Source organism: Amycolatopsis sp. NPDC114484 (assembly GCF_055633755.1).
In genome coordinates this window covers 55,521-111,991 of record NZ_JBVKDQ010000018.1, presented here as the reverse complement: position 1 = coordinate 111,991, position 56,471 = coordinate 55,521, and the positions used below count along the sequence as shown (strand labels likewise).

The 56,471-nt window shown below is 70.4% G+C and carries 51 protein-coding genes and 1 riboswitch; of the genes, 17 read left to right on the top strand and 34 right to left on the bottom strand.

The features are described 5' to 3' along the window. The first annotated feature begins 21 nt into the window (after positions 1–21). Positions 22–795, top strand: coding sequence for an enoyl-CoA hydratase-related protein (locus tag ACZ7SW_RS34515; RefSeq protein ID WP_470234556.1), 774 nt, complete (start codon positions 22–24; stop codon positions 793–795). A 59-nt stretch (positions 796–854) separates the two neighbouring features. Here the strand turns inward: ACZ7SW_RS34515 and ACZ7SW_RS34510 are convergent, their stop codons facing one another. From ACZ7SW_RS34510 to ACZ7SW_RS34500, 3 genes are read right to left on the bottom strand one after another with little or no spacing between them, the layout of a single operon-like run. Then, entirely contained in the window at positions 855–1,208 is a 354-nt protein-coding gene (locus tag ACZ7SW_RS34510) for a barstar family protein (RefSeq protein ID WP_470234555.1), read from the bottom strand. After that, positions 1,205–1,657, bottom strand: coding sequence for a guanyl-specific ribonuclease (locus tag ACZ7SW_RS34505; RefSeq protein WP_470234554.1), 453 nt, complete (start codon positions 1,655–1,657; stop codon positions 1,205–1,207). The genes ACZ7SW_RS34510 and ACZ7SW_RS34505 overlap by 4 nt, the downstream gene beginning before the upstream one ends. A gap of 11 nt (positions 1,658–1,668) precedes the next feature. Continuing rightward, positions 1,669–1,869, bottom strand: a complete 201-nt coding sequence (locus ACZ7SW_RS34500; RefSeq protein WP_452079103.1) for a hypothetical protein — start codon at positions 1,867–1,869, stop codon at positions 1,669–1,671. 60 nt (positions 1,870–1,929) lie between these two features. On the opposite strand from ACZ7SW_RS34500, the gene ACZ7SW_RS34495 reads away from it, so the two are divergent. The 3 genes from ACZ7SW_RS34495 to ACZ7SW_RS34485 all read left to right on the top strand — a co-directional run bounded on the left by ACZ7SW_RS34495 (position 1,930) and on the right by ACZ7SW_RS34485 (position 5,692). Then, entirely contained in the window at positions 1,930–2,895 is a 966-nt protein-coding gene (locus tag ACZ7SW_RS34495; RefSeq protein WP_470234553.1) for a zinc-binding dehydrogenase, read from the top strand. Positions 2,896–3,057: 162 nt separating this feature from the next. After that, positions 3,058–4,080: an alpha/beta fold hydrolase gene (locus ACZ7SW_RS34490; RefSeq protein WP_470234552.1), complete on the top strand. Its 1,023-nt coding sequence runs from the start codon at positions 3,058–3,060 to the stop codon at positions 4,078–4,080. A 121-nt stretch (positions 4,081–4,201) separates the two neighbouring features. Further along, the gene (locus ACZ7SW_RS34485) at positions 4,202–5,692 is read left to right on the top strand and encodes an amino acid permease (protein ID WP_470234551.1); all 1,491 of its coding nucleotides are present in this window, start codon (positions 4,202–4,204) and stop codon (positions 5,690–5,692) included. A 459-nt stretch (positions 5,693–6,151) separates the two neighbouring features. Here the strand turns inward: ACZ7SW_RS34485 and ACZ7SW_RS34480 are convergent, their stop codons facing one another. Beyond that, positions 6,152–7,201, bottom strand: a complete 1,050-nt coding sequence (locus tag ACZ7SW_RS34480; RefSeq protein WP_470234550.1) for an NAD(P)H-dependent flavin oxidoreductase — start codon at positions 7,199–7,201, stop codon at positions 6,152–6,154. Between the two features lie 60 nt (positions 7,202–7,261). Here ACZ7SW_RS34480 and ACZ7SW_RS34475 point away from each other — a divergent pair, with 60 nt between their 5' ends. Beyond that, the gene (locus ACZ7SW_RS34475) at positions 7,262–7,708 is read left to right on the top strand and encodes a pyridoxamine 5'-phosphate oxidase family protein (RefSeq protein ID WP_470234549.1); all 447 of its coding nucleotides are present in this window, start codon (positions 7,262–7,264) and stop codon (positions 7,706–7,708) included. 40 nt (positions 7,709–7,748) lie between these two features. Here the strand turns inward: ACZ7SW_RS34475 and ACZ7SW_RS34470 are convergent, their stop codons facing one another. Both ACZ7SW_RS34470 and lepA read right to left on the bottom strand, forming a co-directional pair. After that, positions 7,749–8,315 (bottom strand): Uma2 family endonuclease, encoded by a 567-nt coding sequence (locus tag ACZ7SW_RS34470; RefSeq protein ID WP_470234548.1) that lies wholly within the window; start codon positions 8,313–8,315, stop codon positions 7,749–7,751. Positions 8,316–8,436: 121 nt separating this feature from the next. Continuing rightward, entirely contained in the window at positions 8,437–10,287 is a 1,851-nt protein-coding gene (gene lepA, locus ACZ7SW_RS34465) for a translation elongation factor 4 (protein WP_470234547.1), read from the bottom strand. A 116-nt stretch (positions 10,288–10,403) separates the two neighbouring features. Between lepA and ACZ7SW_RS34460 the strand changes: the two genes are divergently transcribed. Beyond that, complete coding sequence (locus ACZ7SW_RS34460) at positions 10,404–11,015, top strand: class I SAM-dependent methyltransferase (protein ID WP_470234546.1); 612 nt, start codon at positions 10,404–10,406, stop codon at positions 11,013–11,015. On the opposite strand, the gene ACZ7SW_RS34455 is transcribed toward ACZ7SW_RS34460, so the two are convergent. Beyond that, entirely contained in the window at positions 11,012–11,386 is a 375-nt protein-coding gene (locus ACZ7SW_RS34455) for a VOC family protein (protein ID WP_470234545.1), read from the bottom strand. The two genes, ACZ7SW_RS34460 and ACZ7SW_RS34455, sit on opposite strands and share 4 nt — an antisense overlap. 22 nt (positions 11,387–11,408) lie before the next feature. Then, positions 11,409–12,272: a DMT family transporter gene (locus ACZ7SW_RS34450; RefSeq protein ID WP_470234544.1), complete on the bottom strand. Its 864-nt coding sequence runs from the start codon at positions 12,270–12,272 to the stop codon at positions 11,409–11,411. 393 nt (positions 12,273–12,665) lie between these two features. On the opposite strand from ACZ7SW_RS34450, the gene rpsT reads away from it, so the two are divergent. Then, positions 12,666–12,926, top strand: coding sequence for a 30S ribosomal protein S20 (gene rpsT / locus ACZ7SW_RS34445; protein ID WP_116200451.1), 261 nt, complete (start codon positions 12,666–12,668; stop codon positions 12,924–12,926). 198 nt (positions 12,927–13,124) lie between these two features. On the opposite strand, the gene holA is transcribed toward rpsT, so the two are convergent. After that, positions 13,125–14,096: a DNA polymerase III subunit delta gene (gene holA, locus ACZ7SW_RS34440; RefSeq protein WP_470234543.1), complete on the bottom strand. Its 972-nt coding sequence runs from the start codon at positions 14,094–14,096 to the stop codon at positions 13,125–13,127. A gap of 131 nt (positions 14,097–14,227) precedes the next feature. Beyond that, a riboswitch (SAM riboswitch) is annotated at positions 14,228–14,361 on the top strand. 12 nt (positions 14,362–14,373) lie between these two features. On the opposite strand from holA, the gene thrC reads away from it, so the two are divergent. Next, on the top strand, positions 14,374–15,639 hold the full coding sequence (thrC, locus tag ACZ7SW_RS34435) for a threonine synthase (protein ID WP_470234542.1): 1,266 nt from the start codon (positions 14,374–14,376) through the stop codon (positions 15,637–15,639). 24 nt (positions 15,640–15,663) lie between these two features. Here the strand turns inward: thrC and ACZ7SW_RS34430 are convergent, their stop codons facing one another. Then, the gene (locus ACZ7SW_RS34430; protein WP_470234541.1) at positions 15,664–18,045 is read right to left on the bottom strand and encodes a ComEC/Rec2 family competence protein; all 2,382 of its coding nucleotides are present in this window, start codon (positions 18,043–18,045) and stop codon (positions 15,664–15,666) included. Continuing rightward, positions 18,042–18,599, bottom strand: coding sequence for a ComEA family DNA-binding protein (locus ACZ7SW_RS34425; protein ID WP_470234540.1), 558 nt, complete (start codon positions 18,597–18,599; stop codon positions 18,042–18,044). The genes ACZ7SW_RS34430 and ACZ7SW_RS34425 overlap by 4 nt, the downstream gene beginning before the upstream one ends. Positions 18,600–19,334: 735 nt before the next feature. Between ACZ7SW_RS34425 and ACZ7SW_RS34420 the strand changes: the two genes are divergently transcribed. Continuing rightward, complete coding sequence (locus ACZ7SW_RS34420; RefSeq protein WP_470234539.1) at positions 19,335–20,258, top strand: GNAT family N-acetyltransferase; 924 nt, start codon at positions 19,335–19,337, stop codon at positions 20,256–20,258. Next, positions 20,255–21,082: a DUF3626 domain-containing protein gene (locus tag ACZ7SW_RS34415; protein WP_470234538.1), complete on the top strand. Its 828-nt coding sequence runs from the start codon at positions 20,255–20,257 to the stop codon at positions 21,080–21,082. The genes ACZ7SW_RS34420 and ACZ7SW_RS34415 overlap by 4 nt, the downstream gene beginning before the upstream one ends. On the opposite strand, the gene ACZ7SW_RS34410 is transcribed toward ACZ7SW_RS34415, so the two are convergent. Genes ACZ7SW_RS34410 through nadD form a run of 5 tightly spaced genes read right to left on the bottom strand, consistent with a single transcriptional unit; the run spans position 21,079 to position 24,333 of the window. Further along, the gene (locus ACZ7SW_RS34410) at positions 21,079–21,924 is read right to left on the bottom strand and encodes a DegV family protein (RefSeq protein WP_470234537.1); all 846 of its coding nucleotides are present in this window, start codon (positions 21,922–21,924) and stop codon (positions 21,079–21,081) included. The genes ACZ7SW_RS34415 and ACZ7SW_RS34410 overlap by 4 nt on opposite strands. Positions 21,925–21,928: 4 nt before the next feature. Next, entirely contained in the window at positions 21,929–22,657 is a 729-nt protein-coding gene (gene octT, locus ACZ7SW_RS34405) for a diglucosylglycerate octanoyltransferase (protein ID WP_116200457.1), read from the bottom strand. A 4-nt stretch (positions 22,658–22,661) separates the two neighbouring features. Beyond that, the gene (locus tag ACZ7SW_RS34400) at positions 22,662–23,276 is read right to left on the bottom strand and encodes a histidine phosphatase family protein (RefSeq protein WP_470234536.1); all 615 of its coding nucleotides are present in this window, start codon (positions 23,274–23,276) and stop codon (positions 22,662–22,664) included. Next, positions 23,273–23,689: a ribosome silencing factor gene (gene rsfS / locus ACZ7SW_RS34395; RefSeq protein WP_470234535.1), complete on the bottom strand. Its 417-nt coding sequence runs from the start codon at positions 23,687–23,689 to the stop codon at positions 23,273–23,275. The genes ACZ7SW_RS34400 and rsfS overlap by 4 nt, the downstream gene beginning before the upstream one ends. 44 nt (positions 23,690–23,733) lie before the next feature. Next, complete coding sequence (nadD, locus tag ACZ7SW_RS34390) at positions 23,734–24,333, bottom strand: nicotinate-nucleotide adenylyltransferase (protein ID WP_344283797.1); 600 nt, start codon at positions 24,331–24,333, stop codon at positions 23,734–23,736. Positions 24,334–24,498: 165 nt separating this feature from the next. On the opposite strand from nadD, the gene ACZ7SW_RS34385 reads away from it, so the two are divergent. The 3 genes from ACZ7SW_RS34385 (at position 24,499) to argS (ending at position 30,217) form a co-directional block, all read left to right on the top strand. Then, positions 24,499–26,616, top strand: coding sequence for a RecQ family ATP-dependent DNA helicase (locus ACZ7SW_RS34385; protein ID WP_470234534.1), 2,118 nt, complete (start codon positions 24,499–24,501; stop codon positions 26,614–26,616). A gap of 535 nt (positions 26,617–27,151) precedes the next feature. Beyond that, complete coding sequence (locus ACZ7SW_RS34380; protein ID WP_470234533.1) at positions 27,152–28,441, top strand: MFS transporter; 1,290 nt, start codon at positions 27,152–27,154, stop codon at positions 28,439–28,441. A 57-nt stretch (positions 28,442–28,498) separates the two neighbouring features. Then, the gene (gene argS, locus ACZ7SW_RS34375) at positions 28,499–30,217 is read left to right on the top strand and encodes an arginine--tRNA ligase (RefSeq protein WP_470234532.1); all 1,719 of its coding nucleotides are present in this window, start codon (positions 28,499–28,501) and stop codon (positions 30,215–30,217) included. Between the two features lie 424 nt (positions 30,218–30,641). Here the strand turns inward: argS and ACZ7SW_RS34370 are convergent, their stop codons facing one another. Further along, positions 30,642–31,913: an FAD-dependent oxidoreductase gene (locus ACZ7SW_RS34370; protein WP_470234531.1), complete on the bottom strand. Its 1,272-nt coding sequence runs from the start codon at positions 31,911–31,913 to the stop codon at positions 30,642–30,644. 64 nt (positions 31,914–31,977) lie between these two features. Between ACZ7SW_RS34370 and ACZ7SW_RS34365 the strand changes: the two genes are divergently transcribed. Further along, the gene (locus tag ACZ7SW_RS34365; RefSeq protein WP_470234530.1) at positions 31,978–32,601 is read left to right on the top strand and encodes a TetR/AcrR family transcriptional regulator; all 624 of its coding nucleotides are present in this window, start codon (positions 31,978–31,980) and stop codon (positions 32,599–32,601) included. Here ACZ7SW_RS34365 and proB read toward each other — a convergent pair. The 5 genes from proB to ACZ7SW_RS34340 all read right to left on the bottom strand — a co-directional run bounded on the left by proB (position 32,598) and on the right by ACZ7SW_RS34340 (position 39,503). Beyond that, complete coding sequence (gene proB, locus ACZ7SW_RS34360) at positions 32,598–33,704, bottom strand: glutamate 5-kinase (RefSeq protein WP_470234529.1); 1,107 nt, start codon at positions 33,702–33,704, stop codon at positions 32,598–32,600. The genes ACZ7SW_RS34365 and proB overlap by 4 nt on opposite strands. Beyond that, on the bottom strand, positions 33,701–35,224 hold the full coding sequence (obgE, locus tag ACZ7SW_RS34355) for a GTPase ObgE (RefSeq protein ID WP_470234528.1): 1,524 nt from the start codon (positions 35,222–35,224) through the stop codon (positions 33,701–33,703). Before obgE ends, proB begins: the two co-directional genes overlap by 4 nt. A gap of 174 nt (positions 35,225–35,398) precedes the next feature. Next, complete coding sequence (gene rpmA, locus ACZ7SW_RS34350) at positions 35,399–35,656, bottom strand: 50S ribosomal protein L27 (protein WP_116200471.1); 258 nt, start codon at positions 35,654–35,656, stop codon at positions 35,399–35,401. 47 nt (positions 35,657–35,703) lie between these two features. Then, positions 35,704–36,018, bottom strand: a complete 315-nt coding sequence (rplU, locus tag ACZ7SW_RS34345; RefSeq protein ID WP_037813760.1) for a 50S ribosomal protein L21 — start codon at positions 36,016–36,018, stop codon at positions 35,704–35,706. A gap of 161 nt (positions 36,019–36,179) precedes the next feature. Beyond that, positions 36,180–39,503 carry a translation initiation factor IF-2 N-terminal domain-containing protein gene (locus ACZ7SW_RS34340; protein ID WP_470234527.1) on the bottom strand — a complete coding sequence of 1,108 codons (3,324 nt, stop codon included), beginning with the start codon at positions 39,501–39,503 and terminating at the stop codon, positions 36,180–36,182. A gap of 511 nt (positions 39,504–40,014) precedes the next feature. Here ACZ7SW_RS34340 and ACZ7SW_RS34335 point away from each other — a divergent pair. Further along, positions 40,015–41,445 carry a S8 family peptidase gene (locus tag ACZ7SW_RS34335; protein WP_470234526.1) on the top strand — a complete coding sequence of 477 codons (1,431 nt, stop codon included), beginning with the start codon at positions 40,015–40,017 and terminating at the stop codon, positions 41,443–41,445. A 20-nt stretch (positions 41,446–41,465) separates the two neighbouring features. Here ACZ7SW_RS34335 and ACZ7SW_RS34330 read toward each other — a convergent pair whose 3' ends face one another. From ACZ7SW_RS34330 to ACZ7SW_RS34305, 6 genes are all read right to left on the bottom strand, one after another. Next, positions 41,466–42,305, bottom strand: a complete 840-nt coding sequence (locus ACZ7SW_RS34330) for an ABC transporter permease (RefSeq protein ID WP_470234525.1) — start codon at positions 42,303–42,305, stop codon at positions 41,466–41,468. Further along, complete coding sequence (locus ACZ7SW_RS34325; RefSeq protein ID WP_470234524.1) at positions 42,305–43,108, bottom strand: ABC transporter permease; 804 nt, start codon at positions 43,106–43,108, stop codon at positions 42,305–42,307. Before ACZ7SW_RS34325 ends, ACZ7SW_RS34330 begins: the two co-directional genes overlap by 1 nt. Then, the gene (locus tag ACZ7SW_RS34320; RefSeq protein WP_470234523.1) at positions 43,108–44,049 is read right to left on the bottom strand and encodes an ABC transporter ATP-binding protein; all 942 of its coding nucleotides are present in this window, start codon (positions 44,047–44,049) and stop codon (positions 43,108–43,110) included. The genes ACZ7SW_RS34325 and ACZ7SW_RS34320 overlap by 1 nt, the downstream gene beginning before the upstream one ends. 180 nt (positions 44,050–44,229) lie before the next feature. After that, positions 44,230–47,565: a phosphodiester glycosidase family protein gene (locus tag ACZ7SW_RS34315; protein ID WP_470234522.1), complete on the bottom strand. Its 3,336-nt coding sequence runs from the start codon at positions 47,563–47,565 to the stop codon at positions 44,230–44,232. Positions 47,566–47,689: 124 nt separating this feature from the next. Continuing rightward, positions 47,690–48,415: a maleylpyruvate isomerase family mycothiol-dependent enzyme gene (locus ACZ7SW_RS34310; RefSeq protein WP_470234521.1), complete on the bottom strand. Its 726-nt coding sequence runs from the start codon at positions 48,413–48,415 to the stop codon at positions 47,690–47,692. Positions 48,416–48,424: 9 nt separating this feature from the next. Then, the gene (locus ACZ7SW_RS34305; RefSeq protein WP_470234520.1) at positions 48,425–49,258 is read right to left on the bottom strand and encodes a helix-turn-helix transcriptional regulator; all 834 of its coding nucleotides are present in this window, start codon (positions 49,256–49,258) and stop codon (positions 48,425–48,427) included. 86 nt (positions 49,259–49,344) lie between these two features. Between ACZ7SW_RS34305 and ACZ7SW_RS34300 the strand changes: the two genes are divergently transcribed. Continuing rightward, complete coding sequence (locus ACZ7SW_RS34300) at positions 49,345–50,112, top strand: SDR family NAD(P)-dependent oxidoreductase (protein ID WP_470234519.1); 768 nt, start codon at positions 49,345–49,347, stop codon at positions 50,110–50,112. Positions 50,113–50,174: 62 nt separating this feature from the next. Here ACZ7SW_RS34300 and ndk read toward each other — a convergent pair whose 3' ends face one another. From ndk to ACZ7SW_RS34285, 3 genes are all read right to left on the bottom strand, one after another. Further along, entirely contained in the window at positions 50,175–50,585 is a 411-nt protein-coding gene (gene ndk, locus ACZ7SW_RS34295) for a nucleoside-diphosphate kinase (RefSeq protein ID WP_020660996.1), read from the bottom strand. Between the two features lie 71 nt (positions 50,586–50,656). After that, positions 50,657–52,216: an alkaline phosphatase D family protein gene (locus tag ACZ7SW_RS34290; protein ID WP_470234518.1), complete on the bottom strand. Its 1,560-nt coding sequence runs from the start codon at positions 52,214–52,216 to the stop codon at positions 50,657–50,659. A 97-nt stretch (positions 52,217–52,313) separates the two neighbouring features. Continuing rightward, the gene (locus ACZ7SW_RS34285) at positions 52,314–52,790 is read right to left on the bottom strand and encodes a GNAT family N-acetyltransferase (protein ID WP_470234517.1); all 477 of its coding nucleotides are present in this window, start codon (positions 52,788–52,790) and stop codon (positions 52,314–52,316) included. A 53-nt stretch (positions 52,791–52,843) separates the two neighbouring features. Here ACZ7SW_RS34285 and ACZ7SW_RS34280 point away from each other — a divergent pair, with 53 nt between their 5' ends. Next, positions 52,844–53,224 (top strand): VOC family protein, encoded by a 381-nt coding sequence (locus ACZ7SW_RS34280; protein ID WP_470234516.1) that lies wholly within the window; start codon positions 52,844–52,846, stop codon positions 53,222–53,224. 5 nt (positions 53,225–53,229) lie between these two features. Here ACZ7SW_RS34280 and ACZ7SW_RS34275 read toward each other — a convergent pair whose 3' ends face one another. From ACZ7SW_RS34275 to folC, 3 genes are all read right to left on the bottom strand, one after another. Continuing rightward, positions 53,230–53,703: a hypothetical protein gene (locus ACZ7SW_RS34275; RefSeq protein WP_470234515.1), complete on the bottom strand. Its 474-nt coding sequence runs from the start codon at positions 53,701–53,703 to the stop codon at positions 53,230–53,232. 582 nt (positions 53,704–54,285) lie between these two features. Next, positions 54,286–54,696 carry a DUF4233 domain-containing protein gene (locus ACZ7SW_RS34270; protein WP_470234514.1) on the bottom strand — a complete coding sequence of 137 codons (411 nt, stop codon included), beginning with the start codon at positions 54,694–54,696 and terminating at the stop codon, positions 54,286–54,288. Further along, positions 54,693–56,381, bottom strand: a complete 1,689-nt coding sequence (folC, locus tag ACZ7SW_RS34265; RefSeq protein WP_470234513.1) for a bifunctional tetrahydrofolate synthase/dihydrofolate synthase — start codon at positions 56,379–56,381, stop codon at positions 54,693–54,695. Before folC ends, ACZ7SW_RS34270 begins: the two co-directional genes overlap by 4 nt. Between the last annotated feature and the right edge of the window lie 90 nt (positions 56,382–56,471).

Below are 56,471 nucleotides of genomic sequence, written 5' to 3'. Positions count from 1 at the left end.
CGGTGTGCGAAAGTGTCAGGCATGGCTGACGAACTGGTGCACTACGAGGTGGCGGCCGGCATCGCCACGATCACCCTGGACTCCCCGCACAACCGCAACGCGCTGTCGGCGCAGCTGCGGCGGGAACTGAGCGAGTCGCTGACCAAGGCTCGCGAGGACGACGCGGTGCGCGTGGTGCAGCTGACCCACACCGGCCCGGTCTTCTGCGCGGGCATGGACTTGAAGGAAGCCCGCGGCGCCGGCTCGTCCGACCAGGGCGTGAACGAGTTCCCGCGGATCCTGGACCAGCTGTGGACGAGCCCGAAGCCGGTCGTCGCCCGGCTGGCCGGGCCCGCTCGCGCGGGCGGCATCGGCATGGTCGCCGCGTGCGACATCGCGGTCGCGGTCCCGGAAGCGACCTTCGCCTTCTCGGAAGTCCGCATCGGCGTCGTCCCGGCGGTCATCAGCCTGACGGTGCTCCCGCGGCTGAACGCCCGGGCCGCCCACGAACTGTTCCTGACCGGCGACGTCTTCGACGCGAAGCGCGCGGTGGAGATCGGTCTCCTGAACGCCTGCGTGCCGGCCGAGGACCTGGACAAGACGGTCGAGGGCTACCTCAAGTCGCTGACCCTGGGCGGCCCGAAAGCCTTGGCCGCCACCAAGGAACTGCTGGCCCGCCCGCGCCCGGCCACTCCGGCCGAAGGCTTCGCGGACATGAACGCCCTCTCCGCGGGCTTCTTCGCCAGCGAAGAGGGCCAGGAAGGCATCCAGGCCTTCGCCCAGAAGCGCAAGCCGAACTGGGTCCCGCAGGACTGACGCCGTCCGTGAGGGGAACCCGGACGGACTCTGATTCCCTCCGGGTTCCCCTCACAGCTTCAGGAATCCACCAGCACCAAGGTCAGCCGCCGCGCTCCGGAGCCCATCGCCCGCTGCGCGTCCGACAGCACGCTTCGCACCGCCAAATAAGCCTTGGGCTCGGCCGCTTTCAATCCGTCCGACCCGGTCCAGATCAGCACGTGCTCGCCGGTCGGCAGCCACGACAAATCCGTGAGCATGTCGTACAACGCGTCCAGATTCCGCCCGAAATAAGACGGAAAAGACAGCGCCTCGCCGATCGCGTCCAAAGTGGACAGCTTGTCCAGCGTCCGCGCCCCGTCGACCTGATGCGGATAAGCCCCGCGCGCGAAGGCCGCGTCCGCCGCGGCCCGCGCCGTCTCGCCGCCGCTCACCGCGCGGGATCCACAACGACGAACGACGCGTAATGATCGGCTGTGTAATACAACTCTTTCCCCGCCCCTGTGATCAACCGGCGGGCCCCTCGGTCCGGGCTCCCCGGCGTCTTCACGGTGTATTCGTGGTAATAGCCGTTCTTCTCCGCGGGCAGCACTTTCTCCCGGTTCTGGAAGACGACGTCGTCGTTGCGCGGATACGGATAGGGCCCGCCCTTCTGGATCAGGCCCCAGGTGTCCTTCGCCTGCGAAGGCAGCGACGACAACGGCTTGACCGGCAGCTTGGAATCGGCTCCCGGCACCTTCCCGGAAGCGGCGGCGGGAGCGCCCGACGAGGACGAGGGCGCCGGCGAATCCGAGGAGCCGGCGGTTTCCTTGACGAGCCACCCGCCGAGCACCAGCACGAGGAGACCGACGAGCGCGGCGGTGATCCGCCTACGGTTGACCATGGTGTGCCAGCTTAGGAGCGGCCGGGACCGTCGTCGTCACGGGCCGTGCCGAACCGGCGGCCGAAGCGTTCGACCAGCTTGTCGATGGCCCACGCGGCGAGCAGGCACAGCGGCACGAGCACCGCCATCACCAGCACGAACTGCACGGGGAACCAGGCCTGGGCAAGCCACAGCTCGACCCCGTCCCACCAGTTGGCCAGCCCGTCGAACACGAGTGTGAGCCTACGCGCGCTCGCCTGCGCCGGGTCGCGCAGGGGAGGTAGGTTGCTGCCATGTTCGCCGTATACGCGCAGGAACCCAACGCCGAGTCCCCGCTCGATTCGCTGGTCGTCGGCGAGCGGCCGGAACCCGAAGTGCCCGAAGGCTGGGTCCGGGTGCACGTCGAAGCCGCCAGCCTGAACATGCACGACCTGTGGACCTTGCGCGGCGTCGGCATCAAGGCCGACCAGTTCCCGATGATCCTCGGCTGCGACGGAGCGGGCACGCTCGACGACGGCACCGAGGTCGTGCTGCATTCGGTGATCAACGCGCCGGGCTGGCAGGGCGACGACACGCTCGACCCGAAGCGCACCCTGCTCACCGAGAAGCACCAGGGCACGTTCGCGGCCCAGGTCGTGGTCCCGGCCCGCAACGCGGTGCCGAAACCGGCGGGCCTGAGCTTCGCCGAGGGCGCGACGATGGGCACCGCGTGGCTCACCGCGTACCGGATGCTGTTCGTGAAGTCGGATCTGCGGCCGGGTCAGACAATGCTGGTGCAGGGCGCCTCCGGCGGGGTGTCGACCGCGCTGATCGCGCTCGGCCGCGCGGCCGGGTTCCGCGTGTGGGTCACCGGGCGCACCGAGGAGAAGCGCGCGCTGGCCGAGAGCGTCGGCGCGCACCAGACGTTCGAGTCCGGCGCGCGGCTGCCCGAGCGGGTGGACGCGGTGTTCGAGACCGTCGGCAAGGCCACCTGGGGGCACACGCTCAAATCGCTGAAGCCGGGCGGCGTGGTCGTGGTGTCCGGTTCGACCAGCGGCCCCGACCCGTCGGCCGACCTGCAGCGGGTTTTCTTCCTGCAGCTGCGGGTCCTCGGCTCGACCATGGGCACCCGCGACGAGCTCGCCGACCTGCTCGCCTACCTCGATCTGAAGGGCATCAAGCCGCAGATCGGCACGGAGCTCCCCCTTACGGAGGCCCCCGCGGGATTCGCCGCGATGGCCGCCGGGGAGACCGCGGGCAAGATCGTCTTCACCCGCTGAACGTGACCCTACGGCGCTGACCTGGGCTTTTCCTATCCGGAAGAGTCCAGGTCAGCGCTTTTACCTGCTCTCCGGTGAATCGTCAACACCCCAGCTTCGCAATCAGATAGTGACCCCCAAAATTCGACCAGAACTCGACCTTGGGCGGTTAACCTGGAGAACATGACCGCGACGCAGCGGCCAGTCCCCGCCGGCCGGGGCGGCCGGAATCCCAGCGAACCGGAGCCGATCCGGGAGTCCTTCCGACGGTTCGCCGGCATGCGCACGCGCGTGCTGGAGGTCGGGCCGCCCGTCGCCGAGGCGCCCGCACCCAAGCGCACGCGCCGCAAGGGCGAGGGGAAACCCCGCGCGCCTCGGCTCGTGTTGCTCCACGGGTATTGCGACAGTGCCGACACGTGGCGTCCAGTACTCGGAGAACTAGCCGCGGCGGGCATCGCCGCGATCGCTGTCGATCTTCCCGGCTTCGGGGACGCGCAGCCGCTGCGCCCCGGTCCGATGCTGCCGCAACTCGACGCGTTCACCGCCGCGGTGGTGCGCGAGCAGGCCGTGCTCGGCCCGGTGGTGCTCGCGGGCAACTCGCTCGGCGGCACGATGAGCCTGCGCGCGGCGCAGAACCACCGGCTGCCGACCGCGGGCGCGGTGTCGATCGCCGCACCCGGTTTCGTCGATTCGTGGCTGGTGCGCACAGTCGGGCGCAACCCGCTGCCGCTGCGGCTGTACTCCTCGCTTCCGTTGCCGGTGCCGGGTTTCCTGGTCCGCGCGGTCGCCGAACAGCTCGTGCCGCGGATCCTCTACGCCGACTCGCGCCACGCCGACGCGGGCCAGGTCCGGCGGTTCACCACGCTCTTTCCCGACTACCGGGCCACCACGTCCCGGCTCGAAGAGGCCCGGCAGCTCGTCGCGGAGCTGGCCGACGCCTACCGGCTCGACCAGATCAAGATCCCGCTGCTCGCGGTCGCGTGCGGCAAGGACAAACTGGTGACGGCCGCGTCCGGGCGGAAGCTGCACACTCTGGTGCCGCACAGCAGGCTCGTCGTCCGCGAGGACTGGGGCCACTGCCCGCAGCTGGACGACCCGGCCGAGGTCGCGGAACTGCTCACCTTCTTCGCCGCGGGCGCGGTCCGCTCGACCGCGCGCCTGGCGCCCACGGTCAACGACGTCGAGGACGACTCCGCGACCGGGTGACTCGGACTGGCGAGATCGTCACACTGCGGCGTCGGTGACAGGCGGGGCGCCGCCAGGTACGGTGCCCTGCCAGGACCCGGAACCCTGGTCCTGGCAGAACCACCAGTCTGAGGAGACATCGATGTCAGCTCCGCGCGGCCCTAACCTGGGCTCCGGGTCCGGGATCTTCCGGCGGAAGCCGATCGAAACCATCGAGCAGGCCGGCGAAAGCGGCCTGCAGCGCACGCTCGGCCTGCGGCAGCTGACCGCGATCGGCGTCGGCGGCATCATCGGCGCCGGCATCTTCTCGCTCGCCGGGGCGGTCGCGAACAAGACCGCGGGCCCGGCCGTGCTGATCTCGTTCCTGATCGCGGGCATCGCGAGCGCCGCGGCGGCGTTCTCCTACGCCGAGTTCGCCGGGCTCATCCCGCGCGCGGGCTCCGCCTACACCTACGGGTACGCGGTGCTCGGCGAGATCGTCGGCTGGTTCATCGGCTGGGACCTGCTGCTGGAGTACACCGCGATCGTGTCCGTGGTGGCGATCGGGATCTCGGGCTATTTCAACGACCTGCTGGGTTTCCTGCACGTGTCGCTGCCGCACTGGATGTCCGGCGCGCCGGGGACGGAACCGGCGGGCGTCGAACCAGGGTCGTACAAGATCAACCTGTTCGCGGTGCTGTTGTGCCTGCTGATCGCCTTCATCCTCAACCAGGGCATGAAGAACGCGGCGCGCTTCGAAACGCTGCTGGTGTATCTGAAGGTCGGCTTGGTGCTGCTGGTGATCGTGGTCGGCGCCTTCCACATCCAGAGCGGCAACTACAGCAACTTCTTCCCGTTCGGCCTCAGCGGCGCGTTCACCGGCGCGGCGACAGTGTTCTTCGCGGTCTTCGGCTACGACGCCATGTCGACCGCGGCCGAGGAGTCGCAGGACTCGCAGAAGCACATGCCGAAGGCGATCATCTACTCGCTCGCGATCTCGATGGTGCTGTACGTGCTGGCCTGTCTGGTGCTGACCGGCATGGTGAAGTACACCGACATCAACCCGGAAGCGGCGTTCTCGAGCGCGTTCGCGAAGGTCGGCCTCGGCTGGCTGGGCGCGATCATCGCGGTAGGCGCGATCATCGGCATCCTGACTGTGCTGTTCACCTTCCTGATGGGCGCGACGCGCGTGGGCTACTCGATGAGCCGCGACGGCCTGCTGCCGAAGTGGTTCGCGAAGACCCACCCGGTGCGCAAGGTCCCGTCGCGCATCACGTGGATCCTGGGCGCCGCCTCCGCGTTGATCGCGGGCGTGCTGCCGATCGGCGAGGCCGCGGAACTGACGAACATCGGCATCCTGCTGGCGTTCGTGGTCGTGTGCATCGCGGTGATCGTGCTGCGCTACAAGCGTCCCGAGCTGCCGCGCACGTTCAAGACGCCGGGCATGCCGGTGGTGCCGATCATCGGGGTGGTCTTCTCGATCTGGCTGATCACGTTCCTGAAGCCGGAAACGTGGCTGCGCTTCGCGATCTGGTTCGCGATCGGGATGGTGATCTACTTCTCCTACAGCAAACGGCATTCGGCGATGGAACGCGGCGAGTCCGCTGGTTCCGGCGACGGAGAGCCTGACGGGCTGAAGTCCACTTCGGACTGATGCGACGCTTTGACGCGGGGGACGCTTTGCTGGCGTCCCCCGCGTTTTTTGTGCGCTGTCGCCGGTTCGCTGGCGTGCACCCGGCTGGGGCGACGCCGCGGCCGCTCCGCCGAAGTTTTCCTGCATAATCGGGCATCATCCCGGGACGCTCGCGCACATCGCGCTCGCCGAAAACCTCGTCGTGACAGCTCTCTTCGATACCGCGCGCAATCACCTCGCCACGGCTGTTCGAGCCGCGCCACCTATGAGCACATCTCGGCCCGGCGGAACCTCAGCACGGCGGGTCAAGCTGTTCCGGTGCCGCGGCTTCGGCGAGAAGCCCTCGCTGGCCGCAGTCAGAGCACCGCGACCGTCAAGCCATTGCACCGCCGGGGGTTCGGCAGGAATCTCCCGGCCCCCCGTGATCCGATCTCCGCGACCGGTTAAGCCGTCATGATCCAGGCTCTCGCTCCGGAAGTCTCAGCGCAACCGGTCGAGCCGGTCCGCCGCGGCCTTCGCCTCCGTACGCAGCCGGGCCACGATCGAGGCCGCTGAACCGTCACCGACGAGCGGGTACGTCTGCCCGGCCCACAGTGACATCGCCTCCGGGTCACCAGCTTTGGCGGCTGCCCCGCGGACCGGTTTGCTGAGGTGGTGCAACTGCGGATACGCGGCGGGCGCGTCCGCGGAGAGGTCGCTCAGGACGCGGTTCACCATGCCCCGCGCCGGGCGTCCGCTGAACGCGCGGGTGAACGCTGTCGCCCGCCCAGCCTCGGCGAGCGCCCGCCGCTGGGTGTCGCCGGTGCCGGCTTCCGTCGCGAGCAAGAAGGCCGTGCCCAGCTGCGCCGCCGACGCACCGGCCGCCAGCACTGCCGCGACGTCGGCTCCGTTGACCAGTCCCCCGGCCGCGATCAACGGCAGGCTCGTCCGCGCGCCGAGCAAACGCAGCAGCGCGAGCAGGCCGTACTCCTCGCCGCCAGCCGGGTTGCCCGGATCGTCAGTGAACAGACCACGGTGCCCGCCGGCCTCGAAGCCCTGCACGACCAGCGCGTCGGCCCCGCGCGCGGCAGCGAGGTCGGCTTCCTCCGGATTCGTGACGGTGACCGCGACTTTGCCGCCGGCCTCATGGATTCGCTGCACCTCGGCGGACGTCGGCGCGCCGAACGTGAACGACACCACCGGAACCCGGTGCCGCACGACGAGGTCGAGCTTCGCCGGGTACTCGTCGTCGTCCCAGACCGGGTCGCCGAGTTCGACGCCGTAGCGCACGGCTTCGGCGAGCAGCCGTTCGCGGTGCGCGGCGAGGTCGGCCACCGACCGGCCGCCGGGAACGAACAGGTTGACGCCGAACCGGCCGCCGGTGAGGTCGGCGGTGTGCGCGATCCGGGCGTCCAGCGTCTCCGGGCCGAGGTAGCCGGCGGCGAGGAAACCGAACCCGCCCGCGTTCGTGACGGCGCCGACCAGCTGCGGAGTCGTCGGACCGCCCGCCATCGGCGCCACGATCACCGGGAACTCGAGATCATCGAACATGTCCCCGAGCCTAGTGCCGGACCGGAAATGCGCCGGGCCGCCGCCGCGTTGCAGAAGAGCATGACGGCAACCCTGGAACAGCTCCGCGCGCTGTCGGCGGAGGAGAACGGCCTCGCGACCGTGGCCACGACCCGCACCGACGGCACCGTGCACGCGTCCGTGGTGAACGCGGGCATCCTGGACGACCCGGTGACCGGCAAGCCGAGCGTGGGCTTCGTCGCCGTCGGCGGTGCGCACAAGCTCGCGCTGCTGCGCCGCAACGGCCACGCGACCGTGACGTTCCGCCGCGGCTGGCGCTGGCTCTCGGTGACCGGCCCGGTCCGCCTGATCGGACCGGACGACCCCGACCCGTCCTTCCCGGCCGACGGCCTCCCGCCCCTGCTGCGCGAGGTGTTCCGCGCCGCCACCGGAACCCACGACGACTGGGCGGAGTACGACCGGGTGATGGCCGCCGAACGCCGCGCCGCGGTGTTCGTGGAGGTGGGCAGGATCATCGGGAACGGCTGATGAACCGCGTGCGCGGGGCGCGCGGAGTTCGACCGGCCCCTCAGCCCCTCCCTACGAGCATCTCGGGCACCACCCGGACCGGGAACGGCCGCCGCGCTTCGAAGACCTCGGCTCCCGCGGCCTTGGCGACCTGCTGGTAAAAGCCGTCCTCGTCCAGTTCGAACACAGTCAGTTCGGGGGCGGCCGGATCGATCACCCAGTAACTCAGCACCCGAAGCCGTTCATAGACCGCTTTCTTGGTGTTCAGGTCGTGGATCGACGTGCTCGGCGACAGAACCTCGACGGCGAGCACGGGGGGCACGGGCAGGTCCTTGGCGGTGAAGTCTTCGCTGCGGCCGACCAGAACATCAGGTCGCAGCTCCATCCGGTCGCCGACGTGCACGGCGAACGGTGCGCCGAGGACGTCGAACTGCGGCGGGCAAGCCGCCTCCAGCACGTGGTAGAGCCGGTATCCGATCTTCTGGTGGCGGTATCCGGGAGCCGGAGTCACGAGCAGCGCTCCGTCGATGAGTTCGTAACGGCGGCCATCATCCGGCATCCCCTCGAGGTCCCGCACCGTCAGGGGACCGGACCCGGATGGATTCTGGATTTCCGCCATGACCGTCATGGTGCTCTCCTTTCCCTGTTCGCGCCAGAGAGTCCCCGTCCGCAGTCGATAACACCAGCCCCCACCGACAAAAAACGGCGGCTCCGGGAAACCCGGAGCCGCCGTTCACCCGAAGGCGGACCTACTTCTTGTTCTTCCCGTTGTCCTCAGTGGACAGTGCCGCGACGAACGCTTCCTGCGGCACCTCCACCCGGCCGACGGTCTTCATCCGCTTCTTGCCTTCCTTCTGCTTCTCCAGCAGTTTCCGCTTTCGCGAGATGTCGCCGCCGTAGCATTTGGCCAGCACGTCCTTGCGGATGGCGCGGATCGTTTCCCGCGCGATGATCCGGGAACCGATCGCCGCCTGGATCGGCACCTCGAACTGCTGCCGCGGAATCAGTTCGCGCAACCGCGTCGCCATGCGGTTTCCATAGGTGTAGGCAGCGTCCTTGTGCACGATCGCGGAGAACGCGTCCACCGTCTCGCCCTGCAGCAGGATGTCGACCTTCACCAGGTCGGCCACCTGCTCGCCGGACTCCTCGTAGTCGAGCGAGGCGTATCCGCGCGTGCGCGACTTCAGCGTGTCGAAGAAGTCGAAGATGATCTCCGCCAGCGGGATCGTGTAGCGCAGTTCGACGCGGTCCTCGGAGAGGTAGTCCATGCCCAGCAGGACGCCGCGTTTCGCCTGGCACAGCTCCATGATCGTGCCCACGAACTCCGACGGCGCCAGGATGCTGACCTTCGACACCGGCTCGTGCACCTCGGAGATCTTGAGCCCGCCCGGCCAGTCCGAGGGGTTCGTGACGATCACCTCGCTGCGGTCCTCCAGCACCACGCGGTACACCACGTTCGGCGCGGTCGAGATCAGGTCCAGCCCGAATTCGCGCTCCAGCCGGTCCCGGGTGATCTCCAGGTGCAGCAGGCCGAGGAACCCGCAGCGGAAGCCGAAGCCCAGCGCCACCGACGTCTCCGGCTCATACGTCAGCGCGGCGTCGTTGAGCTGCAGCTTCTCCAGCGCCTCGCGCAGTTCCGGGTAGTCCGAGCCGTCCACCGGGTACAGCCCGGAGAACACCATCGGCTTCGGTTCGCGGTAGCCGGCCAGCGGTTCCGTCGCGCCGCGGCGCTCGGAGGTCACGGTGTCGCCGACCTTCGACTGCCGCACGTCCTTCACGCCGGTGATCAGGTAGCCGACCTCGCCGACGCCGAGTCCCTTGCTGGCCTTCGGCTCCGGCGAGATGATCCCGACCTCGAGCAGTTCGTGCGTCGCGCCGGTCGACATCATCTTGATCTTCTCGCGCGGCGTGATCTTGCCGTCCACCACGCGGATGTAGGTGACGACGCCGCGATAGGTGTCGTAGACCGAGTCGAAGATCATCGCGCGGGCGGGCGCGTCCGCGTCGCCGACCGGCGGCGGGACCTGGCGCACGCACTCGTCCAGCAGCTCGGTCACGCCCATGCCGGTCTTCGCCGACACGCGCAGCACGTCCGAGGGCTCGCAGCCGATGATGTGCGCGATCTCCGCCGCGTACTTGTCCGGGTCCGCCGAGGGCAGGTCGATCTTGTTCAGCACCGGGATGATGTGCAGGTCTTTCTCGAGCGCGAGATACAGGTTCGCGAGCGTCTGCGCCTCGATCCCCTGCGCGGCGTCGACCAGCAGGATCGCTCCCTCGCACGCCTCCAGCGCCCGCGAGACCTCGTAGGTGAAGTCGACGTGGCCGGGCGTGTCGATCAGGTGCAGGACGTGGTCCTGGCCGTCGACCTGCCACGGCAGCCGGACGTTCTGGGCCTTGATCGTGATGCCGCGTTCCCGCTCGATGTCCATGCGGTCGAGGTACTGCGCGCGCATGGCCCGCTCCTCGACGACGCCGGTGAGCTGCAGCATCCGGTCCGCCAGCGTCGACTTGCCGTGGTCGATGTGGGCGATGATGCAGAAGTTGCGGATCAACTCCGGCGGCGTGAAGGTGGTGTCGGCGAACGTCTTGGGCGCTGTCACTCGGGCTGTCCTCGGGATGGTGGGGGATGTCCGTACCCCATCGTCCCATGGACCTCCGGGTGCGGGTGGGGGTCATCCCCGATGCGGGCCCGCGCGTCTCGTGATGACCTCGAAGCATGACCACTTCACCCTCCCCCTCGCCGCCCGGCCCCGGCGTCCTCGACGCCGCGCTCGACCGGGCCTTCGGCCACCCCAGCGGGCTGCTGGGCAAGCTCGGCGGCAAGCTGATGGCGGTCAGCAACGCCGCGACGGAGCACCGCGTCGTCGACCTCGCCCGCCTCGAACCCGACGAGACCGTTCTCGTCATCGGCCCTGGTCCGGGCATCGGGCTCGACGCGGCGAGCAAGCTCGCCGGCGAGGTGATCGGCGTCGAACCCTCCCCCGAGATGCGCGACCTCTGCACGGACCGCTGCGGCGACCGCGCCGAGGTGCGCGCGGGCAGCGCGGCCCGCACCGGCTGCGCGGACGAAACCGCGGACGTCGTGCTGACCGTGAACAACGTCCAGCTCTGGGACGACCGCGCGGCGGGCTTCGCCGAGTTGTTCCGGGTGCTGCGGCCAGGCGGGCGGCTGCTGCTCTCGGCGCACGAGAAGTGGCTTCCGGTGACCCGGCACGAACTCGCCGGCGAAGCCGCCGCCGCGGGATTCACCGACCTGCAGACCTGGACCTGGGACCCGCCCGGGTTCGCCGCCCTCGCCGCCCAGCTCCGGGCTGTGAAACCGAGCTAGCGCTTGTCCCGGCGCAACGGGTGGTCCTCCGGGACCTCGACGAGAACGATCCGCAGCCCGTCCGGGTCGGCGATCCACGCCTCGTCGGTGCCCCACGGTTCGCGGCGAGCCTCGCGCACCGGTTCGACCCCGCGTCCGGCCAGTTCGGCCAGCGTCGCCGGAAGATCGCGGACCTGCAGGAACAGATTGACGTCCGGACCCGGCCCGTCCTCGCCGGCGCCGACCACCTCGATCGACCCGCCGCCGGCGAAAAACCGCGTGCCGCCAGGGAACTCGCGCTCGATCGCGAGGCCGAGGGCGTCGCGGTAGAACGCGGTCGACACCTCGTGGTCGCGGGGGTGGATCAGCACCCGGCTGCTCAGTACGTCCATGGTTCCTGCCTACCTGAGCCGCTCAGGCGACCGCAATCGCGGCGATCCCCGCCAGCACCACCAGCGATCCGGCGAGCCGCCGCACCGCGTTGCGCTCGCGGAGCACGAGCCAGGCGGCGACCCCGCCGAAGACGATCGACAGTTCGCGCGCCGGAGCGACGAGGCTGACCGGCGCGATCCGCAAGGCGTACAGGACCAGCAGGTAGCTGGCGGGCGAGGCCAGCCCGACGATCAGCACCTCGCGCCGATGATCGCGCCACAGCCGCTTGATCTCGGAGCGGCCGCGGGCGGCGGCCGGCGCGAGCAGGACGCTCTGGCCGATCGCCCCACCGCCGAAGTAGACGAGCGGGGGCACGCCGAGCGACGTGACCGAATGCGCGTCCCAAATCGTGTAAGCCGCGATGACCGTTCCGGTGGCGACGCCGTAGAACACCCCGGCGCGACGAGCCTTCGCGTCGCCGGCGCTGCCGCCGAGACTGATCACCAGGACGCCCGCGACGACGAGGAAGGCACCGACCAGCCCGAGCACGCCCGGCCGTTCCCCCAGGACCGTGACGGCCACGAGCACCGACACCAGCGGCCCGGTGCCGCGGGCCAGCGGGTAGACGACCGACAGGTCGCCGACCTCGTAGCCGCGCTGCAGCACGATCCCGTACACCACGTGCAGGACCGCGGTGACCAGCGCCGCGAGCAGCCAAGTCCATTGTGGACGTTCCGGTTCGACGGCGAGCGCGACCGCGATCACCGGGAGCATCGCCACCGCGGAAACCGTGTAGTACAGCCAGACGAACCGCGGACCGCCGCCGGAAACCCGTTTGGCGGCGAGGTTCCACACGGCGTGCACGACCGCGGCGACGAGGACCATGGCGAGGGCAGTGGTGTTCATCCGGGACCCTTTCAGGTTTTCAGCGCACGCTGAAGACCGGGTCCTCCAGGCTTTTGTCCCGTCAGATGAACGGCAGGGCTCGGTGTCCCGCCGAAGGTGCCGCTCGGACCAGGCCCGCCCGCCCTCGTTGTCTTCGCGACCCGCTTTGCGGGACCACGGGCAGGCGACGGAACCCTAGGCACTACCGAATCCCACCGTAACCGAGCCGCCGCCGCGATGCCGAGCGGTTCGCGGCTCCGGGGCCCGCGCCGGGGCCGGGAGCAGGGCTGTTAAGATTTTCGACTGTTGCCGTGCGGCATTCCGTCAGGGAGGAAACCCGGCCGCCCCTCGGGGCAGGCCTGGAGCCACACAGACGCGGCAGCGACCTTCACCGAGTGAAAGAGGAACGCCTCCATGGCCAACATCAAGTCGCAGGTCAAGCGCATCGACACGAACGAGAAGGCGCGGCAGCGCAACCTGGCGATCCGGTCCTCGGTGAAGACCGCGATCCGCAAGTTCCGCGAGGCCGCCGAAGCCGGTGACAAGGACAAGGCCCTCGAACTGCAGCGCGACGCCGCTCGCAAGCTCGACAAGGCCGTCACCAAGGGCGTCATCCACGCCAACCAGGCCGCGAACAAGAAGTCGGCTCTCGCGAAGCGCGCGAACCAGCTCTGAGCGCAGTCTTTCCGGAAGGCCCGGCGGCTTCGGCCGCCGGGCCTTTTCCGTGTCCTGGGGCCGGGCTCATGGCAACGGCCGCACTCGGCGATCGTCATCGCGTCCAGCGAAACGCCCCAGGCTTCCCCGCCGCGATCGCGTCCAGCGAAACGCCCCAGGCTTCCCCGTCGCGACGACGCAGCAGATCCCGCCTCGGCGTCAGCGGTCTCCCTTGGCCGCGACCACCTCGAGGACCGCGCGCTGCAGGGCGTAGTTCGAATCGGCCGCCGCGCCCTTGACCTCGGCGTTCAGCCGCGCCACGACGCGCATCGCGGTCGCCAGGCCGTCCTGGCCCCAGCCGCGGGACTGGCCCTGCGCCTTGCGGATCTTCCACGGCGGCATGCCCAGTTCGCCCGCCATCTGGTTCGGATTGCCGCGCCCGGCGGCGGACACGCGGGCGATCGTGCGGACCGCGTCGGCCAGCGCGTCAGCCACCAGGACGTGCGGAACGCCCAGCTGCATCGCCCACTGCAGCGACTCCATCGCGGCCGCCCGGTCGCCCGCGACAGCCTTCTCCGCGACCGCGAAGCCGGTCACGTCGGCACGTCCGGTGTGATAGCGGCGGACTGCCTGCTCGTCGATGACTCCCCCGGTGTCGGCGACCAGCTGGGTCGCCGCCGAGGACAGCTCGCGCAGGTCCGAGCCGACCGAGTCGAGCAGCGCCAGCAAGCCCGCGCCGTCGATCTTGCCGCCCGCGCGGCGCACCTCGTTGCGGACGAACGCCTCGCGCTCGGCCGGCTTGGTGAGCTTCGGGCATTCGGTGATCTCCGCGCCCGCTTTTTTCAACGCGCCGGGCAGCGCCTTCGCGGCCTTGCTCCGCCCGCCGCCGCTGTGCACGACCACGAGGACGATGCCGTCGGCCGGGGCCTTCACGTACGCCAGGACCGCGTCGGACAGCTCCTGCGAGATGTCCTGCGCCGACTCCAGCACGATCACGCGCCCCTCGGCGAACAATGAGGGGCTGACCAGCTCAGCCAGCACGGGCGGTGTGAGATCGGACACCCGCGTCCGCGTGAGGTCCGCCGTCGGGTCCGCGGCCCTGGCCGCGTCGAGGGAGGCTCGCACAGCCCGTTCGATGAGCAGTTCTTCCTCGCCCGTGACGAGGTGCAGCGGCGCGGGTGCGGTGGTCACCCCGCCATCTTCTCACCCGGCCGCCGGGCCGTCCGCTCCGGTGATGTGGGCCGCCTCCGTGGCACGAGCTGATCGGGATGTCGTACGGTGTAGCCGAGGACGCGCCCACCGGCGCTCCGACAATCGAATACCGCTCATCCAGAGGGGCAGAGGGAACGGCCCGACGAAGCCCCGGCAACCGGCGTACAGCCTGTCATCCCGCGATCGCGGGATAGCTGACGACCACGGTGCCAATTCCGGCCCGCTTCGGCGGGGCAGATGAGGAAGGAACCTCGCGATGACTGCAGCCCTCAGCGCCACCTCCGCCAACAAGACGATCGACCTCGGTCCGGCCGTCGAACTGGTGTCGAAGGAAGAGGGGCACCGGCAGCCGCTCGCTCCGGAATTCGTCTCCGCGGAAGACTTCTCGCCGCTCGAGGTCGCCTACGACTTCGGCCGCGTCCGCCGCGAGGACATCGAGGCGGGCCCGCGCAACATCTGGCGTTACAAGAAACTCCTTCCCGTCCCCTCGACCGTCGAGGAGACCCCGAACACCGAACCCGGCTGCACCCGGCTCGTGCGCGCCGACCGGCTCGCGAAGGAGCTCGGCCTCAAGAGCCTGTGGGTCAAGGACGACACCGGCAACCCGACGCACTCGTTCAAGGACCGCGTGGTCGCCGTCGCGCTCGCCGCGGCCCGCGAGTTCGGCTTCGAGGTCCTCGCGTGTCCCTCGACCGGCAACCTGGCCAACGCGACCGCCGCCGCGGCGGCCCGCGCCGGCTGGCGGTCGGTCGTGCTGATCCCGAAGAACCTCGAACGCGCGAAGATCCTCACCACCGCGGTCTACGACGGCGACCTGATCGCCGTCGACGGCAACTACGACGACGTGAACCGGCTCGCCACCGAACTGGCCGGCGAGCACCCGAAGTGGGCGTTCGTGAACGTCAACGTCCGCCCGTACTACTCCGAGGGCTCGAAGACGCTCGCCTACGAGGTCGCCGAGCAGCTCGGCTGGCGCCTCCCCGAGCAGATCGTCGTGCCGATCGCCTCCGGTTCCCAGCTCACCAAGGTGGACAAGGGTTTCCGCGAGCTGGGCCAGCTCGGCCTCGTGGACGCCAGCCCGTACAAGGTGTTCGGCGCGCAGGCCACCGGCTGCTCGCCGGTCTCCGCCGCGTACCGCAACGGCCACGACGTGATCCAGCCGGTGAAGCCGGACACCATCGCCCGCTCGCTCGCGATCGGCAACCCGGCCGACGGCCCGTACGTGCTCGACGTGGTCAACCGCACCGGCGGCGCGATCGAGGACGTCACCGACGAAGAGGTCGTCGAAGGCATCCGGCTGCTCGCGCGCACCGAAGGCATCTTCACCGAGACCGCGGGCGGCGTCACCGTCGCGACCGCGAAGAAGCTCATCGAAACCGGCAAGCTCGACCCGGACGCCGAAACCGTCCTCCTCATCACCGGCGACGGCCTGAAGACCCTCGACGCGGTCGAGAACCACATCGGCCCGAAGGCCACCGTGCCGCCGTCCGCCGCGGCCGTCGCCAAGGCGCTCGGCTACTGACGCACCAGCCCGGGGTCCGCCGCACTACCGCGGCGGACCCCGCGGCTCGCCCCGGCGCGCGACCGCCGGACCGTTCCCGGAGGCGGGCAGAACGGCGGTGTCACCGTCGATATCGGTCCGGGTGACCAGCACTCCCATCGCGCCGAGAACGTCCACTGTGGACTTGCTCGGATGTCCGTACCCGTTGCCCGCGCCGACGCTGATCAGCGCCGTGCGCGGCCGCACCGCCGCGAGGAACTGCGGCAGCGAATACCTCGAGCCGTGGTGCGGCACCTTCAGCACATCGGCCCGCAGGTCGACACCCTCCGCGAGCAGATCCGCTTGCGCGGCCAGTTCCACGTCTCCGGTCAGCAAGACCCGGCCGGCCGAGGTGTCGGCGCGCAGGACCACCGAGCTGTTGTTGATCATCGTGCCGTCCTGCAAGGCAGGCGACCGAGTGGTGGCGTAGCGCGGACCCAGTACGTCCAGCGACAATCCCGGCCATTCCAGCCGTTGTCCCTCGCTCAATTGCATGAGCGGTACGCCACGACGCCGTGCTTCACCGGAAACCGACTGCCACGCCCACGCCGGAGCACGCCCCGGTCCCACCGCGATCGCTCCGACCGCACGTCCGTCGAAGACCGAGGCGAGACCGCCGATGTGGTCCGCGTGCAAGTGGCTCAGCACGAGCAACGGCACCCGTTCGACGCCCAGCCTCCGCAGGCATTCGTCGACCGGTCCCGGCTCCGGCCCGGTATCGACGACCACGGCGCGACCGGGCTCGGCAGTCGCCAGAACTACCGCGTCTCCTTGTCCGACATCGCATTCCACCATCGCCCAGCCGTCCGGCGGCCAGCCGGGAGCCAATACTTTGGCTGGCACCACCGTCAACAGCACGACGACCAGGCCGATCGCCACCAGCAGCCGGAACCGGCGAAACCGCGCCGCCACTACGACCACGACCAGCAGGGCGGCCGCGCACAATCCGCCCCACCAGCCACCAGGCCAGGACAGCGCCGCGCCGGGCGCTCTCGCACCCTGCCGGGCGACCGTGATCAGCCACCGGGCCTCCGGGTCCGCCAGATGGATCAACACCTGCCCGGCACCTGGCCACCACGGCCCGACGACTGTCGCGAGCACGCCTAGAACGGTGACCGGCGCGACCACTGGTGCCGCAAGGACATTGGTGACCACTGAGACCAGGCTGACCGTCCCCGCCATCCCGGCGATGACCGGTGCGGTGACCACGAACGCGGCCAGCGGGACGGCGAGGCCTTCGGCGTAGCCGGGCGGGACTCCCCGGCGTACCAACGAATCCGCCCACCGCGGTGCGAGCAGCACCAGCCCTGCCGTCGCGAGAACCGAGAGCGCGAAGCCGAAATTCGCCGCCATCGTCGGATCCCACGCCACCAACGCGCATACCGCGAAGGCCAAGGCGGGCAACGCTGAACCACGCCGCCCGAGGGCCAGCGCGAGCAACCCGATGCCGCCCATGACGCCAGCCCGCACCACACTCGGTTCGGGACCCACCAGGACGAGGAATCCCGCCAAGCAGGTTCCGGCCGCTGCTGCGGAGAACCTCGGCCCGGCGCGGACCAAGCGGCACAGCAGCAGGACGGCTCCGCCGATGATCACGAGATTTCCGCCGCTCACAGCCATTAAGTGGGTGAGCCCCGAGGCCTTGAACTCCCCTTCGACCCGCTGCGGCAACGCGCTCGTGTCGCCCAGCACCAGTCCGGGCAACAGGCCCGCCGGTTCCTCCGGCAGGATCGCGCACAGCGAATGCAGGCTGTTCCGCAGCGCCGCGGCGGCTCGCTGCCACCACGGTGCAGGTCCGACGTCGGCTGGTGCGGCACGGACGGAGAGCACTGCGGCGGTCAGTTCGCCACCGCGTGCGGGCAGGAGCCGGCCGGACGTCGTCACCTCCTGGCCTGGCAACAGCCCGCTCCATCCCGCGACCGGTGCCAGCAACAGGACCCGGCCGGTCGATTCGACCGGCTGACCGTCCACTGTGGCCGTGGTGACGCGTGCGGGAACCGCCACTGACCGGGTGCCCGCCTGCTGATCGGCATAGCCGGCTTGGTGGATCGACCGGGGGCGCTCGCTGATCTCGACCCGCAGCGTCGCGGTAACGCCATGGACGGCAGCGGCCGCCAGCGGGTCGGACGCTGCGTCGTGAATGCGAAGGGCCGTTGGCACTGCGGCAATGAGACCCACGAGTAGCAACGCTCCCCCGACGCCTACGTATCGGGAACGGCCGCGCGCTAGCAGCACCGCGGCGCCGATGACCGCTACGGCTCCGACTGCGGTCGCGGCCCACCAGCCGAGCTGGAGTCCGGCGAGGGTGGCCGCCCAGCCGGCGACGGCTGCGGGCACGAGGCGGAAATCGTGGTCACGCCGCGACTTTTCCTCGGTTTCCGGCTTCATCCGACGGTCACCTGCTCGCGAAGCTTCTGGAACTTGCTTTCGCCGATGCCGTCGACGTCCCGAAGTTGTTCGACGCTCGAGAATCCGCCGTGCTGCGTGCGCCAGTCGGCGATGCGCCGGGCGGTGACCTCGCCGACGCCGGGGAGGCTGTCGAGTTGTTCGGCGGTCGCGGAATTCAAGTCGATCTTGCTGGCCGCGGCGGCTGACCCGGCCGGTGCCGCTTGGGCGGCCGGGACGCCGACCGCGACTTGCTCCCCGTCGGTGAGTTTGCGGGCGAGGTTCAGCGCGGTCAGGTCGACGCCCGGGTCGGCGCCACCGGCGGCGCGGAGGGCGTCGGCGACGCGGGAACCCGATGGCACGGTGACGAGTCCTGGCGTGCGCACGTGGCCGACGACGCTGATCACCAGGTTCTCGTTGGTCTTCGACGCGTGCGGTGCCTGCGCGCGGGCGGTCGGGAGCGGCGGGGCGATCTCGGCCGCGGGTGAGCGGCCGAAGAGCGCCAGGCCACCGGCTACGACGGCGGCGGCTGCCAGCAAGGCCAGCGCGAAGGCCATTCCTCGGCGGCCCAGGAAGCCCGGCAGGCCGGTCGCTCCGGGGAGCCAGCGGCGTGCCCATCGGTGTTCGGCGTGTTCCGGCAGCCAGCTGCGGACCAGTTTTCCGCCGGACAGCTGGCTTTCCGGCGGCGGGTTGTCGGCAAATGCAGACAGTCCCGCTTCGGGACTCCTTGGCCGAGAAACTCGCGCGGAGCTGGACGGCGAACCGTCCGCCGCAGCCGCGGGCTGTCTGTCCAGAAGCGGTGAACTGTCAGCAACTGCAGACAGCTGGGCTTTCAGACCCGTTGTTCGCGAGTGCGGCATCAAGTCGGGTGCGCCGTTGTCCGCACCTGCCGACAACCGTCCGCGCGCTGATCGGCCCGCGCGGCCGAGGGGCAGCCAGCGGCGCGGGCGGCTACCGGGTCCAGTGGTGTGCGGTATCGCGGCCAGCTGGTCGGCCAGCCAGGTGAGCCTGACGTTGACGGGAGTGCCCGGATCCCGGGCGGAATTCTCGAACACACGATCGACGCTAGGCGTCGGCCGGTCCGGCGGCGAGAGGGTTCTGCGCGAGCTGTGGACAACCCGCCCCTTGGGGACAACTCAGCTGGCACCGCCGGAGACGCGGCGGAATTTGTCGGGGTGTGCGGTCATACTGGCCGGTTTGGCTGCGGCACCGACGATCGAAAAGCGTTCGCCCCCGCCGGTGCTATCCGCTAGACCTGGCAGTCAACCGTCGAACGGGAGCATGCCGCAGCTGTGGACCACACCGACCTGACCCTGCGTCCGATCACCGGGCCGGAAGAACTCGATCTCTTCCGCAGGCTCGCCTACCCCCTTGACCACGAACTCGCCGACGACCTCGCCGCCGGCCGCCGCAGGCCGGGCTGGATGTGGGTCGCGCTTCGCGGTGGCGAACTCGTCGCCAGGGCCGCGTGGTGGGGTCGCGCCGAGGAGCCGGTCCCGTTTCTGCTGGACGTCTTCGATCTTGAGGACGTGGCCGTCGGAACGAAACTCTTGCGAACCGCAATGGCGGAGATCCTGCCCCTCGGCACCAAGCCCCCGACTTACCACCGGATGATCCCCGCGGATTGGCGCGAAAAAGCCGCGACCCGAAGCGTTGTCGAAGACAGGATGATCGCGCTCGAGCAGACCGGCGCGCGACTGCTCGCCGAGCGGCTGCGCTTCGAGTGGCGACCAGGGACTCCGGTCGCTCCGCCGCGGAACCGGCTGGTCTTCCGTCCGATCCGCGACGAAGACGAGATCCTCGACCTGATGACCCGCGTCCTGGACGGGACACTCGACGCCCACAGCCGCGACGACCTGACCCGGATGTCCGCTCGTGAAGCGGCGATCCGGCATTACGAGGACGAACTGGCGCATTACCGCAGCCCGAAGGACTGGTGGCGGGTCGCCACCCTGCCCGACGGGACGCCGGCCGGGTTCGTCACGCCGGCGCGCAACAACTACAACCCCATCATCGGGTATCTCGCCGTCCTGCCCGAGCATCGCGGCAACGGCTACATCGACGACATTCTCGCCGAGGGAACTAGAATCCTTGCCGCCCAAGAAGTTCCTCGTATCCGAGCGGCGACGGACCTCGACAACATCCCGATGGCGAGCGCGTTCCGGCGCGCCGGGTACGTCGACTTCGAGCGCACGATCACAATGGCCTGGCCGTGATCCGCACGGAACCTTGGGAACGCGCAGTCGCCCACCTGGCCGGGCTGGCGACTGGCGGACCGGCGGACCCGGCGTGGCGGGTCACGCTGCATTTCCACCCGGACCGGCTGGTCAACGAGGTGCCGATCCTGGAGAGCATGGCGCGGGACAGCCGGTACCGCTCGCAGTTCGAGACCGGCGTCAGCAACGGCGGGCTGACCGCACATCCCGGAGGAGATCGCTGGCGCTGGGAAAGCCGGTTGTTCGCCGGCGCCTACGACGACGTCGCGGCCGCGCACCGGCCGAAATACGGGTCGCTGAATTTTCGCGGCAGGAAGACGGGCGGCTCGCCGCGGTTCGGCTCGGCGTATCTGCGGCTCGCGCGGCACACGATGTCCCGCACGACTTTCGCTTATCCCGACAGCGTCTTCGAACCGACCTCTTTCGGCGTCGAGGCACACTTGTCCGATCTGGTCGCGATCGCCGAGGCTGACGACCAAGACTTGCTGGACGACTACATCGAGGCGCAGGTGCACGGCGAGGTGGACCTGGCTCGGGACGTCGAAGCGCTGGTTCTCGATCCGTCCTACCGAGGAACCGAAATCGAGGCGGCGGCCCGAAAACTGGGTGCCGTCGAATGGCACGAAGGGTTCCGGCTCGCCACGGGAGAACTTCTCCGGCACCCCGATTACCGCGGGCCGGAGTTCACCGCACTGGGCGCCGAACTCGCCGAGAACGGAACCCTCGACCCGTGCATCCTCGGGAAGGCCGCCGGCCAGAACGAACAAGACCTCAAACGCGTCTGGCACCTGCTCGCGCGATTCGGCAACCAGGAACTCGGTTAAGCGCGCTGCACGACCACGCCGAGCACGCCAGGACCGGTATGAGCTCCGATGACCGCGCCGATCTCCGACACCACGCATCCCCCGGCACAGCCCGGGATCGCTTCCTCCAGCCGGTTCGCCAGCTCGACAGCTCGTTCCGGCGAAGCGAGATGATGCACCGCCAGCTCGACCGGCCCCGTCCCCGCCGCCTGCACGGACAACTCGACCAAGCGCCCGATCGCGCGGTTCATCGTGCGCACTTTCTCCAGCGGCAGGATCCGGCCGTCGGACATGTGCAGCACCGGTTTCACCGCCAGCGCGGTGCCCAGCAACGCCGCGGCAGAACCGATCCGGCCGCCGCGCCGCAGGTGTTCCAACGTCTCGACCACGAACAACGTCGAGGACCGGTCGGCCGCGTCCGTCGCGACCGCTTCGACTTCGGCCGGGCTGGCTCCGGAGGCGGCGGCGTCCGCGGCGTGCAGGGCGGCGAAGCCCAAACCCATCGCTGTGGTGCGGGAATCGACGACGCGGACGCGATCGGAGCCGACTTCTTCCGCCGCCAGCACCGCGGCTTCCCAAGTGCCCGAAAGCTCTCTCGACAGGTGCACTGACACGACCGCGTCCGCTCCCGCGTCGAGCGCGGCCCGGAATTCGGTGGCGAACTCGGCCGGAGTGGGCCGGGAAGTGGTGACGATCTTCCGCTCCCCCAGCGCTTCCGCGAGCGCGGCGGGACCCATTTCGACGCCGTCGAGCGAGCACACGCCTTCCACCAGGACGTGCAGGGGCACCACCCGCACCGAGTGCCGCTCGGCGAAGCCTTCGGGCAGGTGCGCGGTGGAGTCCGTGACCACGGCGACCGACACGCCGTCAGCCTACGTTGCCGGAGCCGAGGTGCGGAGCCACGAGCTTCGCCATCGCAGTACCGACAGCTTCGTGCCCGGCCCATCCCCAGTGCATGCCGTCGGGATTTCCCGCGCCGCTCAAGACATGTTCGCCAACTACGCCGGGCGTGTCGAGCAACGGCACTTCGCGTCGCGCGGCCCACGAAGCGAGCGCAGCGGCTGCTTCGGCGCGTCCAGTGTGTACGCGCCCGTACGCATCAGCGCGGTGCACCGAAGGCAGCATGCCGAACACAGGCAACTCAGGGCGTAGCGCGCGCAACGCTTCGACGGACTGGTCCAGATAGCTCACACTCAGCCGCGCAGGCAGTACGCGAGGACGTCCACGCATCACGACAGACAACCGTGGCTGCGCAGCGAGATAGGCACCGCGTACAACGCGACGCACGCCGTCGGGGCGAAGATAGCGAAGTCCCTGACGCAAGTACGTCGGCAGCGGCGACGGCAGTGTGTCCATGTGACCGACGGCGAGCACGACAGCGTCGACGCGACGCAGATCAGCCCACACGCGCGGATCGCCGGTGAGCGACCACCACAGGTCGCGCGCGGTCCAGCCGATGCCGGCGACGAGATCGGCTTGTCCGGACAACGCATTCGCGGCGACGTTGGGCCACAGGCGCGGATCGTCGGCCGCGCAAGGGCCCTCGGGGCCGTGGAAACAAAGTGAATCGCCGAAGACGAGCAGCTGCGGGCTCATCAGGTCAGCCGGTGATGCCCGCGTTGTACGCGTGCAACCGCCACTTCCCCTCGCGGTGGCCGAGTTCGACCCAATGGCAGTTCATGATCCCGCCGAGCGACGGCCAGACCTCGACCGGAAGGCCGAGCAGTTTCGCGGTGAGCGCGAGGATCAGGCCGCCGTGCGAGGCGAGCAGGACCGATTCCCCGGCGTCTGAGTTCGGCTGCATCAGGTCGTCGACCACCTCGGCGGCGCGTTCGGCGACCTCGACCCGGGATTCGCCGCCCGGCGGGGCCCACGCGGCGTTGGTGCGCCACAGCTCCCGGTCGCCCGGATAGCCCTCGTCGACCTCGGCTCCGGTCAGGCCCTGCCACTCGCCGAGGTGCGTCTCGCGCAGCCGCTTGTCGATCTGCAGCGGCACGCCGATCGCCTCGGTGAGCACCGTCGCGGTGTCGGTGGCGCGGCGCAGGTCGGACGCGATCACCAGCTCCGGCGCGAACCGCGCGAGCGCGGGCACGGCGAAGCGCGCCTGGTTCCAGCCGACCGGGGTCAGCGCCGAATCGAGGTGTCCCTGCATGCGGCCGGCGGCGTTGTAGTCCGTCTCGCCGTGCCGCCAGAGCAGCAGCCGCCGCGGGCTCACGCCTCCGGACCGTCCGCGTCGCCGGTGTCGCCGGAGTCGTTCGCGGGGACCGTCGCCAGCCCTTCGACCTCGATCCGCGGGCAGTCCTTCCACAGCCGCTCGAGGCCGTAGAACGAGCGCTCGTCCGCGTGCTGGACGTGGACGACGACGTCGACGTAGTCGAGCAGCACCCAGCGGCCCTCGCGGGCGCCTTCGCGCCGGACCGGCTTGTGCCCCTCGATGCGGAGCTTCTCTTCCACGTTGTCGACGATCGCGCCGACCTGCCGCTCGTTGGCCGCGGACGCGATCACGAACGCGTCGGTGATCACGAGCTGCTCGGACACGTCCAGGACGACCACGTCGCTGGCCAGCTTGTCGGCCGCCGCGTGCGCGGCCGCCACCGCCAGGTCCCGTGCCTCGGACGTCGCTGCCACAGTGCTCCTTCAGATTCGGGGTATGCCCGGACGAGGGTACCCGGTCAGGCCTCGGCGTCCTTGCGGTAGAGGTCCTTCTTGGCGATGTAGCGCACAACGCCGTCGGGCACGAGGTACCAGACCGGCTCGCCGCGCTCGACGCGTTCGCGGCATCCGGTGGACGAGATGGACATGGCGGTGACCTCGACGAGGCTCACCTTGCCGCTCGGCAGATGGTGCGAGTTGAGCCGGTAGCCCGGGCGCGTGACGCCGATGAAATGCGCGAAGTCGAACAGCTCGCCCGCCTTGTGCCAGGTGAGGATCTGCTCGAGCGCGTCGGCCCCGGTGATGAAGAAAAGCTCGTCGTCCGGGTACTCCTCGTGCAGGTCGCGCAGCGTGTCGACGGTGTAGGTCTGCCCGCCGCGGTCGATGTCGACCCGGCTCACCGAGAAGACCGGATTGGACGCGGTGGCGATGACTGTCATCAGGTAGCGGTCCTCGGCGCGCGTGACGCGGCGGCCGGACTTCTGCCACGGCTGCCCGGTCGGCACGAAGATGACCTCGTCGAGCGCGAACCGCGACTGGACCTCGCTGGCCGCGACGAGGTGGCCGTGGTGCACGGGGTCGAAGGTGCCGCCCATGACCCCGATCCGGCGTGGTGACATAGCCGGTGAGCCTATACGCGCGGGCACGCGCGGGCTTCCCGTCGCGGCTGCGACCTAGGTTACTGTTGTGACATGAGTCACATAACTCTCCGTTTATCGTCGAGAACTGTCCGTTCCGGACCGGTCGGCTCCCGGATTGTCGGGGGCATGGGGTAGACCGGGGACGTGGACACCACCGACACCACCCCAGCTCTCCGGACCCGCGCCGAGACCCTGCTCCGCGCGCTCGCCGGGGACAACGCCGCCCTCCGAGAGGACCAGTGGACCGCCATCGAGGCACTGGTCGCGCACCATCGGCGCGCGCTCGTCGTGCAGCGCACCGGCTGGGGGAAGTCGGCCGTGTACTTCCTGGCCACCGCGCTGCTGCGGGAACGGGGAGCGGGGCCGACGGTCATCGTGTCGCCGCTGCTCGCCCTGATGCGCAACCAGATCTCCGCCGCCGCGCGGGCGGGGATCCACGCGGCCACCATCAACTCGGCGAACGCGCAGGACTGGGACCAGGTCCAGGCGTCGGTGGCCGCGGGCGAGGTGGACGTGCTGCTGGTCAGTCCGGAGCGGCTCAACAACCCGGATTTCCGCGACAGCGTGCTGCCGAAGCTCACCGCCACCGCCGGCCTGCTGGTGGTGGACGAGGCGCACTGCATCTCCGACTGGGGCCACGACTTCCGGCCGGACTACCGGCGGCTGCGTACGCTGCTGGGCGACCTGCCCGAGGGCGTGCCGGTGCTGGCCACCACCGCGACCGCGAACGACCGGGTGGCCACGGACGTCGCCGAGCAGCTCGGCATCGGCGGCGAGACGGACACGCTCGTCCTGCGCGGCCCGCTCGACCGGGAAAGCCTGCGGCTGGCCGTGGCCGAGCTGCCCACCGACGAGGCGCGGCTGGCCTGGCTCGCCGAGCACCTGGCGGAACTGCCCGGGTCGGGCATCATCTACACGCTCACCGTCGCCGCCGCGCACGACGTCGCCGCGCTGCTGTCCGACCGCGGCTATCCGGTGGCCGCCTACACCGGGAAGACCGATCCGGCCGACCGGCAGGCCGCGGAGGACGACCTGCTGGAGAACCGGGTCAAGGCGCTGGTGGCGACGTCGGCGCTCGGGATGGGGTTCGACAAGCCGGACCTCGGGTTCGTGGTGCACCTGGGCGCGCCGTCGTCGCCGATCGCCTACTACCAGCAGGTCGGCCGTGCCGGTCGTGGCGTCGAGCGGGCCGAGGTGGTGCTGCTGCCCGGGCGGGAGGACAAGGCGATCTGGGCGTACTTCGGGTCGCTGGCGTTCCCGGACGAGCTGCGCGTCACACAGGTGCTCAACGCGCTCGAGTACGCCGACCGTCCACTTTCGACAGCCGCGCTCGAACCGTCGGTCGAGCTTTCCCGGTCGCGGCTGGAGATGGTGCTGAAGGTGCTCGATGTGGACGGTGCGGTGCGCCGGGTGCGCGGCGGCTGGGAAAGCACCGGACAGCCGTGGGAGTACGACCGGGAACGGTACGAACGCGTCGGGGTCGCGCGGGCGGCCGAGCAGGAGGCGATGCTCGGGTATATCCGCACGACTGGATGCCGCATGGAGTATCTGCGGCGGCAGCTCGACGACCCGGAAGCAGTGCCGTGCGGCCGGTGCGACAACTGCACCGGGGAGCATTGGAACACGGCGGTGTCCGAGGAAGTCGCGGGCGAGACCCGGGAACGACTGGACCGGCCCGGGGTCGCGGTGGCGCCGCGCAAACAGTGGCCGAGCGGAATGAAAGGGCTCGACGTGCCGCTGTCGGGCCGGATCGCGGCCGGCGAACAGGCCGAGCAGGGACAGGTGCTGGGCCGGCTCACGGACGTGGGCTGGGGCGGCCGGCTGCGCGAACTGCTCGGCCCGGGCGCCACGGACGCCGAGGTCCCCGACTCGGTTTTCGACGCGTGCGTGAAGGTGCTCGCGGGATGGCAGTGGGCGCAACGTCCGGTCGCGGTGGTGGCGATCCCGTCGGCGACGCGGCCGCAACTGGTGGACAGCCTCGCGCTGCGGCTGTCGGCGATCGGACGGCTGGACTACCTGGGAGAGCTGGCGTCGGCCGGGCCGCCGCCTCGGCAGGCGAACAGCGCGCAACGGCTGGCCGATCTGTGGCGGAGGCTGAGCCTGCCGGAGGACGTGGCGGCGAGCGTCGCGCAGGCGAACGGGCCGGTGCTGCTGGTGGACGACCTGATCGACACCGGCTGGACGATGACCCTGGCGACGCGGCTGCTGCGCCGAGCCGGGGCGGAGGGGGTGTTGCCGTTCGCGTTGGCCACGACTGCGTGAGGGGTGCGGGGCTTAGTGGCTGGGCGGGATCGGGCCGAGGTGCGCTGGGGCCCGGGTGACTGGGCGCGAATGGCTTGAGGCGCGCCCGGAGCCTGATCGCCGCATCGGTGATCTCGCTGCGGTGCTGACGCAGCGATGCGCCCTGCGCATGTCCCGCGACCGCGGGTGCCGCGCGACCACGTGATCACGAGATGCCGAACGGACGAAGCGAGCGGGGCGGGGACAAGCATCGGCCGGAGCGGAGTGCGCGCCCCTATCGCCACGCAGTCTCCGCGCAGCGCCCGTCCGCGTAGCCGCGCGGTCTCCGGTGACGGCCGCCCCGACTCGACTTCCGCGCAACCGTTCGCGCCGCCACTCGCGTCTCCCCGCAGCAACCACCCATGCCGCCACCCGATCCCCCTGCAGCCAAAGCGATCCCGCGTCACAGACCGCAGTGGGACAAGCACCAACCGCCATCCTTTGCCGAGATCTACCGATCTCCGGGCATTTCTGGCAAAGTCCCGTTCCACTCGTGCGGACGTGTGGAGGTTGCCCGATGGCCGGTCCTACGACCGAAGGCGTTGCCCGGCACCGGTTGCCGGTGCGGAAGTTGTTCGCTGCCAGTGCGGGCAATGCGCTCGAGTGGTTCGACTGGACGATCTACGCGACCTTCAGCATCTACTTCGCCGGCGCGTTCTTCCCTCCTGGCAACGAAACGCTCGCGCTGATCAACACCTTCGCCACCTATGCGCTCGCGTTCTTCTTCCGGCCGCTCGGCGGCGTGCTGCTGGGACGCTTCGCCGACGTGCACGGGCGCAAGCCCGCCATGTTGCTCACCATTTCGCTGATGGCGGGCGGGTCGGTCGCGATCGGCGTTCTTCCCACCTTCGCGCAGGTCGGGTGGCTGGCTCCGATTCTCCTGCTGCTCGCGCGGATCGCGCAGGGGCTTTCGCTCGGCGGGGAAGTTTCCAACGCTTCCGCGTACCTCGGCGAGGTCGCGCCCAAGGAGCGGCGCGGGCGCTATTCCTCCTTCTTCTACATCTCCACCGGCTCCGCGGTGCTCATCGCGACGGTGCTCGGGTTCGTGCTCGCCCGCACGATGGACAAGGCGCATCTCACCTCGTTCGGCTGGCGGATTCCGTTCCTGCTCGGCGGCGTGCTCGGGCTGGTCGGGCTGTGGTTGCGGCGCAGCCTTGAAGAAACCGAGCTGTACCACGAGAAAAAAGAGACCGCGCGGCAAGTGCAGCGGCCGTTGCTCACCACTCTCACCCAGCATCCGCGGGCGGTCGGGCAGCTCATCGGGCTCTCGATGCTCAACACGCTCTGCTATTACACCTTCTTCAGCGCCCTCCCGTCGTTCGCGGTCAAGGGGCGCGGCGCGAACGACGTCGACACCTTCCTCGCGCTTTCCATCGCGACGGCCCTCTTCGTCGTCCTCCAGTACCCGATGGGCGCGCTCACCGACCGGTACGGGCGGCGGCCTCAGCTGCTCGTCTGGGCCGGGGCGACGGCACTGGTGATCGTGCCGCTCTCCTATCTCGTCCAGCCTGGGCTCGGGAATCTGCTCATCGTGTTCTGCGTCGGCCTCGCGCTCTACACCGCGATGACCTCGCTGGCACCGGCGATCATGAGCGAGCTCTTCCCCACCGAACTGCGCGGGCTCGGCATCGGCGCTTGGTACAACCTGACCGTCGCCGTCTTCGGCGGGACCGCGCCGCTCGTGCTCAGCGCGCTGTCGGCGGCGGGCGCGGCCACCGCCTTCTTCTGGTACGTCGCGGGCGGGGCGGTGATCGCGTTCTTCGTGATCCTCCGGATGCCCGAAACGAAGGGCAGCGAACTGCGGTAAACCCGCTCGCGCGCGGTCGGTAGGCTTCACCGATCGACTACGCGAAGGAGGGACACCGTGCGCAAGCCCGAGGTTAGTGAGGAATTGGCGCGACGCGTGGTGGCCTCGCTCCGCCGCGCGTTCGACGTCGACCTCGACCCGTCCGCGGCGCTCATCGCGGTGTCCACTCGCGACGGTGTCGACTACCAGTGCAACCTGGCGATGAGCCTCGGCAAACGGCTCGGCAAGCCGCCGCGCGAGGTCGCGGCCGGGATCGTCGAGAACCTGGAGCTGGACGGCGTCGCCGAGCAGCCCGAGATCGCCGGACCGGGGTTCCTGAACTTCGTGCTGCGCCGCGAATGGCTTGAGCACCGCGTCGCCGAGCAGGCACAAGACGACCGGCTCGGGGTCGCCGAAGCCGAGCAGCCGCGCCGGGTCGCGCTCGACTACAGCAGTCCCAACGTCGCCAAGGAAATGCACGTCGGGCACGTGCGCTCCACGGTGATCGGCGACGCGATCAGCAGGCTGCTTCGCTTCGTCGGGCACGAAGTGCTGCCGCACAACCATCTCGGCGACTGGGGCACGCCGTTCGGCATGCTCATCGAGCACCACCTGGACGAACCGTCCGGGGACCGCAGCGATCTCAACGCGTTCTACCAGGCCGCGCGCCGGAAGTTCGACGCCGATGATGCCTTCGCGACCCGCTCCCGCGAGCGCGTCGTGAAACTCCAGAGCGGCGACGCGGACACGCTCGCCTTCTGGCAGGAGCTCGTCGACGAGTCGACACGGCACTTCAACGCGGCCTACCGCCAGCTCGGCATCACGCTCACCGACGACGACATCTACGGCGAAAGCTTCTACAACCCGTACCTCGGCGAGGTCGTCGAGGAACTCGAAGCCGACGGGCTCACCGAGATCAGCGACGGCGCGGTCTGCGTGTTCCCGGAAGGCTTCACCAACCGCGAAGGCGACCGGCTCCCGCTGATCGTCCGCAAACGCGACGGCGGCTACGGCTACGCGGCCACCGACCTCGCCACCATCCGGTACTGGACCGCCGAACGCGGCGCGACCGACCTGCTGTACGTCGTCGGCACCCCGCAGGCACAGCACTTCGCGATGATCTTCGCAGTGGCCCGCGCGGCCGGCTGGCTCGACGGCGTACACGCCGAGCACATCGGGTTCGGCTCGATCCTCGGCGCGGACGGCAAGGTGATGCGCACCCGCGCCGGCGAGACGATCAAGCTTGCCAGCCTGCTCGACGAAGCGGTGGCGCAGGCCGCGGAAGTCGTTGCCGAGCGCAGTGAACTCAGCAAGGAAGAGCAGCGGGAAGTCGCGCGCGCAGTCGGAATCGGCGCGGTGAAATACGCCGACCTTTCCAGCGACCGCGAACGCGACTACGTGTTCGACTGGGACCGCATGCTCGCCAAGGACGGCAACACCTCCGTCTACTTGCAGTACGCGCACGCGCGGATCGAGTCGATCCTCGCCAAGGCAGGCGAAACCGTCGAAAACGCACCGGTGCTGCTTCAAGAACCCGCGGAACGCGCGCTCGCGCTGACGCTGCTGCGGTTCAGCGAAGCGATCAGCGCGGCGACGTCCGCGTACGCGCCGCACAAGCTGTGTACGTACCTATACGACACTGCGGTGGCGTTCTCGCGCTTCTACGAACAGTGTCCGGTGCTATCCGCAGAAACGCCGGAGCTGCGCGCTTCGCGGGTACAGCTGGCCACACTCACGTCACGCACACTGGTCCAGGGCTTGGCGTTGCTCGGCATCGAGGCACCGCGACGCCTCTAGCTCACCGTCCGATGTGGACGTTGTGGACGAGCGCCATCAACGTGTCGGTGAACTCGCCGCTCGCCGGGCCCTCTTCGATCAGCGCACGAAAAGCGCGTCGTGGCGGAGGCGGAGTTCCAGCTCCGCGCGCTGGTGGAAGAGCAGACCTGGACAGGTCCCCGCGGCGTCCGTACCACCGTTTCGAACCGGACGGCAGGAAGCCGCAGTTCGTGCACCTGGCCGGGCTCCGCGTCACTCCACTGTGGACGACTGTCGGCACCGGGGTCTCCGACATCGACGTCCAGTACCCGGTGACCGCGCGCCGCCGGTTCACGATCGGGTGGCGCTGGCTCGTGCGGCACGACTACGACGAGTACCGCGTGCCGGTCTCGCTGGTCGCCGACGCCATGCCGCCCGGCGGGAGCTGGTACGGCGCGGGCTGGCCTCAGCCGCGCAGCTTCCGCCGCAGCGAAAGGCCCGCCCCCAGCGCGGCCATCGACGCGCGCATCGCCCCGCGACTGAACCGGCTCTCGGTCACGAACTGCTTGGCACTGCGCAGCGAACCCCGCACTTGCGGGTACGCGTACTTCCGCATCTGCTGTTCGTAGTCGGCAACCGCGGCCCTCACGTCACCGCCGCGGGAAAGGTTGCGGCACAACACTTGCGCGTCGCGCAGGGCGATGTTCGCGCCGATGCCGCGGAACGGGGTCATGCTGTGCGCGGCGTCGCCGAGCAACGTGACCGGACCGGCCTCCCACGCGCGGACCGGAACCGACGTGCGGATCGGCAGCATGCTCATCGTGCCGTCCGGCGAGTCCCGCACCAGCCGGCTGAACGACGGATGCCAGTCGCGGACCCGGTCCAGCATCAAGGAACGGAGCGCGGGAGCGTCCAGTTCGGCGAGGTCGGCCGGGAAGTGCGCGGCCTTCGCGCCGTAGGACCACATGACGTAGCTGCCGGTGTTGTCGAACAGCACCGGGTCGACGTCCGCGGTCTCGTCGTTCACCGAAGCCGCCGGGAACTCGTGCGGCGCGGTGAACATCCCGTGCCCCGGTGGAGGCAGCACGAGCGTCGGGGCCGTCGCCAGCTGTCGCGGAAGCTGCGCGCGGGACTCGTCGGTCAGCGGGAATTTGCCGAGGACGGTGCGGATTCCGGTGTCCACCCGCGCCGCGTGCGGCAGCAGCTGTCCGCGGACCCGGGAGCCCGCGCCGTCCGCTCCGACGACCAGGTCGGCTTCGGCGGTGGTGCCGTCCGCGAAGTGCAGGCCGACACCCTTGGCACCGGTCTCGTAGCGCACGAACTCCTTGTCGTACCAGAGGATTCCGTCCAGCCCGGACGACAGCACCTGGTGCATCGAAATCCGGCTGACGGAATGGTGCGCGGCGGTCGGGTCGGTGCTCGGCGGAGCGTCGAAGACCGCCAGCTCGCGCATGTGCTCGGTGACGAAACCGAAGGTGCCCTCGCTTACCCCCGTGGTGGCGAGGAACTGCTCCCACGCCGCCGGAGGGAGGCACTCGTGCAGCGCTGCGGAGCCCATCGGCGCGATGTGCACGCGGTAGCCCTGCAGGCGTTCGGTCCGCGTGCGGCTGCGCTCGTACACCGCCACCTCGATGCCGGCCCGCGCCAGGCCGTGCGCCAAGCACAACCCGCCGGTGCCGCCGCCTACTACCGCCACCTTGATCTTGTTCACGGTCATCCCCTCTCGGTCGTCTCCCATAATTCTCCACAGAGATGATTGTGTCAACCAAATGGATGATTAATGCGTCGGTTAGGCTGCCGAGGTGTCCGAGACGACCCCGCGCCGCGCGCCGCGCTCCGGTGAGCGCCAGCGCGATCCCGAACGCACGAAGGCCCGCATTTTCGAGGCGGCGAAGGCCGAGTTCGGCAGCAAGGGATACGCGGCCGCGCGGGTCAGCGACATCGCGCAGCGCGCGGGCGTGAACAAACAGCTGATCTCGTACTACTTCGGCGGCAAGGAAGGCTTGTACACCGAGGTCGCGAGCGAACCGTTCGCCGGGTTCGCCGAGATGACCACGGCGGAGCGACCGCTCGCGGACGTGGTCGCGGATTTCGCCGAGAACGGGCTCGCCGACCAGGACCAGGCGCGGCTGTTCCTGCGGGAGAACATGGCCGAGGGCGCCCCCAGCGACGCGGGAAGGGAGTCGCAGCGCGAGTTCCTGCAGGGGCAGCTCAAGTACATGCGGGCGCGGCAGGAAGCGGGCGACTTCCCGTCCGACGTGGACCCGGAGACGTTGCTGCTGATGCTGATGGCGGCGGCGAGCGCGCCGATGTCGCTTCCCCGGATCGCGGAAGCGCTCACCGGACGGGATCCGTCGTCAGAATCCTTTGTGGAGTACTACGCGGAGCAGCTCGCTCGCGTGACCCGGCATCTCGCGGGTTCTTAACGGCGCAGCGGAACGAGGTCGTCCGCGTGCACGACCTCCCGGCGGTGCTCCACCGGGACCTCGTGGCTCGACCGCCCGATCAGCGCGGGCAGCTCCCCCGCGTCGAACCCGACCACCCCGCGCGCCACCGGGACGTCCGCGGAATCCACCAGATCGACGACGTCCCCGGCCTCGAAATCCCCGTCCAGCCCGGTAATCCCCGCCGCCAGCAGCGACCGGCGGCGCAGGATCGCCCGCACCGCGCCGTCGTCCAGGCGGAGGCGGCCGGACGTGTCGGCGGCGTACCCGAGCCAGAACCGGCGGGCGGACAGGCGGGCGTCGGCGGGTGCGAAAACGGTGCCGACGTTCGCGGCGCGCAACGCGTCCCCGGCGTCGGCGGCAGCGGCCAGCAGCACCGGGATTCCGGCGCTGGCCGCGGTGCGCGCGGCAGAGAGTTTCGAGACCATGCCGCCGGTGCCCAGCCCCGAGGACGACATCCCGACCGCGATGCCCTCCACATCGGACTCGCCGAGCACCTCAGTGATCTTGCGGGTCGCGCCGTCGCGCGGGTCGCCGTCGTACAGACCGTCCACATCGGACAGAAGGACCAGTGCGTCCGCGCCGACGAGGTGCGCTACCAAGGCGGCGAGCCGGTCGTTGTCGCCGAAGCGGATCTCTTGGGTGGCAACGGTGTCGTTCTCGTTCACGACCGGCACCGCGCCGAGCGCGAGCAGCCGCGAGAACGTGCGTTGCGCGTTGCGGTAATGCGAGCGGCGGACAACGTCGTCCGACGTGAGCAGCACCTGGCCGACCGTCAGCGAGTAGCGGCCGAACGATTCCGCGTACGCGTGCGCCAGCGCGAGCTGCCCGACGCTCGCCGCGGCCTGCTGCGTGGCCAGGTCACCCGGCCGCTTGCCCAGCTTCAACGGCGCGAGCCCGGCGCCGATCGCGCCCGAGGACACGAGGACGATCTGCGCGTCGCGGGCGACACGGTCCGCGATGGCGTCGACGAGAGCGTCGAGGCGAGCGACGTCGAGCCCACTGCCCGCGGTGGTCAGCGCCGAGGAACCGACCTTCACGACCAGCCGGCGAGCTTCCGCGATCTCCTGCCGCGTGCCGCTCACCGGTCGCGCTCCGCCTGCTCCTCGTCCTCCCACACGTCGTCCAGTTCGGCGTCGACGGACGGGGTGGTCTCCTCTTCGGCCAGTTCCTCTTCCTCGCCGGTGCCGTCGCGGCGGATCCGGCGGGCTTCCTTGCGCTCGGACGCGCCGACGCGGTCGGTGCGCTCCAGCCGGACGTCCGTGCCGCGGCCCGACAGGTGCACTGCGACACCCGGAGTGGAGGGCTGCCATTCGAACTGGATGTCGCCGATGGTGACCGGGCTGCCCGGACGGGCGCCGTTCTTCGCCAGCGCTTCCTCGACGCCGAGCCGGTTGAGCCGGTCCGCGAGGTAGCCGACGGCCTCGTCGTTGGCGAAGTTGGTCTGCCGGATCCACCGCTCCGGGCGCGAACCGCGGACAATGAACCCGCCTTCCTCCTCCGGATCGCGTTCGACGGTGAACCCGCTGTCGTCGACCGCGAGCGGGTGCAGCACGATCTTCTCCGGCTCCAGCACCGGCTGCGCCTCGCGGTAGGTCTCGACGACCTCCGCCAGCGCGAAGCTCAGCTCCTTCAAGCCCTTGCGCGAAGCGGTGGACACCTCGAACACGCGCAGCCCGCGAGCCTCCAGCTCCGGGCGCACGAACTCGGCCAGCTCGGCCGCTTCCGGGATGTCGATCTTGTTCAGCACCACCACGCGCGGGCGTTCCTCGAGCTTGCCGCCCAGCCCCGGCGTGTAGCGGGCCAGCTCCTCCTCGAGAGCGTCCACATCGGACAGCGGATCGCGGCCCGGCTCCAGCGTCGCGCAGTCGACCACGTGCACCAGCACGGCGCAGCGTTCGATGTGGCGCAGGAAGTCCAGGCCGAGGCCGCGGCCCTCGGACGCGCCCGGGATCAGGCCCGGCACGTCGGCCATCGTGAACACCGACGAACCGGCGGTGATGACGCCGAGGTTCGGCACGAGCGTGGTGAACGGGTAGTCGGCGATCTTCGGCTTCGCCGCGGACAGCACGGAGATCAGCGACGACTTGCCCGCGGACGGGAAGCCGAGCAGGCCGACGTCGGCGACCGAACGCAGCTCCAGCACGAGGTTGCGGCTCTCGCCCGGCTCGCCGAGCAGCGCGAACCCCGGAGCCTTGCGGGCCTTCGACGACAGCGCGGCGTTGCCGAGCCCGCCGCGGCCGCCCTGCGCGGCGATGAACCGGGTACCGGGGTTGGTGAGGTCGGCGACGAGCTCGCCGTCCTCGGTGAACACCACGGTGCCCGGCGGGACCTTCATCTCCAGGCCCTCGCCGGCGGCGCCATTGCGGTTGCTGCCCATGCCCATCTTGCCGTTGCCGGCGCGGGCGTGCGGGCGGAAATGGAAGTCGAGGAGGGTGTGCACGTTGGCGTCGACGACGAGGGTGACGTCACCGCCGTTGCCGCCGTTGCCGCCGTCCGGACCGCCGAGCGGCTTGAACTTCTCGCGGTGCACCGAGGCACAGCCGTTTCCCCCGTCCCCGGCGGTCAGATGGATGACCGCGCGGTCCACGAACCGGGACGCCATGGGTTTGCCTCACTTCACTCACGAAACGACAAAACGGTGCGGACCACGCTGGGTCTGCCAGCGGCCGCACCGTGGGGGTCCGGGGGCTCGGGCTCCCGGGTGACATAAGCGAGCGACGTGGTCCGCGTATTCCGCGGACACACGTCGCCCAAAAGCTCGCGCTGAAGCCGAATGTCAGGCCTCGGCTGGCACGATGTTGACCGTCTTGCGGCCGCGCTTCGAGCCGAACTCGACCGCACCGGCGGCGAGCGCGAACAGCGTGTCGTCGCCGCCACGGCCGACGTTCACGCCGGGGTGGAACTTGGTGCCCCGCTGGCGGATCAGGATCTCGCCCGCGTTCACCTCCTGGCCGCCGAAGCGCTTCACACCCAGTCGCTGGGCGTTCGAATCACGACCGTTGCGGGAGCTGGACGCACCCTTCTTGTGAGCCATCGCTCAAGCCCCTTCTTGAAAAGTTTCAGTCTCGAAAGTTCGAAGAACTACTTGGAGATGCCGGTGACCTCGACGCGGGTCAGCTTCTGCCGGTGACCCTGGCGCTTGTGGTAGCCGGTCTTGTTCTTGAACTTGTGGATCCGGATCTTCGGACCCTTGGTCTGCTCGACGACCTTGCCGATGACCGAGACCTTCGCCAGCGCGTCGGCGTCCGTGGTGACCTCGCCACCGTCCACGAACAGCACGGCGGGGAAGGTGTGCTCGGTGCCCGGCTCGCCCTCGAGCTTCTCGACCTCGACGACGTCGCCGACGGCCACCTTGTACTGCTTGCCGCCGGTCTTGACGATCGCGTACGCCGACACGGATGTCTCCTGCATTACTCGACAATGGGTTAGGGGGCTGGCGCGGCCGGCCCGCCCGAAGACGGTCCAGGTGCTCGCGCAGCAACTCATGCTTGCGATGAGCCGTACTACAGGTTACGGGAGGCCCCGGGCACTGCTGCACCCGGGGTACCCGCGGTGGATCAACTCTGGTCCGAAGCCTTCACCGGAGGCCCCGCCGGACGCGAAGCGGCACGGCGCGGACGGCGCCGGGTGCTCCGCACGGCCGGGGCCGGAACGTCGACCTCGGGTTCTTCTCCCGCGTCCGCCTCGGCGGCCTCGGGCTGCTTGATTTCCGGCTCCGGCGCGGCCTGGCTGACCGCGGGCTCCGGCTGTTTCGCTTGCTCGACGGCAGCCGGGGCCTCCGTCTTGTTCTCGGCCTTCCCGGAATTCTCGGTCACAGTGTCCTGCTCGGACGGCTTGACCGCATCCGGCTCCTTCGCCTCGGCGGTGTCCGCCGAGCCTTCCGGACCGTGGTGCTCGTGCTTCGCCTTGGACGCGTTGGCCATGGCCTGCACCGCCGACACCACGGACTCGCGCTGCACCGGAGTCGCCGCCGGGGCGACCTGCTCCGGCTTGGGCTCGTGCTGCTGCTGTTCCTCGCCCTTGCCGCGGCCGCGGGAGCGCCGGGAACTCTTGGTGTCGCCGCCGTGGCTGTGGCCGTTGTTGCCGTTGTGCCCGTTCCCGTTGCCGCCGCCCGCGGTGCGCTGCAGTTCGGTGGACACGACGACGCCGCGGCCCTTGCAGTGCTCGCACGGCGTGGAGAACGCCTCGATCAGCCCGGTGCCGATCTTCTTGCGCGTCATCTGCACCAGGCCCAGCGACGTGACCTCGGCCACCTGGTGGCGCGTGCGGTCGCGGCCGAGGCATTCGGTGAGCCGGCGCAGCACCAGTTCGCGGTTGGACTCGAGCACCATGTCGATGAAGTCGATGACGATGATGCCGCCGATGTCCCGCAGCCGCAGCTGGCGGACGATCTCCTCCGCCGACTCCAGGTTGTTGCGGGTCACCGTCTCCTCGAGGTTGCCGCCCGAGCCGGTGAACTTGCCGGTGTTGACGTCGATGACGGTCATCGCCTCGGTGCGGTCGATGACCAGGTAGCCGCCCGAGGGCAGCCAGACCTTGCGGTCGAGCGCCTTCGTGATCTGCTCGTCGATCCGGTGGTCGGCGAACACGTCGCCGGTGCCGGTGTAGCGCTTGAGCCGGTCGGCCAGGTCGGGCGCGACGTGCCGGACGTAGTCGTTGATGGTGTCCCACGGCCGGTTGCCCTGGATCTCGAGCGTGGCGAAGTCCTCGGTGAAGAGATCGCGCACGACCTTGACCAGCAGGTCCGGCTCTTCGTAGAGCATGGTCGGCGCGCTGCCCTTCTTGCCGGAAGCGGCGGCGGCCTTCTCCTTGATGACATCCCACTGCGCCTTGAGGCGGTCGACGTCGCGGCCCAGCTCCTCCTCGCCGATGCCCTCCGACGCGGTGCGGATGATGACGCCCGCGTCCTCCGGGACGATCCGCTTGAGGATGTCCTTGAGCCTGCGGCGCTCGTTCTCCGGCAGCTTGCGGGAGATGCCGGTGGCCCCGCCCGCGGGGACGTAGACGAGGAAGCGGCCGGGCAGCGAGATCTGCGTGGTCAGCCGGGCGCCCTTGTGCCCGACCGGATCCTTGGTGACCTGCACCAGGACGCTGTCGCCGGTGGAGAGCGCCTGCTCGATCTTGCGCGCCTTGCCCTCCAGCCCGGCCGAATCCCAGTCGACCTCGCCGGCGTAGAGCACGGCGTTGCGGCCGCGGCCGATGTCGATGAACGCGGCTTCCATGCTGGGCAGCACGTTCTGGACGCGCCCGAGGTAGACGTTGCCGACGATCGAGCCGGTGCTCGACGACGTCAGGAAGTGCTCGACCAGCACGCCGTCCTCGAGCACGGCGATCTGCGTGGAATCGCCCTTCTCGGAGACGACCATGGCGCGCTCGACCGATTCGCGGCGGGCGAGGAACTCGGCCTCGGACAGGATCGGGGCGCGGCGGCGGCCCGCCTCGCGGCCGTCGCGGCGGCGCTGGCGCTTGGCCTCCAGCCGCGTGGAGCCGCGGACGCTGCGCACCTCGTCGCGCGCCGGGCGCTCGGTCTCGGCGGCCTTGGCCTGGCGGACGTGCGTGACGGTGTTCGGCGGGTCGTCTCCGCCGGTGGCCTCGGCCCCGTCGTCGTCCCCGCCCTTGCGACGGCGGCGACGGCGGCGGCGCTTGGTTCCGCTCTCGGAGTCGGCGTCGTCGTCGGACTCCGCTTCGGCTTCGCCCGCCTCGTCCGGCTTCTCGGTCTTGTCCTTGGAGTCTTTGCTGTCCTTGGAGTCTTTCGCGTCCTTGGCCGGCTGCTCTTCGGAGGTCTCGTCCTCGTTCTCGGACTGGGCCTCGTCGCCGCCCTTGCCCCGGCCGCGACCGCGGCGGCCGCGCCGGCGACGGCGACGGCTGTTCGCATCGTCGTCCTCGTCGGAACGCTCGTCGCGGGCCTCGTCGGAGGTTTCCTCCTCGGCGGTGTCGGCGGCGCGCTCGGAACGGCCGGGACGCTCAGTGCGCTCAGTGCGCTCGGCCTGCGCGGGAGCCTCGCCGACGCCGAACACCGGCTCGGGCTTGGTGCGCGTCTGCTGCGCGGGCTCGGGCGGCAGGAAGACCGGAGAGGGCGCGGCGAAGACCGGCACGTGCACGGGGCCGCGGGCCGGGGTGGCCTGCTCGGTTTCCTGCTGTCCGGCCGGGATCGCGGGCGCGACGGCCCGGCGGGCGCGACGGGTGCGGCTGCGGGCGGGCTTCTCGCTTTCCTGCTCAGCGGCTTCCTGGCCGGTTTCCGCGGGGGCCTCGGACGCCTCGGCGGCGGAGAAGGGCTGGGCCGACCGGCTCGCCGGGGCGGCGGCTTCCGGGGAAGCGTCCTGCTCGGCAGCGGAGCCCTGGGCCGGGGCGGGCTCCGAAGCGGCAGTTCCGGCGGAGGCGGCGTCCTGAGCGGCTCCGGTCGAAGCGGCACCCTGAGCAGCTCCGGCGGCGGCAGCGTCCTGAGGGGCGGCTGCCGGAGCAGCGTCGGGCTGGGTGCCCGCGCCGTCCGAGGCTTCCGCACTGGTCTGCTCGGCGGTGTCGCTTTCGGCGACGGCCGCGGCGGTGGCTTCCTGGGCGGCGTCAGCGGTCGCGTGCTGCCCGGCCGCGTCGGCGGCGGACTTCGGCGCGGCGTCCTGGGCGGTGCCGCCGGACTCGGCGGCGGTCTCCGCGTCGAGGATCACCGCCACGCGGTGCGCGACCTCCTTGGTCACGCTCGACTGGGCGCTGCGGGGGCTCTCCCCCAGCTCGGCGAGCTTGCCGAGCAGGTCGCGGCTGCTCAGGCCGAGCAGCTTGGCCAGCGCGTGCACGCGGATGCGCGGCGGCAGCTCTCCCAGCCTGCTGGTCGTGGGTGCGACGGTATTCCCGCCGGTCTGATCGGCGGGTGTGTCCGCGTTCGACATATGTCTCCTCCGCCCCCGGGCGCGTCAGCCGGTTCGCACCGGTGCTGACGCGGCCGCGCAGGGGCCCTTTCTGTTCCGTGCCCGCCGTGGTGGTGACCAGCGGCGGGAATCCTGCTGGCAGCCGTGCGGTCCGCCGGGTCGGCGGCCGCTCGGTTCCTGTGTCTGCTCGGCGGGGTGCCGGCCTGCTCGCGACCCCCGGGCCACCCGCCACGACATCGACCTTGGCCCGGCCTCCCGGGGGCGACGCGCGTGGTGCCGGTCCGGCACTCCTCCGGGCCGCTCACGACGCGGGCGGGATGCCCGTCGGCGCAGCGGCCAACGCGAGTATCCCACACCCGGGGGGACACCCGGTGTAGTCGGTGTCCCGCGGCAGGCGCCCGGGCGTGCCGCGATCATGCACCCGGGCGAACTTCCGCGCTTCGCTTGTCGCGCCGGGCCCGGGGTGGTTAGCGTGCGGGCTCGGGCGCTCGCGCGGGCGCCCGGCATAGCCCCGCGCACGGTGGGAGGTCCGGTGTCTGTGCTGGCGCGGCCGCTGCGGGCGGCCGTGTGCTCCCTCCTGGTCCTCGCCGGATGCGCCGCGGTCTCCCCCGCCGCCGTCGCGGGTCCCGGATGCGCCCCCGGCGGCCGGGCGGTGCGCTACGTCGTCGCGTTCGACCGCGGAACCCCGGAATCTTCCGCCCGCCGGCAGGCGAGCGCGGCCTGCGGGCAGGTCGCCGGCTACTACCCGCAGATTTCCGTGGCGGTCGTCACGTCATCCGATCGGGGGTTCGCGGACCGCCTCGGCCCGGAGCGGACGTTCAGCGCGCAGGCCACCCGGACGGCCAACGAACAACCGGGAGCCGCCGCGCAGCCCGCGCGAGCCGAGCTCCCGCTCAGCGACCCGGCGCGCGTCCCGGCCGCGGACCTGTCCTCGCAGCAGTGGGACATGAACCTGATCGGCGCCCCGGCCGCGCACCAGGTGACCGGCGGCAGCCGCTCTGTGGTCGTCGGCGTGCTGGACTCCGGCGTCGACCCGTTGCACCCCGACCTCGCCGCCGCGATGGACCCGGACGATTCGGCGGGCTGTCTCACCGGCGTCCCGGACCCGCGCCCGGCCGCGTGGCAGCCGACGACCTCGGCGCACGGCACGCACGTCGCGGGCATCATCGCCGCGGCCGACGACGGCAAGGGCGTCACCGGCGTCGCGCCGGGCGTGCGGATCGCGTCGGTGAAGGTCATCGACGACCGCGGCTACGCCGATCCCGAGGCGGCGGTCTGCGGGATCATGTGGTCGGCGGCGCGGCATCTGCCGATCGCCAACAGCAGCTGGTTCGTGAACCCGTGGTCCCTGTCCTGCGTGCGCGGCAACGACCGCGGCGTGGTGCACGAGGTGCTGGCGCGGGCGGTGGAGTACGCGACCTCGCAGGGCACGCTGAACGTCGCCGCCGCTACCAACGAGGCGGTCGACCTCACGCCGTCGGCCCGTTCGGGTTCGCCGTCCGCCGCCGGCAAGTGCGAAGCGCTGCCAGCCGGGCTGCGGGACGTGGTGACGGCGTCGGCGATCAGCCCGGACCGAGTGAAGTCCGGCTACAGCTCCTACGGGCTCGGTGTGGTTGATGTCACTGCCCCGGGCGGCGACGACGACCGGTGCGTGGTCTCGGCCGTCCCGGGCGGGTACGCACCGATGTGCGGGACATCGATGGCCGCGCCGCACGTCGCCGGCGTGCTGGCGTTGCTCAAGTCGGTGCATCCCACGTGGTCGGCCGCCGAGCTGCGCCGCGCGCTCGACTCCCGCGCGACGCCGATGCCGTGCCCGGACGATTACGACCTGACCGGCGACGGCGTCCAGGACGCCTACTGCTCCGGTTACGACGGATACAACGGCTTCTACGGCCACGGGCTCGTCGACGCCCTCTCCGCGGTGGCTCCCGCGCAGACCGGCGGCCCCAGCCCGGCCCGCTGACCGTGCCGGTCGCCTCGTTCTCAGGTCAGCAGCAGTTTCGCGATCCTCCTTGTCGCGCCCCAGATCCCGATCACGGCGAGCGCCAGCAGGTACGCCAGGTTGCCGAGCACGCTCCAGGAGAAGATGCCGGTGGAGAGCCCGCGCATCAGCTCGATCCCGTGGTACAGCGGGAAGCAGCGGACCAGCCACTGCAGCGCCTCCGGGTAGACCGTGATCGGGAAGAACGTGGTGGAGAACAGGAACATCGGCATCAGGACGAGCTGGATGTAGTCGAACTGGGACGTCGACTTCAGGAAGCTGACCAGCGTGATGCTGATAGCGGCGAACGCGAACGACACGAGCAGCGCGGCGGGCAGGAGCAGCAGCGCCCACCACGACGTGAGCAGCCCCATGACTCCGGTGACCGCCAGGAACGCGACCGAGTAGAGGCCGCCGCGCATCATCGCCCACGCGATTTCGCCGAGCGCGACGTCGAGCGGCCCGACCGGGGTGGCCAGCATCGCGTCGTACGTCTTGGCGTAGCGCAGTTTGAAGAACAGGTTGTACGTGCACTCGAAGACCGCGCCGTTCATCGCCGACGACGCCAGCAGCGCGGGCGCGACGAACGCGACGTAGCTCATCGGCTGCCCGTCCGGCCCGGGCACGGTGGTGACCAGCTTGCCGAAGCCGACCTGGAAGGCCAGCAGGTAGAACAACGGCTCGAGCGCGCCGGAGACGAGGATCGTCCACGACCGTCCGTAGACGGTGAGGGCGCGTTCGATCAGCGCGGTCGCGCGGCCGCTGTACATGCCCGCGGGCAGCACGCGGAGCAGAATTCCGCGCCGCTGCGGGAGAATCGGTGCGTTCCGCAGGTCGGTCATCACGCCACCAGCCGTCGGTAGAAGCCGCGGTGCGCGATCGCCCAGCCGATCGCGACCAGCACCGCCAGATACGCGAGGTGCCCGAGCACCGGGAGCAGCTCGCGCCCGCCGAGCGTGGCGGCGCGGGACAGCTCGGTGCCGTGCCACAGCGGGGAAATCCAGGCGAGCCAGCGCAGGTACAGCGGCAGCTGGGCGATCGGGAAGAACGTGCCGGAGAACAGGGTCATCGGGATGACGACGAACCGGAAGATCAGCCCGAACCGCTGTCCCTCGTCGAAGGTCCACGCCGCCAGCGCGGCGAGCAGCGATCCGCAGGCGAGCCCGGTGAGGACGCCGACGAGGATCACCAGCAGCGCCCCCGCGTTGTCCCACGCGCCGAACGCCCACGCGACGAGCGCGTAGACCGCGCCGGAGAGGGCGAGCCGCAGAATCGTCCAGATCTGGTGCCCGCCGAGGACCTGTCCCGGCGACACCGGCGTCGCGGTGACCGCCAGATAGTCCTTCTGCCATTTGAATCCGCTGAGCACCGGATAGCTCGACTCGCTGACACCCTGCTGCGCCGCACCGGCCACGAGCAGCGCCGGCGCGACGTACGCCAGATACGACACGCCGCCGGTCGCCGGGCCCGCTTTGACCTGCGAGCCGAAGCCGAGCCCCATCGCGGCGAGGAACAGCACCGGTTGCAGGCCGGTGGAGTAGAGCGTGCTGAGCCAATGCCTGCGGTACCAGGTCCAGTAGCCCTCGACGCGCAGCCAGGCGCCGTGGAACCGGCCGACGACGCGGCCGGTGGCGGGAGCGGTCATCAGTCCACCAACGTCCGGCCGGTGAGGCGGAGGAACACGTCCTCCAGGGAACTGCGCCGCACCAGGCTCGACAGCGGGCGCAGGCCGCGCTCGTGGGCGCGCTCCAGGGTGGCCTCGCCGGTCATCGTGTAGAGCAGCACCCGGTCCGGGAGGACCTCGACGCGTTCGGCCAGCCCCTCGAGCCGGTCCGCCGCGTTCTGCTGCTCCCCCGGCGCGAACCGCAGCTCGACGACCTCGCGGGTGGAATGCCGGGCGATCAGGTCGGCGGGCGAGCCCTCCGCGGCGATCCGCCCGCCGTCCATGACGACCAGCCGGTCGCAGAGTTGTTCCGCTTCGTCCATGTAATGGGTGGCGACGATCAGCGTGGTGCCGCGGGCTTTGAGCCGGAAAAGCCGGTCCCACAACAGATGCCGCGCCTGCGGGTCGAGGCCGGTGGTCGGTTCGTCGAGCAGCAGCAGTTCGGGGTCGTTGACCAGGGACCGGGCGATGGTGAGCCGCCGTTTCATGCCGCCGGACAGGGAGTCGACCGGTTTCTCGGCGCGGTCGGACAGCTGCGCGAACTCCATCAGCTCCACGGCTTTGCGCCGCACGTGGGCGCGGGAAAGGCCGAAGTAGCGGCCGTAGACGTGGAGGTTCTGCCGGACGGTCAGCTCCACGTCGAGGTTGTCCTCCTGCGGCACTACGCCCAGGCGCGCGCGGATCCGCGGCCCGTCGACGTCCGGGTCCATGCCGAGGACGCGCAGATCGCCTTCGCTGCGCGGGGACACGCACGCGATCATCCGCATCGTCGACGACTTCCCGGCGCCGTTGGGCCCGAGGAAGCCGAACGCCTCCCCCGGCCGCACCTCGACGTCGATGCCCCGGACTGCCTCGAATTCTCCGAACCGTTTGACCAGCGCCTTCGCTTGCACGAGCGCTGGTTCCGTCGCCGACTCTCCCACGAGGAACGACAGTAGAGGGAGGGACCGACAATTCTCGACCGGTTTCCCCGGGGGCGGGGTACGGCATCCGGGTGGATCCGCGGGCCAGAACTGTCTGTGAGGGGAACCCTGGGGGAATCTGATTCCCCCAGGGTTCCCCTCACAGACCTCCGCAACGCCGCGCCCGTTCCCCCAGGAAACTCAGCGCACCGTCACCGGCGCCGAACGGGTCACCCCGTTCACCGTCACCGAGATCTCCGCCGTTCCCGGGCGCAGCCCCCGCACCGTCCCGGTCGCCGGATCGAGCGACACCACGTCCCACGGGGCAGGCGGCCAGCTGCCGATGTGCACCCCGCGACCGCCCCACGCCGCGCTTACCGGGTACGCCACCGGAACCGAGCGGCCCTCCTGTGTCACCGCGGCGGTCACCTTCCCGGTCCCGCCCCACGGCAGAGTGCCCGGGCCGGTCACCGTCAGCGCGTCGACGTTCGGGCGCGTCTCGAAGCGCACCGGCTGGCCGCGGTCCGCGGGGTCGACCTGCACCAGGGTCCAGCCGACGAAACCGCCGGCGCCGGGAGCCGCGGCCGGGGTCTTGCCCGAGTTGCCGTTCACCAGATACGGCACGCCATCCGTGCGCGACAGGCCGAACACGCCCGCGTGCGAAGCCAGCGAAGCCGCCGGTTTGCCGGACTTCTCCTCGAAACCGGTCAGCCACGTCTGCAACAGCGCGGCCTCCTTCCGGTCGCCCAGCTGCGAATTGCCAGTCGGGCTCGGGTCCTTCACCGGGTGGTGCATCGCGACGACCACGCCGCGCACCGAACGGTCCTGCGCGGCATTGTCGAGCGCCTCGCGCATCATGCGGACCTGGTCGAACCCACCGGCGCGCAGCGAGCCGCGCGAGGAATCCATCAGGATCAGCCGCACGCCGTGCACGTCGACCACGCGGTGCGTTTCCCCGAACGCGGCCTGGAAGTTCTTCAGGCCGTCGCCGCCCTCGGCTTCGTGGTTGCCGGGGACGTAGTACCAGGGGACGCGGCCGTCCAGCTCTTCGGTGATGATCTTGCGGGCCAGGACGAAGTCCGGCGCGGTGCCGCGGTCCACGAAGTCGCCGTTGAGCAGGACGAGGTCCGGTTTCGCGGCGACAGCCTCGCGCAGCGCCCGGCGGGCCTGGGCGACGAGCGGGCCGTCCGGGGCGTCGGCGGTGAACTGGGCGTCGCTGACGACGGCGATCTTCAGGCCGCCCTTGCCGAGCGTGCCGTTGGTGACGAGCGCCGGGTCCGGGACGGCCGGATCGTGCGGCACGGGCGTGGTCGGCGCGACCTCGAAGGTGAGGTCGTTGAAGACCAGCTTGCCCTCGTATTGCTTGCCTGCCGCGGTTTCCACCGCGTAGAACTTGGTGAAGCGCTGTCCGTCCGGCAGTCCGGCGGGCACCGCGGCGGTCACGTATCGCCAGCCGGTCCAGTTGACGCTCAGCGAAATGTCCACAATGGACGAAGTGTTGGCACCGTCGCGGAGTTCCGCGCGGATCCAGGCTCCCTTGCCGTCGCCGTTGATCCACATGCCGATCTTCTGCGTGCCCGCCGGAACCGGGATCGGGTTGGCGGCGTTGACATACGCGGCGCGGGTGGCGGTGGTGCCGGTGAGCCGGTAGTCGAGCGCCAGGCCCTTGCCGCCGTTGCGTCCGTCCGCCGCCGACAGCGCCGCGCCGACGACCGCCGGGTACACGGTGGCGGACCAGCCCTCCGGACCGGCCAGCGGAGCCGCGACCTTAGCTTCGGTTCCGACCGACGCCGCCAGGTGCATGGTTTTCCCGCCTGCGTGCACGGTGATCGCGGTGGCCCCGGACGCGGTCTTCGCGGTGACCGCGAAACCCTTGCCCGACGGCTCGATCTTCACCACGGCGGGGTCGTATTCCAGCTTCACGTCCGACGGTTCGATCCAGGTGCCGTAACCGTCCGCGTCGTAGCCATAGACCTGGAACTCGCCGCGCGCGTCGGCACCGGAAAGCGCGACCTGCTTCGTGCTCGCGCCGAGCCGGACCGGCTTGCCCAGCACAGTCAGCTTCGTGCGGCCGTTCACGAAGTTCTGGTGCGCGGTGACAGTGACGTCGGCTCGCGCGTCCGGGTGCAGGAAATCGGGCTGCGCGGTGAAGACGTTCTTCGTGACGGTGCCGCGGAACGGGTTCGACGTGGTCCAGAACGGCCGGGAAGCCACTGCCGCACCGGTCTCGTCGTGTCCGTTCGGCACGATCGCGCGGCTCAGGCCGGACAGCACGCGGGTCGAGTTGTCGCCCTCCTGCGCGGGGGCGGGCACGAAGCCGGTCAGCCGTCCGCTGCCGGGGACGGTCGCGACGCCGATGCCGTTGGGCACCAAGCGTTCCCCGCCGTCCGAAGGCGAGTTCCGCACCAACGGCGCGGCTTCTCCTTCGCCACGCGCGAGCAAAGTCGAGGAGCCGCCGCCGTCGAGGTTGATCGCGTCGTCGGCACCGAGCCGCTTCAGCTGCCGGGCCATTTCCAGCTCGGTCATCCCGCGGCTGTCGGCTTGACGACCGTCGACTGTGACGAGCCACATCCGCTTGCCGTCAGCGGAAAAACCGACGCCGGTACGCGGTGCAAGAGTGACATCGTCGAGTTGCTGGAGCTGTCCGTCCTTCAGCAACGTCTTGTTCCCGCCGACTGCGACCGCGATCTTGCCCGCGTCGGTCCGCGGCGCGTACGAAACGCCGACGCGGTCACCAATCTTCAGCGCCGACAACGTGTCCGCACCGGCTTCACGACCGAGCAGCAGCGTGCTGCCAGCCGGAATCGGCCCATCCGCGGGCTGCGGACGCACCTGCGTCACGACCCCGTCGCGGACCTCGACCTCGGCGACGCGCTGCGCACCGGCAACCGACGTCGCGCGCGCCGAAGCGCCCCAGAGCGGCGTGTAGACGCCGAGAGCGTCCTTCGCGAGCACCGGGCTGTTGAAGTTCGTGGCGGGGACAGCGCGGCCGTCCGGCAGCGTGACCGACGCTTCGAGGAAGATGTCGGCGAGCTTCGCACGGCCCTGGTCGGTGATCGCCGCGGTGGTGTTGTGACCGGACGCGGGCGCGTTGTGCAGCTCGCCCTTGTCGATGCCGACACCGAGCGGCGCGCCGGAGGCGTTGATGTCGAAGAAATCTCCGTTGACGCCCGCGACCGCACCGGCGCGAGCGACCTGCTGGGACAGCGGGGTGCGCGCGGAAACGGTGCCCGGGCTGAGGTAGGTCGGCTTCAGGACCTTGCTGGTGAGGTCGACGCTCAGCGCGTCGCCGCGGATCCAGCCCTTCGGGTCGAAGCGGTCGAATTGGGTGAGGTTCAGACCAGGTGCCACCGCGTTGGTCGCACTGCTGGTCTCGAGACCGTCGTCGGCGGCAGGCGCCGCGGCGACCGCCGGAGCCTCCCGGGCGGAAGAGAAGGCGGACGCGCTCTCGACCGGCGGCGAGCCGAGCGGAGCGGAAAGCGGGTCGGCATGCGCCGGTGTGGCCAGCGAGAGCGCCAGCAGGGCGCTGAGCGCCACGGATCTTGATCTTTTCACCAGGTACCCCACGATCGCGAAAATGGCTCAGGTCAGCCAAATCCATCGGCGCGACCGCCGGAAGTCCCTGCGGTGAACGGGACCTGAATGGCGCGGGATTATCCGCTCAGGGGGTCATGCGCGCGGCGAGGAACGCCTTCGCGACGGCTTCCTCGCCAGCGATCTCCGGCTGGGCGTCGGTGCGATTCCACAACAGCAACAGCAAATCCCGCGCGGGCGCCGCGACGGTGGCCACCGCTTCGCCCTCGCCCAGCTCGGGCGGCTCGCCGGGCACGACGGTCCACGCGTGTCCGGTGTCGGTGGCGCGCAAGGTGATCGGCGCGGCCAGCGGGACCTCGTGCTTCCAGCGCGAGACGCGAGGCAGCATCGTGTCGAAAACCTCGTAGACGCCGTCGGTGGCGATCAGCGGATCAAGCTGCGCCGCCCCGCCGCCCGCGCCGAACAGGTCGACCAGATGCACGGCTGTTTCGTGCACCTGGCGGCGGAACCAGAACCCTTTCACCTTCGGTGCGGCACCGAAAACCCAGCACGCGTCGGCGGGATCGGCCGCTTCGAGCGCTTCCAGCAGTTCGGCCGCGCTCTCGGCGTACCAAGGCGCGAGGTCGCCGCTCGGCGAGACGTCGAATTCCTGCTTGCTCAACTCGCCCGTGCGGATGATGTCGGCGGCCCACCGGTGCACGTTGCCCAGATGCGTGACGAGGTCGCGCTTGGTCCAGTCGCCGCAGTACGGGACCGGATTGTCGAGGTCGCCCGCGGCCTCCGCGGCGAACGCGTCGGTGAGCGAGCGGAGGTGCGGCAGATAGTCGCGCGGCGGCAGCGGCAGAGCAGTCACCGGTGGAGGTTAACCGATTCGCTGGGTTCCGAGCACCGACAATAACCGCAGCGCTTCCTCGCCCGGCGAGCCCGGGGCGGCGGTGTACAGCACGACCTCCTGGTCCCGGTCGGAAATGCCGAGCACGTCGCAGTCCACCGGCACGGTCCCGACGACCGGATGCTCGAACGTCTTGCTGAACGTCGATGCGGCCACCACGTCGTGCGACGCCCACAGCGCAGCGAACCTCTGGCTACCCGCGAGCAAGTCCGCCACCAGGGCGCGAACCTCCGGGTCATCCGGGTACTTCGCCGCAGTCACCCGCAGCCGGCTGGCCATCGCGCGGGCGAACGCCTCGGCTTCCACCAGGCCGTACAAGCGCCCTCGGCCGCGCGAGAGGAAGACGCGGCGCGGCAAGCTGCGCTCCTCGCGGGACAACGCGGAGAAATCCTCCAGCAACGCGGCGGCGAGCGGATTCCAGGCGAGCACCTCGTAGGTCGCGGAGAACACGACCCCGGCCGTCTGCGGCAACCGGTCCAGCAGATCGAGGATGGTTTGCCGGACCTCCCGCGACGGGCCGCGCGGAGGCCGCGGCGCCCCGGCGAGTTCGTGGAGATGGTCGCGTTCGACGTCGGACAGCCGCAACGCACGGGTCAGCCCGGCCAGCACCTCGTTCGACGGGTTCGGGCCGCGGGCCTGTTCGAGCCGCGTGTAGTACTCGACCGAGATGAACGCCAGCCGCGCGACTTCCTCGCGCCGCAGCCCGGGCGTACGGCGTCGCCTGCCCATCGGAATGCCTACGTCGGCCGGGGCGATGCGTTCGCGCCTGCTGCGCAGGAAACCCGCCAGTTCCGTTCGGTCCACCTGCCCAGTCTGCGCACTCCGGGCGGGCTCAGCCAGGTACCCCCGATGCCTGGTTGCCGCCTCTCAGCCGAAGAACGATCGAAGCCATGACCGAAACACGAACGAACCACCTGCTCGACGGCAAGATCGCGTTCCTCACTGGCGCCGGGCGCGGAATCGGCGCGGCGGCGGCCCGGTTGTTCGCCAGGGAAGGCGCGAAGGTGGTCCTGGCCGCACGGACCGAAACTCAGCTGCGGGCGGTCGCCGAACAAGTGCGCGCGGACGGCGGCGTCGCGGACTACGTGCGATGCGATCTCGCCGACCCAGCCAGCGTTCAGGCCGCGATCGACCGGGTGCTGGAGCTGCACGGACGACTGGACCTCGCGTTCAACAACGGTGCGACCGCTACGCCGCCGGGCCCGTTGGACCAGGTGCGGCCGGACGAGCTCGACCGCGTCTACCAGGTGAATCTGCGCGGACCGTGGCTGGCGATGGCGGCCGAAGTGAAGGCGATGCGCGCCGGTGGGGCCATCGTGAACACCTCCAGCGTCGGCAGCTTCCGCGCGAATCCAGCTCTGCCCGCTTACGGCGCCGCGAAACGGGCGCTGAACAGTCTCACCGAATCGGCGGCGGTCACCTACGGACCAGCGGGGATCCGGGTCAACGCGATCGCGCCCGGCACGACGATGACCGAGATGATCCGGCAGTGGGAGGCGGAATCGCCGGGAGTGCTCGACCGGCTCGTCGAGGCCACTCCCCTCGGCCGCGCGGCCGAGCCCGCCGAAATCGCCGAAGCCGCGGCGTGGCTGCTGAGCGACCGGGCGTCTTACGTGACCGGCGCCGTCCTGCGCGTCGACGGCGGCGCCGGGGTCTAGAAACACGAACGCCGGGCCGGAACCGAAGTCCCTGCCCGGCGTTCGCGAGGTTCAGCTCCGGATCACAGGTCCGGGAACCACAGCTTCAGCTCGCGCTCGGCCGACTCCGGCGAGTCCGAACCGTGCACCAGGTTGTACTGGGTCTCCAGCGCGAAGTCGCCGCGCAGGGTGCCCGGGGTGGCCTTCTCGACCGGGTCGGTGCCGCCGGCCAGCTGGCGGAACGCGGCGATCGCGCGCGGGCCCTCGACGGCCAGCGCGACGAGCGGGCCGGACGTGATGAACTCCAGCAGGTCGCCGAAGAACGGGCGCTCCTTGTGCTCCGCGTAGTGCTCCTCGGCGACGGAGCGCTCGACAGTGCGCAGTTCCAGCGCGGCCAGCTTCAGGCCCTTGCGCTCGATGCGCGAAACGACCTCGCCGACGAGGCCGCGCGCGACGCCATCGGGCTTGACGAGGACCAGCGTGCGTTCAGTCACGACGGTATTTCTCCTTGTGCGGATTCGTGTTATTCGGGTGCCGAGCCTATCCGACGCACTGGCCGGGCCGGTCAGCGACGCTGCGGCTGAAGCGTCTTCGACCACAGCGAAGCCCCGGTGGCGTCGCGCAGATCGACCGTCAGCGCTCCGCTGGCACCGTCCACATTCAACTCCCCGAAGTGCTGGAACCCTTGCACCGGCGAGGAATTCTGCGTCTGCGGGGCGTGCACGAACACCGCTTCCGGACCGAACGTCGGGTCGAGTTTGTTCGGTCCGAAGGCTCCGGCGTTGAGCGGGCCGGACACGAATTCCCAGAACGGGTCGAAGTCCTGGAACGCGGCGCGCTCGGGCGAATAGTGGTGCGCGGCGGTGTAGTGCACGTCGGCGGTCAGCCAGACGACATTCCGCACGCGATCGCGCGAGATCTGCTTCAGCACCCAGGCCAGTTCGGTCTCGCGGCCGCCGGGCGCGCCGGGCAGGCCGTTGGCGACCGCCTCGATGTCCTTGCCGTCCGGCACGACGAGGCCGATCGGCATGTCCGCCTGGACGATCTTCCACGTCGCGGTGCTGCGCCGGAGCGCGTCGGCCAGCCAGCGGGCCTGCGCCTCGCCGAGGATGTGGCCGGGCTTGGTCTGGTCCGAGGTGTTGGCGTCGCGGTAGGTGCGCATGTCGAGGACGAACACCTCGACCCGGCTGCCGTAGCGGAAGTTCCGGTACACGCGGCCGTCGACGGCCTGGCGGCGGTCGATCGGATGCCATTCGTGGAACGCCTGGAACGCGCGCTGGGCTAGGACATCGGCCCGCTTCTCGGTGTATTCGGGGCGGTCGTTGAGGATTTCGCCCGGGTACCAGTTATTGACTACTTCATGATCGTCCCACTGGACACAGGCGGGCACTTCCGCGGAGAACCGGCGGAAATTGGCGTCCAGCCGGTTGTAGGCGTGCTGGCCGCGGTATTCGTCGAGGGTTTCGGCGACCTTCGACTTCTCCGGCGTCACGATGTTGTGCCAGGTGCCGCCCCCGCCGGGGAGCGTGACGGTTTCGGTGAGCGGGCCGTCGGCGTACACCGTGTCGCCGCTGTGCAGGAAGAGGTCCGGACGGCGGTCGGCCATCGCGGAGAAGATCGTCATGCCGCCGAGCGCCGGGTTGATGCCGTAGTTCTGGCCGACGACGTCGCCGCTCCACAGGATCCGGGTGTTCGCGCGGCCGATGGGCGCCGTGGCGAACCGGCCGGCGACCGGCTCGCTCGCGCCGCGGCCGTCGAGGTCCACCGCGGTGACGCGGTAGTGGTACTCGGTGCCCGGGGCCAGTCCGGCGACGCGCACCTTGCCGGTGCCGCCGGTGGCGGGCGTGACGAACGGGCCGGGCACCCGGCGGGCGTGCCGGAACGACGGGTCGCGCGCGACCTCGACCATCAGCCGCGCCGGACGGTCGGCCCGCGACCACACGATGCCGGAGCCGGTGGTCACGTCCCCGGACGCGACGCCGTGGGCGAGCACCGGACGGTCGCGGCGGACGAGCGGGGCGGCCGAGGCGGAGCCGGGCAGCAGCAGCCCGCCTGCCGCGGCGAGCGCGGGCACGGCGATTCCGGCTTTGAGCACGGAGCGCCGCGAGGGGGTCGTTTCGGTCATGGCGGTCGTTCTATCCGGCGACCACGGCCAAGCGGCCAACTCAGGCTGACCGCCGGGTGAACGGCTCACTCGTCAGGAGGAAGCTCACAGCCGGTCGTCACGCTCGGTGCGCTTCCCGAACCATCTCGTACTCGCACGGGCCTTCCTTTGCCGGACGCGCCACGAACCCGTGCCGTTCGTACAAGGCCAGCGCGTACTCGTTGCCGCCCGCGACGCTCAACGCCAGCTCGCCCGCCCCGCGCCCCTCGCTCCAGCGCACCACGGCTCGGACGAGTGCGTCCCCGACTCCCCTGCCGCGCGCCGAGGGAGCGACCCACATCGACATCAGCTCGGCTGTGTCGCCGCGCTCGGAAAGCTGTCCGCTGACCATCCCGGCCGGAACGCCGTCGAGGTCGGCGAGGACGTTGAGCGACACGTCGCGCAGCCGGGCCCGCCAGCGCGGTTCGGCGTCGCCTTCGCCTTGCCAGTCCTCAAGTTTCGAGCTGAACGCCTCCGGGTCCTCGCGCAGGGCCGCGAGCCGGAGGTCGCGCCACTCCGCCCAGTTGTCCACGCTCAGCTCGCGCACCACGATCACACTTGCTCCGTCGCCGTGGCGGCCCGGCCGTTACATCGGAATAGGGTGAAACGATGCGCATCGACCGGCTCGACCACCTCGTCCTCACCGTCGCCGACCTCGGTGCGACGGTGGATTTCTACACCCGCGTCCTCGGCATGACCGAGGTGACGTTCGGGGCGGGCCGCAAGGCGCTGACGTTCGGCGCCAGCAAGATCAACCTGCACGAGGCAGGGCACGAGTTCGAACCCAAGGCGGACCGGCCGACGCCGGGCAGCGCGGATCTGTGCCTGATCACGAGCGATTCGCTGGAGCGGGTCGTGGAAGACCTGGTCGCGCAGGGCGTGCCGATCGAGGAAGGGCCGGTCGACCGCACCGGTGCGACGGGGCCGATCCGCAGCGTGTACTTCCGCGACCCGGACCGGAACCTGATCGAGGTCAGCGTCTGCCGCTGAGCCTCCTACGAGGAGTGCTGCCAGACTTGCAGGTCGACCCGCATGCCGAAACCGACGCCCTCCGGGTGCCGCTGCTTGACGGTGAGCAGGCCGATGTCTCCGTACCGGTTTTGGAAGCAGACGCGGTCGGAGAGGTGCACTTGCAGCCTGCCGCCCGAACGGTCGTGCTCGATGAGGTGACGGCAGTCCGCGGCGGTCGGCGCGCTCCGGGAGGAGTCCAGCCGGACGGCGAGCGTGTCGTTCTCCAGCGTCAACGTGTCGGTTTTGGTTTCGTCGTCCATCAGCCCGAGAGCGATGTCGCCGCGCGTCGGGCTTTTCGCGGGCGGGAGCTCGGCGATGCTGAGCCCGGTGCCCAGGCCTCCGGCGTCGAGCACGACCTGACCGCTCCAGGTCGGCGCGGCGGCCGGTGCGAGGGTCTGCGCGCCAGCGGAGGACGCCGGGCTGGACGGCCTGGCGTTGCTCGACGCCGGGGCGGGCACAGACCTGGTGGACGTGGGCGCGGCGGTCGTCGACGAGCTGCCGGCCGAGCCCGTGCTGGTCTCCGCCGGGCCGGCCTCAGGACCAGCAACACCACGAGGGCGACGAGAAGCAGGAGGATGACAACGAGCAGCGCGACGACGATCCCGGGACGGACACCGACCAGGCGAGCCCCGCGGGGCGGATCGTCCAGCCGCCGCGTCACCGCCCGTCGAGGCCGCTGTTCCAGATCCGTCGCGCGTTCGCCGGACACCATCCGGGAATCGTCGCGAGCCGCGCGCTCTGCAGGGAAGGAACCCGCCCCGGCCGCCGCTCGCGACTGCTCCTGGTCTTGCTCGTCCGCCACGATCGGCCCCCCACGGTTCACCGGCTCCGGCCGCTCAGGAACAGCCGTGTCGGACAGTGTTCCATCCCGCTCCGGACATGGGGGCGTGATCGGGCAAAAAGCCAGAAGGTTCCTCTTTCACGCCTGGCCCGCCGTGTCCTGGCCCCCCGCCGGGGACGGAAATCCGCGTCCGAGACGCCAGGAATGCTCGTGTCCGCGCGGCTGAGGCTCCGCCGGATTCGACGTCAGCGTGTACCGGCTAAGCCTGCGGCTGCTGCTGGCTCGGCAGCGTCCCCGCCGCCATCCGGCGCGCGACATCCCGGCGCAGCCACAGGAACCACAGGAACGCGGCCAGGAAGATGATGCCGATGATCGCGATCGCGGGCTGGGTGATCCCGATCGCGATGATCGCCAGCTGCAGCAGCAGGATCACCGGCACCGCCCAGACGTGCTTGAGCATCCCGCACAGCACGATCAGCACCACCGCCAGCGCGATCACCGTCCAGCCGGTGAAGCTGGTGACGCCGCCGCCGAGATGGGCGACCACCGGCAGCGCCAGCGCGACGGTGATCGCTTCCATGATCAGCGTGCCCGCCATGACGCCGCGGAAGCCCTTCATCGGGTCCTTCGCGGGCGGCTTCGCCGGGGTCTCGGGCGTCTCGTCGCTCACGCCGGCTCCTTCCCGAACAGCGTGCGCGCGTCGCCCGCGGTGACCACGGATCCGGTCACCAGCACGCCGCCGCCCGCGAGCGGTTCCTCCGGGTCGTCGTTCTGTTCCACGAGGCCGATCGCGGTCTCGATCGCGGTCTCCAGGTCCGGTTCGGCGAGCACGCGGTCCTCGCCGAAGATCGACGCGGCCAGTTCGGCCAGGTCCTCGACCGGCAGCGACCGCGGCGACGAACTGCGCGTGACGACCACGTCGGACACCACCGGCTCCAGCGCGTCCAGGATGCCGCGCGCGTCCTTGTCGGACAGCACGCCGACGACCGCGACGAGCCGGCGGAAGTTGAACTCGTCGGTGATCGTCGCGGCGAGCGCCCGCGCGCCCATGGGGTTGTGCGCGGCGTCGACCATGACCGCCGGGGCGGCCCGCACGCGTTCGAGCCGGCCGGGGTTATCGACCTCGGCGAACGCCTCGCGCACGGCCTCCACCACGAGCTGTTTGTCTTTGCCCGCCCCGAAAAACGCCTCGACCGCGGCCAGCGCGAGCGCCGCGTTCGCCGCCTGGTGCGCGCCGTGCAGCGGCAGGAAGATCTCGTCGTACACGCCGCCGAGGCCCTGCAGCTTCAGCATTTGCCCGCCGACCGCGACCTCGCGTTCGAGCACGCCGAACTCGCTGCCCGCGCGCGCCACCGCGGCGTCGACCTCGACCGTGCGCTTCAGCAGGACGTTCAGCACCTCGGGGTCCTGCTCGCCGATCACCGCGACCGAACCGGGCTTGATGATCCCGGCCTTCTCCGCGGCCGCGTCGACCGCGGTCGGACCCAGGTATTCGGTGTGGTCCAGCCCGATCGGCGTGATGACCGCGACCTGCGCGTCGGCCACGTTCGTCGCGTCCCACGCGCCGCCCATGCCCGCCTCGACCACCGCGGCCTCGACCGGGGCGTCGGCGAACGCCGCGAACGCCATCCCGGTGAGCACCTCGAACTTGCTCATCGGCACGCCGTCCTCGCTGGCACCGTCCACCATCGCCACGTACGGCGCGATGTCCTGGTACAGCTGCGCGTACCGGGCGGCGGAGATCGGGCGGCCGTCGAGCGCGATCCGCTCGGTGACGAGCTGCAGGTGCGGGCTCGTGTAGCGGCCCGAGCGCAGTCCCATGCGGGTCAGCAGCGAATCGACCATCCGGGCGACCGAGCCCTTGCCGTTGGTCCCCGCGACGTGCACCACCGGGTAGCCCTGGTTCGGCTCGCCGAGCAGCGTCATCAGCGCCTGGATCCGGGCGAGCGACGGTTCGAGCTTCGTCTCCGGCCAGCGCTGGTTCAGCTCGGCCTCGGCGGCCATCAGGTCGCGGCGGGCCTCCGGGCCGTTCTCGTCGCCGAATTCGGCGGGCGCGCCCTCGTCGTCGAGTTCGTGCAGCTCGGTGCCCTCTTCGGCGTACAGGTCGGGAACCGGGCCGAGCGCCAGGTTGTCGCCGAGCTGGCCGATGCCGCCGATCCCGCCGCGCGAACCGCCGCCGGCGGCGTAGGCCGCGTCCGGCGCGTCGAGGTCCGGCTCCAGCTCGTTACCGGGATCGTCCTCGGTGTCGTAGGGGTCGCTGTGCGCGAGCGCGCCCAGTTCGTCGACCCCCGCGAAACTGTCCGGATCGGCGAGATCCGGCCGCCGGGTCTCCTCGGGCTCGTCACCGCGCGGCACTCGTGCACTCCTCGAAGTCGCTGTCCCGGCGCGGTCGCGCGACCGGGAAGACCAGGCGAAAGGTTCGGCCCGGCACATGCTCGAGCGTAC

What these genes read in the sequence shown, in the direction of transcription:
- ACZ7SW_RS34455 (WP_470234545.1), bottom strand. Translation starts at nt 11,386, where the DNA reads ATGGACGTACTGAGCAGCCGGGTGCTGATCCACCCCCGCGACCACGAG.
- ACZ7SW_RS34370 (WP_470234531.1), bottom strand. Translation starts at nt 31,913, where the DNA reads ATGGGAGACGACCGAGAGGGGATGACCGTGAACAAGATCAAGGTGGCG.
- thrC (WP_470234542.1), top strand. Translation starts at nt 14,374, where the DNA reads ATGACTGCAGCCCTCAGCGCCACCTCCGCCAACAAGACGATCGACCTC.
- ACZ7SW_RS34450 (WP_470234544.1), bottom strand. Translation starts at nt 12,272, where the DNA reads ATGAACACCACTGCCCTCGCCATGGTCCTCGTCGCCGCGGTCGTGCAC.
- obgE (WP_470234528.1), bottom strand. Translation starts at nt 35,224, where the DNA reads ATGGCGTCCCGGTTCGTGGACCGCGCGGTCATCCATCTGACCGCCGGG.
- ACZ7SW_RS34430 (WP_470234541.1), bottom strand. Translation starts at nt 18,045, where the DNA reads ATGAAGCCGGAAACCGAGGAAAAGTCGCGGCGTGACCACGATTTCCGC.
- ACZ7SW_RS34515 (WP_470234556.1), top strand. Translation starts at nt 22, where the DNA reads ATGGCTGACGAACTGGTGCACTACGAGGTGGCGGCCGGCATCGCCACG.
- ACZ7SW_RS34505 (WP_470234554.1), bottom strand. Translation starts at nt 1,657, where the DNA reads ATGGTCAACCGTAGGCGGATCACCGCCGCGCTCGTCGGTCTCCTCGTG.
- ACZ7SW_RS34490 (WP_470234552.1), top strand. Translation starts at nt 3,058, where the DNA reads ATGACCGCGACGCAGCGGCCAGTCCCCGCCGGCCGGGGCGGCCGGAAT.
- ACZ7SW_RS34480 (WP_470234550.1), bottom strand. Translation starts at nt 7,201, where the DNA reads ATGTTCGATGATCTCGAGTTCCCGGTGATCGTGGCGCCGATGGCGGGC.
- ACZ7SW_RS34425 (WP_470234540.1), bottom strand. Translation starts at nt 18,599, where the DNA reads ATGGCCTTCGCGCTGGCCTTGCTGGCAGCCGCCGCCGTCGTAGCCGGT.
- ACZ7SW_RS34485 (WP_470234551.1), top strand. Translation starts at nt 4,202, where the DNA reads ATGTCAGCTCCGCGCGGCCCTAACCTGGGCTCCGGGTCCGGGATCTTC.
- ACZ7SW_RS34290 (WP_470234518.1), bottom strand. Translation starts at nt 52,216, where the DNA reads ATGACCGAAACGACCCCCTCGCGGCGCTCCGTGCTCAAAGCCGGAATC.
- ACZ7SW_RS34340 (WP_470234527.1), bottom strand. Translation starts at nt 39,503, where the DNA reads ATGTCGAACGCGGACACACCCGCCGATCAGACCGGCGGGAATACCGTC.
- octT (WP_116200457.1), bottom strand. Translation starts at nt 22,657, where the DNA reads ATGAGCCCGCAGCTGCTCGTCTTCGGCGATTCACTTTGTTTCCACGGC.
- ACZ7SW_RS34380 (WP_470234533.1), top strand. Translation starts at nt 27,152, where the DNA reads ATGGCCGGTCCTACGACCGAAGGCGTTGCCCGGCACCGGTTGCCGGTG.
- rpsT (WP_116200451.1), top strand. Translation starts at nt 12,666, where the DNA reads ATGGCCAACATCAAGTCGCAGGTCAAGCGCATCGACACGAACGAGAAG.
- ACZ7SW_RS34475 (WP_470234549.1), top strand. Translation starts at nt 7,262, where the DNA reads ATGACGGCAACCCTGGAACAGCTCCGCGCGCTGTCGGCGGAGGAGAAC.
- nadD (WP_344283797.1), bottom strand. Translation starts at nt 24,333, where the DNA reads ATGTCACCACGCCGGATCGGGGTCATGGGCGGCACCTTCGACCCCGTG.
- ACZ7SW_RS34460 (WP_470234546.1), top strand. Translation starts at nt 10,404, where the DNA reads ATGACCACTTCACCCTCCCCCTCGCCGCCCGGCCCCGGCGTCCTCGAC.
- ACZ7SW_RS34300 (WP_470234519.1), top strand. Translation starts at nt 49,345, where the DNA reads ATGACCGAAACACGAACGAACCACCTGCTCGACGGCAAGATCGCGTTC.
- ACZ7SW_RS34325 (WP_470234524.1), bottom strand. Translation starts at nt 43,108, where the DNA reads ATGACCGCTCCCGCCACCGGCCGCGTCGTCGGCCGGTTCCACGGCGCC.
- rpmA (WP_116200471.1), bottom strand. Translation starts at nt 35,656, where the DNA reads ATGGCTCACAAGAAGGGTGCGTCCAGCTCCCGCAACGGTCGTGATTCG.
- ACZ7SW_RS34470 (WP_470234548.1), bottom strand. Translation starts at nt 8,315, where the DNA reads ATGACGGTCATGGCGGAAATCCAGAATCCATCCGGGTCCGGTCCCCTG.
- ACZ7SW_RS34495 (WP_470234553.1), top strand. Translation starts at nt 1,930, where the DNA reads ATGTTCGCCGTATACGCGCAGGAACCCAACGCCGAGTCCCCGCTCGAT.
- ACZ7SW_RS34330 (WP_470234525.1), bottom strand. Translation starts at nt 42,305, where the DNA reads ATGACCGACCTGCGGAACGCACCGATTCTCCCGCAGCGGCGCGGAATT.
- ACZ7SW_RS34280 (WP_470234516.1), top strand. Translation starts at nt 52,844, where the DNA reads ATGCGCATCGACCGGCTCGACCACCTCGTCCTCACCGTCGCCGACCTC.